Below are 57,671 nucleotides of genomic sequence, written 5' to 3'. Positions count from 1 at the left end.
CTCTGCTCAGCATGAAATCTCTAATAATAACTGTTTACATTTAGAACAAAGCAATATCTGCTGTCATGGTAAACTCAGTCGAAGCATTCTTTTGATCAAAGTATTGATTTTGAAATATATAAGTTAAATATTAGCCTGCTGGAATCTATTGCTTAATTTAAATAAAATTCATATCTTTGCACCCACTTTTGTGGCGAAAAGGTTTGAAGAGTAAATTACTTACAATTAATTACTTCCGTATTTTTTAATCCGCATTTATTCAAACCGTTAAAAAAGAAGGAATACAAATTTTATTAGAAAATGTCAAAAGAGACAAATTCAGCAGAGGTTTTATTAAACCAAAACGTAGCACCAGAACAATTTGATTGGGATTCATTCGAATCAGGTCTTGATGCAGATGCGAGAAAAGAAAAAAGCGATTTAGAAGAAATCTACAACGGATCTTTAAACAACCTTGACGATAACGACGTTTTAGTTGGTAAAGTTGTAAGATTAACTGATAAAGAAGCTATCGTAGACATCAACTTCAAATCTGAAGGTGTTATCTCTCTAAACGAATTCCGTTACAACCAAGGCCTAAAAGTAGGTGATGAGGTAGAAGTAATGGTTGACAAGAGAGAAGACAAAACTGGTCAATTACAATTATCTCACAGAAAAGCGAGAACGCTTAAAGCTTGGGATAAAGTAAACGAACTTCACGAAACTGGAGAAATCGTTAACGGTTTTGTTAAATCTAGAACTAAAGGTGGTATGATCGTTGACGTTCACGGAATCGAAGCATTCTTACCTGGTTCTCAAATTGACGTTAAGCCAATTAAAGATTACGATCAGTTCGTAGGAAAAACTATGGAGTTCAAAGTTGTGAAAATCAACCCTGAGTTCAAAAACGTAGTGGTATCTCACAAAGCATTGATCGAAGCAGATATCGAAGGTCAGAAAAAAGAAATCATCGCTCAGCTTGAAAAAGGTCAGGTTCTTGAAGGAACTGTTAAGAACATCACTTCTTACGGTGTATTCATTGACTTAGGAGGTGTTGATGGATTGATCCACATTACAGACCTTTCTTGGTCTAGAGTGAACCACCCATCTGAAATCCTGGAGGACGGACAGACTGTAAAAGTTGTAATCCTTGATTTCGATGATGAGAAAACAAGAATCCAATTAGGTATGAAGCAATTAGAAGCTCATCCTTGGGATGCTCTTTCTGCTGACTTGAAAGTAGGTGACAAAGTAAAAGGAAAAGTAGTAGTTCTTGCTGACTATGGTGCATTCGTAGAAATCGCTCCAGGTGTTGAAGGATTAATCCACGTTTCTGAAATGTCTTGGTCTACTCACTTAAGATCTGCTGGAGATTTCGTAAAAGTAGGTGATGAAGTAGAAGCTGAAGTATTAACTTTAGATAGAGAAGAAAGAAAAATTTCTCTTGGTATCAAGCAATTGTCTAAAGATCCATGGGAAAACATCGAAGCTAAGTATCCTGTAGGATCTCAGCATGTAGGAACTGTAAGAAACTTCACTAACTTTGGTGTATTCGTAGAGTTAGAAGAAGGTATCGACGGATTAATCTACATCTCTGATCTTTCTTGGACTAAGAAAATCAAGCACCCATCTGAGTTCTGCGCAGTAGGTGATAAATTAGACGTTGTAGTTCTTGAATTAGATATTCAGGCTAGAAGATTATCTCTAGGTCACAAGCAATTGACTGAAAACCCATGGGATAAATTCGAAACTAAATATGCTGAAGGAACAATCCACGCTGGTAAAGCTGTAGAAGTTCACGATAAAGGAGCTTCTGTTCAATTCGAAGATGCTGAAGTAGAAGCATTCTGCCCTTCAAGATTATTAGAGAAAGAAGATGGATCTAAAATCAAAAAAGGTGAAGATGCTCAGTTCAAAGTAATCGAATTCAACAAAGAATTCAAGAGAGTAGTAGTATCTCACACAGGTATCTTCAGAGACGAAGAGAAGAAAAACGTAAAAGAAGCTTCTTCTAGAAACGTAACTTCTTCTTCTAACAACGAAGAAAGATCTACTCTTGGAGACATCGATGCATTAGCAGAGTTGAAAAGAAAAATGGAAGAAGGTAAATAATCTTTGAACCATTCATACATAAAGAGCCGCTCGTTTGAGCGGCTTTTTTTTGTCTGTCGAATAATAAAATAACGTTTTATAGACCATTCAGAAAAAAAATAGGGGATAAAATGAAAAATAAAGGCTAATCCCTGCTGATAAGAAATTCATCCTTTAAAATGATCTTTTTAGAGAAAAGGGATGTGTGAAAAAAAATAAATAATGTTGTAAATATAATGTGGTACGCATAAATATAATGTAGGGTTCTCTTAATTGAGAAATATATAAAATTATTCTTAGGGTTTATTTTTTGTGATTATCAATTTATGTTTTAATTTTTACTATAAAAATCATTAAAGTTATGTGAATTATTTGTAGATTAGCGGCTTTAATAATGGATATGAAAAATAAAGCTCTACCTATTTTGTTTGCGGTATTTTCTGCGTTTCCGGCAATATTGTTCGGCCAGGATAATGAAACATTGATTAAAGATTATATTTCTCAAAATAAAATAAGGGAATATAAGAAGTCGGATCTGAATAATATCATTGTTGATAATGTAGATCCTTCAAAATCATTGAATGGTAATGTTGTTAAATTTTTACAGACTTATAAAGGTTTACCGGTATACAGTTCTGTTGGAACAGCATTAATCAGGGATAATAAAATTATTTATTATACGGATAATTTTGTTAAAGATTATACAGCATCTACTTCAGGTATGGCTGCTATCAGTAAAACCACAGCGCTTCAGAAGATTGCTGAAGATCTGAAAAACCCTGATATTGCCAACTTCACTATTCTTGAGTACCTTGAAAAAACTCAGAAGAAAGCTACCTCAGCCAATCAAAGATTGGTATATGCAAATGATGAGAGCGGAAACCTGCGTTTGGCGTATGAATATACCTTAATGGAACCAAAATCTCCCAATTACTGGAATATTGTAGTAGATGCCAACAATGGAAATATTCTGTTGAAAAATAATCTTACACTATCTTGTAATTTTCATCACGATGCCTATAGCTCAGATGCTGAGTATAGCCATGCCAATCATTTTGAAAATACATTAGTTGGGCCTCAAAACAATATCGCTCAGAATAACAATATTCCATTACTTTTACCAGATAATGCGTCATATAATGTGTTTCCTCTGCCTATAGAAGCACCTACTTTTGGCTCAAGATCAATCATTACCAACCCTTGGAATCTCACTGCTTCCCCAGAAGGATGGCATTCTGACGGAACCAATCATTATACTGTTACTAGAGGAAATAATGTTTTTGCTTACGAAGATGTAGCAGGAACGGCTTTAACAGCACCTGATTACCTTACAGGAGCACCGGCAGAAGGTGGGGCAACAAGAAATTTTGACTTCCCATTTAATATCAATGAAACTCCTGCCAATAACAGAAATGCTGCTATTACGAATTTATTTTATCTGAACAACAAGATTCATGACGTTTTCTACAAATTCGGATTTACAGAAACAGGAAGAAACTTCCAGCAAAACAATTTTGGAAGCGGACCTGTAGGTGGAGATGATGACTCTGTATATGCTGAGGCGCAGGATGGAAGCGGATTAAACAATGCAAACTTCTCTTCACCACCGGATGGATACAATGGTAAAATGCAGATGTATCTATGGTCTCCTGTTGGAAGAGTGTTCTTCTATAATGCACCAAGTGCTGCTGTTTCCCGTACACCGGGAGCAGGAACTGCACAGTTTGGTAATCCACTACCGATGAGTGGATTAACAGGAGATGTGGCGCTTTCATCAGTTTTAGACGGATGTACGGCATTGCCTGTAGGTTCACTGACAGAAAAAATCGGTTTGGTTGAGAGAGGAACATGTGCTTTTGCAGTAAAAGTGAAAAACCTTCAGGATGCAGGAGCTAAAGCGGCTATTATCTATAACAATGCAGTAAATGGTTCTACTATAGGAAATATGGCGGGGAATGACCCTACAATTACCATTCCTTCAGTATTGATTACCAATGCAGAAGGAGAATATATCAAAACTCAGTTGGCAGCAAGTACAACAGTAAATGTTACTTTAAAAGGAAATCTGACGCCTGACGGAAGTTTTGATAACGGAATTGTAACCCACGAATATGGCCATGGAATATCCAACAGAATGACCGGTACCGGATACAACTGTTTGAATTCAGGAGTGAGCAAGGAACAGATGGGAGAAGGTTGGTCTGATTTCTTTGCCTTAATGTTGACTAATAAAGCTGGAGACGATGCTACAGTAGCAAGAGGTACAGGAACCTATGCATTAGGTCAGGCTATCACAGGAGCTGGTATCAGACCTGCAAAATATTCTACAAACCTGGCGATTAACGGATTTACGTACGGAAATACCAACGGAATGGAATACAATAACGGAACAGCAGTTGTGCCGGATGTACACTCAATTGGTTTTGTCTGGGCAACCATGTTATGGGACCTTCATTGGAAATATGTTGAAAAATATGGTTATGCTTCAGATGTATTATCAACGACACCTAACGGAAGCACAAAAGTATTACAGTTAGTAACGGACGCCCTTAAGCTTCAAGGCTGTAACCCTAGCTTCATTGATGGGAGAAATGCAATTTTAGCAGCTGAGCTGGCAACTACTCAGGGTCAGGATAAATGTATGATCTGGGGCGTGTTTGCAAGAAGAGGCTTAGGAGTAAATGCATCAGCAGGAGTTAAAAATAATATTAATGACCAGGTTCAGGATTTTAATGTTCCGGAAGCATGTTTATTGGCTACCAATGATGTAAAGGCGGATAAGAACAATAATATTTCTATCTATCCAAATCCTGCTAAAGACGAGTTCTATATTAAGTTCCCAAGCAATACTCTTGGAAAAGTAAGTGTAGAATTGTATGATATGTCTGGTAAACTGGTTTCTTCAGAAGATAAAATCTCACCGGATGCCAAGAAAGCAATTTCTACAAGCAATCTTGTTAACGGGACTTATATGGTTAAAATCAAAGGACTAGGTTTCGAAGCAGCTTCGAAAGTAATGGTTAAAAAATAATTTACTTTTATAATCAATCTCAAAATCGCCACAAGCTTGCTTGTGGCGATTTTATTTATCTATTACCATCACACTTCAGAATGATTAAATTAATATGTCGTACCTTTGCAGGCTGTTAAAAAAATTATGAAGAAGAAAAATATACTAAAAGGTGTTTTATTTGTAGGAATTGGAGCTAGTATATACGGTATGTTGGCCACATTTGTGAAAATGGCTTACCATGATGGTTTTACCACCTCAGAAGTTACTACTTCCCAATTCGTATTAGGTTTGACAGGACTTTTGATCCTCAACTTTATTCAGACCTTAACCTCAAAACAGAAATTATCAATGCCAAGTTCTAAAGAAGTAAGAATGCTCTTGCTTGCAGGAACTTCTTTGGGTGGGACAAGTTTATTCTATTATATTGCCGTGCAATATATCAATGTTTCCATTGCTATTGTATTATTGATGCAGTCGGTATGGTTCAGTGTGGTAGTGGAGAGTATTATTACAAAAAAGCTACCCAATACAAGGAAAGTGGTTTCTGTGGTTATCGTATTGTTGGGAACAGTTCTCGCAACTAATCTTATTAATATGGAAATAGAACTGGATTGGCATGGGGTTTTCTGGGGACTGATGGCCGCAGCTTCATATACTTTAACAATGTTCACTTCTAATACGCTGGCTACTCATCTTCCGGTTTTCAGAAAGAGTATTATTATGCTGGCAGGGGGTTCAGTTGTTGTTTTCGCATTCTTATTCTTTGCTCAGATCGGGCCTATGTATTTTGATGGTTTAAAATCATTATACTTGAATTTTACTGATAATACAGAACATATCCATTCATTTAATTATTCAATATTTCTCACGTATGGATTTGTACTGGCTCTTTTTGGAACTATTATCCCGCCGATCTTATTCAATGTTGGGTTTCCAAATGCAGGTTTGGGACTTGGAAGTATCGTTTCATCATTGGAACTTCCGGTTTCCGTAACAATGGCCTTTGTTTTACTTGGAGAGAAAGTATTTCTCATCCAGTGGGTAGGAATTGTCCTGATTCTTTTTGCTATTGTTTTGATGAATTTACCTTCAAAAAAAGAAAAAGAAGTGTCAATGGCATAATTGTCTAAAAAATATTTAACTAAAAATAACAGTTAAAACCGTTCCTTTTGGGGCGGTTTTTTTTAATTTTAATCTTTAAAATAAACGTTTCATGAAACATTTCAGAAATATAATAACTGTTTTTTCAGTGACAGTCTCCGGTTTTATGTTTTCACAGGTAAAACCTCTGGATGCAATGCTGTCTGATTATCAATATCCCTATGAAGTACATTATCTCAATTTCAAGTCTCAGGGTGAAGATTTGAAAATGGCTTATATGGATGTGCAGCCACAAAAATCCAATGGAAAAGTCATCATGCTTCTTCATGGAAAAAACTTTAATGGGGCTTATTGGGAAAGAACAGCTAAAGATCTTTCTGCTAAAGGATTCAGAGTAGTAATTCCTGATCAGATAGGATTTGGAAAATCATCAAAACCTCATGGATATCAGTTTTCTTTTTCGCAGCTGGCAGAAAATACAAAGGCGGTTCTGGATGAACTGAAAATTGATAAAACGATTGTTTTAGGACATTCAATGGGAGGAATGGTGGCAACCAGATTTACATTATTATATCCTGAGAAAGTACAAAAACTGATTCTTGAAAACCCGATCGGATTGGAAGATTATAAAACTTTTGCAGCGTATCAGACCATTGATCAGGCCTATCAGTCTGAACTTAAAAATACAGCTGAAACGTATAAAAATTATCAGCTTAAATTCTATTACGACAACAAATGGAAAGAAGAATATCAACCCTGGCTTGACTTAATCGCAGGGTGGACTCTTCATAAAGATTATCCTCAGGTAGCCTGGGATGCTGCACTTACCACGGATATGATTTACAATCAGCCGGTATGTTATGAATTTAAAAATATCAAAGTTCCTACATTGCTTATCATTGGAACAAGAGACAGAACGGCAATAGGAAAGGACAGAGCACCTAAAGAACTTCAGCCGAAGATGGGACAGTATCAGGAATTGGGAAAGAAAACCCAACGTGAAATTGCAGGTTCAAAGCTTGTAGAGATTGAAAATGTAGGGCATCTTCCTCATATCGAAGTCTACCCTAAATTTATTGAAGCACTTTATAATTTTATACAATAATTTCATTGTAAACTCTAAAATATTTGAAACATTAAGTTTTATAAGTAATTAATTATTCTGCTTAATTTTCATCTTTGATGAAACTTAACGATTCTTATCATCTTCATTACACTTAATGTTTCAAAATTAATTCTTTCTACTCTTAAAGAACAACAGAGTACAAACTCCAATACCAGAAAACAGCACACACGAGATTCCAAGATTCTGTATAAAACCAATCACTATTAGTCCTGAACCTATCATGATATAATAAAACAATCCTAATAAAGCTCCGGCACTTCCTGTTTCGCTCTTATAATTAATAAGCGCTGTACTCAGTATATTAGGGATGGCAAGGCTGAAAGCCATCACAATGAAGAAATAGGGAATTAAAAAATAAATTCCAGTTCCTGTCAGAATCCATACGAAAATAGAGGCGATAAATGCTATATATGTACTTGATTTAACTAAATATTTTGGTTGTATATTCCTGAATAACAAATATCTGTTAAGCTTTGCCCCAGCAAATGTACCTGAGGCAAGTATCATACTGCTGTACCCAAAGATATAAGGAGCATAATGATTTTCTTTAAAGATAAAAGGAGCCAGCGAATAGTATGAAAATAACAACACATTAAAACTCATGATCAGTAAGCAACATCTGATAATTTCGTGATCACGAAGCATCCGCTTGAGCAAACTTCCCAAAATACTGATGCTGATTTCTTTTGGAGCATGATGGGTTTCAGAAATTTTTTCTCGGGAGAGAATGAAGAATAATAGGGCTAACATACATAATGTTATAAATACACCTTGATGCCCCACAGAAGAGGCCAGTACCGAACCGGTAATCATTCCCACTACAGGACTTACAGATAAGCCAATGCCGATCCAGGAAAATACTTTACTCAGATTATCTTTGTCATAGCTGTCTCTTAAAATGGTTTGTGTCACAATGGAACCCACTGATATTCCAAATGCAGAAATAATCCTGGCTATAAGAAGAGTGATAAAATCAGGTGCAAAAACAGCTGCCAAAGTTCCGATTCCATAGGTAATGAGACCGTATTCCAATGATTTTTTTCTTCCGATCCTGTCGCATTGAATGCCCCAGGATGCTACACCCAGCGCAAAAGCTATAAAATATAAACTGATCGTTAAGGTAACTGATTCTTCATTCACTCCAAACTTTTCCTGTACTGTCGGTAAAACGGGACTATATATAGTTTCTACAAACTGTGGAAGCATCACAAGCAAAGTAAGCAGCCAGATAGGATTTGTCTTTTTCATTTTTTTATGCAAAGTTTCCAAAAAATCAATGTATATTTATAATGATATAAAAACAAAAAACATCAAAAATGGGACATGGCTATACTAAAGCAAAATGAAAGCTTCAATGCAGATACTCTTCAAGAAAAAGTAATTGGGATAGCTTCTGATATGGTATTGCATGATTCCGGTTTTCACTTTCATAAAACAAAGTCTCAACTGTTGTATGCACCATCAGGCTGTATGACAGTGACTACCTCCGACAGGCAGCTTGTTCTTCCTCCGTTCAGAATGCTTTGGATTCCTGCCCATAAAGTTCATCGTGTAAATTTCAGGAATATTGTAGCCTATAGATCCATCTATTTTGATGAAGACTATTCCCAAAAGTATATAAAACCAGATATGAAAGTTCTTCATGTCAACGCCTTGTTAAAGGAAATTATAGAAAGGATTTGTTTTTGGGAATGGTCAGCTCTCAAAAATGATCAAACCAATCTTTTAAACGTATTCTGGGATGAAATGCAAAGGGCTCCGGAAGAAAAACTGGAACTTACAATGCCACAGGACAGACGTTTTAAAAGAACAGTTGAAGAATGGACACTACGTCATTCTATGCCTCCAATGCTGAAAGACCTTGCCGAAAAGACCGGAGCTGTGGAGAAAACAATCAGTCGCATTTTTAAAAAAGAAACCGGATTGTCTTATCAGGATTGGAGACAGCAATGGAGGTTACAAAGGTCTATTGAGCTTTTGGTTGAAGGTAATTCAATAGGAGAGGTGTCGCATATCCTTGACTTTTCATCAGACAGTGCTTTTATTGAGTTTTTCAAAAAACATACAGGTTCAACACCTCTGCAATATCTTATGGCGCATGAATAGTCTTTTTGCAGCTGATAAAAAGTACGATTGTTAACCTTGTCAAGGTTCGCAACCTTGACAAGGTTGGTGTCATACAAAATTCTAAAAATGACTTCTGCTCAAGAATTTCAACGTATATTTCTTGCCCTATGAAAAGCCTGATTCCTCGTAATTTTCATAAAATTGTACTACCTAATACAATATTTATGAAAACAATGAATACCAATAACGTTGAGAATTACATATGTGTAATAGAGATCAGCACTACTGCAGATAAAATATATCATGCTTTGACTCATGAAATTCCTCTTTGGTGGACCGAATTGTTTGAAGGATCCTCTTCGGAGGTAGGAAATCTTTTTACCATAAGATTTGGAGATCAGATTCACAAAACAATGCGTGTGAAAGAATTAACCGCCAATGCAAAAGTTGTATGGTCTGTTGAAGACTCATTAATTGCTCTTCCTGAATTAAAGAACCAAACAGAGTGGATCGGGACAACAATTGTATGGGAAATAGAGGAAAAGAAAGGGATCAGCCGGATAAAACTTACTCATATCGGTCTGAACCCGGCTATTGAATGTTATGAGATCTGCTCAAATGGCTGGCTGCAATTTATTGCCAGTCTGAAAAAGTTTCTGGAAACCGGAGAAGGTACTCCTTATAGAAAGTAAAAAATATTGAAACAAAAAAAGAGACTGTTTACACGTAAACAGCCTCTTTTTGTATGTATTGTTGTCTGAATTATTTCTTCTTGTAAGCAGCGTCTTTGATTCTTGCTTTTTTACCTCTAAGGTCTCTGAAGTAGTAAATTCTAGCTCTTCTAACTCTACCTCTTCTATCAACTTCGATTTTTTGAAGTGCAGGCATGTTAATAGGGAATACTCTTTCTACACCTACATCACCACTCATTTTTCTGATTGTGAAAGTTTTTGTAGAACCAGTACCTCTTAATTGGATAACTGTTCCTTTGAAGAACTGAGTTCTGGTCTTTTGTCCTTCTTTAATTTCGTAATACACAGTAATTGTATCACCTGCTTTGAATTCAGGAAATTCTTTTTTCGCAATGTACTTGTCTTGTACGTACTTTAATAAATCCATTATTAATAAAATAAAATGTTAAAGCTAAGCAACTTACACGTTCTTCGTCAGAGGTTGAATAACAGGTTGCAAATGTACAAAATAGTTTTTGAATATACCAAATATTTAATGTGCTAAAAACTATAATTTTTTCATTCCGGTTTTGCTGAAAAATTAACGGTTTCTTTAAAATCCCATCAGACAGAGTTTATATGGGAATTCTACTTTTGCCCGAAGTAAAAAATCCGGATAACGGTTTTTAAATTCCTGATTCACAACTTAAAAATATATGTTACTTTAAAACTTAAGCTACTATGAAACATTATTTCTTCTTTTTTTGTTTCGCGGTCCAGATGGCTTTCGGGCAGGCTTTGTATCCTTATTTACAAAATCCCACCCCGAATTCTATGATCGTCAATTGGAAAACAGCTTCCAATAATGAAACAACAGTAATCTATGGAGATTCTCCAGCGAATCTGAACGTTACCGTAACGGGAACTACCAACATCTTCTCAGATACGGGATACAACAACAATTACTATTACCACACTGCAAAGATTACTAACCTTCAGCCGAATACCAAATATTATTATAAGATCAAAACAGGAACCAGTGAGTCGGCCGTTTACAATTTCAGAACACTTCCTTTACCGGGACAGGCGGTAACTGCCAATGGAAAGATCCGTTTCCTTATTATGGGGGATAATCAGATCAAAGCAGAGCCAAGATATGATACGCTTACATTGAATGCGTATAAAAAACTCAAGGAAAAATTCGGAGCTGCTTCAGATCCGTCAGATAATATTGCGCTTACTTTTATGGTAGGTGACCAGGTAGACGTAGGTACATTGGATCACTATGAAAATGTTCACTTTAAAAAGAATATCAAACTATCACCTTATCTGCCTATTCAGACAACGGTAGGAAACCATGAAACCTACGGAACGATGGGAATGAATTCCTACTATGCCCATTTTTATATTGATGAAATCAGTTATAAAGGAATAAGCTCAGGAAATGAAAATTATTATGCCCAGCAGGCAGGAAATGTATTATTTGTAAGTTTAAGTTCTGAACATACCGGATCAGCACAACAGACATGGCTTCAGCAGATCTTAACGGCTGCCAACAATGATTCTACGGTAGACTGGATTATTTCTTTAAGTCACAGACCGTATCAGGCAGAGCAGTATGTAGGAGATATTTCTACCTGGGTAAGAGAAAATGCCGTACCGCTTCTGGTAACTTCTGATAAATATTTAATGCATGTTGGGGCTCACCACCATTTATACCACAGAGGTCAGCTTAAAAATACGCCAAACTATCAGATTATTTCCGGAGGAACAGCCTGGGATCAATATTGGGGAATGTCTAATGAACAGGATTTTGACGATGTTCAGAAAACTTTGACAGATTGGACCTATCAGATTGTGGAAGTAGATATTCCAACCGGAAAAGTGGATATCGAATGCTATTCAATCGGTGGAGTTTACAACAAGAAAAATAATTTGCTGGTAGACTCTTTCCACAGATATAAAAATCAGCCCAAACCGGCAAAGCCATCCATTACAAATACTTTCTCAGGGCCAATTACTTTACCTTTGACATTGAATGGAAGTGCATTTTCATCTTCTAATGGAGAGCTTTTAAATACAACTCAGTTCCAGATCAGTAAAGCCTCGAACTTCTCTGTGATTGAAAAGGAATTCTACCGCGATTTTGAAAACTGGTTCGGAAAAGACGGAAACGGAACTCCCGATAAAACGAAAAACCTGAATGATGGAGTAGACATCACAAAAGCAACATTGGCAGCGAATTCTATTCCCAACGGAATCTATTATGTAAAAACACGTTACAGAGACAGAAACCTTGAGTGGAGTGAGTGGAGTGATGTGAAGCAGTTCGAAATTACAGGAAGTGTGGTTTCAAATCCTACTTTTACTTTAAACAAAACAGAATATGCTCAGAATGAAGCTATCACGGTTACATTTACTGGAGGTCCCGGAAATCAGCAGGATTGGGTAGGAATCTATAAAAAAGGACAAACTCCGGCTTCTACCACTTCACAAGGCTATATTTATACGAATGGACAGACTGCAGGAACAGTAACTTTCAATAGTGGTCTGGCTACTAAAGGTCAGTATTTTGCAGGATTCTTTGCAAACGGAGGATATACCGAAATCACTCCAAGGAAAAATTTCTATGTAGGACCGAAAGTACAGTTGCAGACCACTGCTGATACGTATCCGGTAGGAGGAACGGTTACTATCAATTTTACAGATGGACCGAACTTACAGAAAGACTGGATCGGAATTTATAAAATGGGACAGACTCCGGGAACTACAGCTTCTATCAAATGGAGCTATGTGACAACTGCATCCGGAACATTGAATTTTACAGGGCTTCCAAAAGGATATTATTATGCTCAGTATCTGTTGGAAGATGGATATAACGGAATCGGGGAGAAGGTATTCTTCAAAGTAGGTGATATCGTTACCGATCTTTGGATTAACAAACCTGTATATACTTTGGGAGAAAATATTACGGCTTCATGGACAGACTCTCCGGGAATCATTAAAGACTGGTTAGGAATTTATCCTCAAAGTGTTCAGACACCGGATGATAATTTTGTTTCTTATACTTATTTTGATGGAGTAACTCAGGGAACAAAAACCATTCAGGGAACAGCTGTACCTGCAACACCAGGAAATTACTACATGGTCATGTTTACCAATGATTCCTATACAGAAGTGTCGAACAGAGTGCAATTCCAGGTGGCTTCACCTACTTTAGGAACTGAAGAAACAAGAAGTACAGAGAAAAATGTAGTATTGTATCCCAATCCAACCAAACCGGGACAACCTACTTTTATTAAAAGTGATTACCCGATTGAAAAAATTGAATTGGTCTCAGCTTCGGGAGAATTATTGTATGTATCGAAAAATATCAATAACCAACGTTTCTCTTTGGTGAATGAAAATCTTCCGGCAGGCGTTTATTTTGTAAAAGTACACGGAAGAAAACTATTTACTTTAAAGCTGATTATTCAGTAAAGTAAACTAAAACACAATTATAATCAAGAGGCTGTCAGAAATGATAGCCTCTTTTTATAGATGTAAAAAAGTTTAATTTTCCATAATTATCCGTGAAATTCTGCGTCATCTGTGGGCAAAAACAAAACAATAAAAGTCACAGAAGTTTTAAAATCTTTGATTTTTTTATTGTTAAGTAAATGTGTCAATAAAAATCTGTGATTAATTAAAAAAGCGATTCCAAAAAATGAAACCGCCTTTGATATATAGTTGTGGTAATTAGTCAAATAAATGATGCAGATCATCTTCGTTAATCAGGGTCTGGTTTTCAGCATTAGCATTTTCATCCTGAGCATCGGCCAGCGTTTTAGTTTCCTGAATGAGCTTTCCATCCATATTATAAAGCTTTAACAAGATCCATTTCCCGCTGCGTTCAAGTTCTTTAGCTCCATCCCATGTTTTTATTCTGATTTTTCCGCTTTGAATAACACCAGCTTTTACAGAAGACTTATGGGCAGGTTTTCCTTTTACATACTGTGTGATTTGTGCTGTGAAGGAATAATCATCCCCATCTTCACTGATCGGTTGTGTGAATGTATATAAAATAGTGCCTTTTGGGTCATAAACAGTTGCATCATAGCCTGTTTGTTTAGCGTTCAGTTTTTTTTCAAAACTTAGTTTCGTATTGTTACCTTCAAAAAAGTTTTTGATATTTACGATAATACCTTCCTTATAAACCGTTTCACTAAAACCTTCATAAGTAGTACCATTATAAGGAATTCCATCTTTGTATGTTAATGTAGATTTCAGCTTTCCATCCTGGGAATAATATTTAATTTCCTGAATAAGATCATCTTTTAAAAATTGCTCGGAGGATAACTTTCCGTCTTCATCAAAATATTTACTGGTTACCTTTGAGCCTTTTTCATAAGTATCAATAGAGGAAATCTGTGAATATTCATAAGCCAGCTGATAGTCCTCTCCATCCATTGGATTGTAAATATCATTTTCTTTATCATATTGATATACCAGATGCCCTAATTTTTTACCCGACTCATCATAAGTGGTTTTATAGCCATCTTTTTTATTCATTTTCTGTTCCTGTAAGATCTTTCCGCTTTTGCTATAGATAACGCCTTCCTTTACACTGCCGTCTTTTCTATATTTCTCGATTTTTGAGATCTTCATTGGGCTTGAATAATAATCCACCATCATATTTTCACCCGCACCGGAAGTAGTACTGCTGCCAAGATATTTCCCTTTTTCGCCGTAATATTTTGTTTCAGTGTTGCTGTCCTTATCAATAATGGTTTCATTTCTGATTCCTTTAAGGTCATCATCGTAAACAGTTGTTTTTACAGGCGTTGAGTTTTCGTAATCAACAAGAATATTAAAATCCATTCCATCTTCAGCATCTTTATAACTGAACATCTTTCCTGAGAAGTTTCCATCAGCTTTATATACAACATCTTCTGTCAGCCTGCCTTTTGTATCATAAGTCTGGGCAGGACCAATTTGTTGTCCGTTGGAATAGGTGGCAAAATTCTGAACTTTTCCTTCTTCAGTATACCAGGTTACTTTTCCTTCGAAAACTTCACTGTTAGGAGTTGGGTCTGAAGCCAGACCTTCCATTTGAAGTTTTCCGTCCTTATAGAAATCTTTGATAAGAGTAAGTTTTCCTTTAGAAGTCGTTTCACGGTAGTATTCCATGTTATCCTGAGTAGTTTTTTCCCAGTTTTCATCGAAATACGTTTTTTCCTGTGCGCATACATTGATGCTGAGTACCAGTGCCAGTAATGCTGAGGTAAATAATTTTTTCATGTTTTTTTGTAAGCTTTGATATTTATATATGATTAATGTGATGAAGGGTGTAGAAACAGATCTCTGTAGCGATCAAAAGAAGCGAAAAGGCAGTATTTGTCCGCCAGTGAAATAATTTCTACATTAAAGTTGTGTTTATGTTACAGCCAGAATAAAAAAAATGGTATTTCCGGCTTTGAGAGGGCAAATATAGATGAAATTGATGAGAAATAAGGTAAAAAATGAACAGACTTGTTCGGTTTTTGATGTAATGTTTTGATAATGATGTTTTTAAATGTTTTGGGACGGTTTTGAAAAAATGTATTGAATGCAGTACTGTTTCTATTCATAGGATATACAAGAAAATTTATTAAATTTAGCCAACAGAAAAATCTAATATTTCATGATAGATAAAAGAGTAAAAAATGCAAAGGAGGCCATCGAAGGAATTAATGATGGAATGACATTGATGCTTGGCGGATTCGGACTTTGTGGTATTCCTGAAAACTCAATCAATGCTTTGGTAGAAAGCGATGTGAAAGATCTTACTTGCATTTCAAACAATGCGGGAGTAGATGATTTCGGGTTAGGATTATTGCTTCACAAAAGACAGATCAAGAAAATGATCTCTTCTTATGTAGGAGAAAATGCTGAGTTTGAAAGACAGATGCTTTCAGGTGAACTGGATGTAGAACTTACTCCTCAGGGAACTTTAGCTGAAAAATGCAGAGCTGCTCAGGCGGGAATTCCGGCATTTTATACACCTGCAGGTTACGGAACTGAAGTAGCAGAAGGGAAAGAAGTAAAAGAATTCAAAGGAAAACCTCATATTCTGGAGCACGCTTATGATGCAGACTTTTCTATCGTAAAAGCTTGGAAAGGTGATCATGCAGGAAACCTTATCTTTAAAGGATCAGCAAGAAACTTCAACCATCCGATGGCAGGTGCAGCAAAGATTACCATTGCTGAAGTGGAAGAATTGGTAGAACCCGGACAATTGGATCCGAACGAAATTCATATTCCGGGAATCATGGTTCAGAGAATTTTCCAGGGAGAAAAATTTGAAAAAAGAATTGAACAGAGAACCGTAAGAATTAAAGAATAAGCTCAAACCATAAAAATAAAAAGCGCTGAACATGCATTCAGCGCTTTTTTTATGCTTGAGGAGTAAGTGTTTTTCTTTCTCCGATCTGTTGTCTCCACATCGCGTAGTAAAGTCCTTTTTCGTCAATAAGATTGGCATGGGAACCTGTTTCTACAACCTGTCCGCGTTCGAGAACATAAATTTTGTCTGCATGCATAATCGTACTTAAACGATGCGCAATGAGAACGGTAATCTGTTCTCTTTCTTTCGAAATGTCTTTTATCGTAGTGGTAATTTCTTCTTCGGTAATACTGTCCAGTGCAGAAGTAGCTTCATCAAAAATCAACAGATGAGGTTTTCTCAGAAGTGCTCTTGCAATGGCAATTCTTTGTTTTTCACCACCACTCAGCTTCAGACCGCCTTCACCAATGACGGTTTCAATTCCTTTTTCAGCTCTTTCCAATAATGCGGTACAGCTTGATTTCTGTAAAGCAACGGCCAGTTCTTCTTCAGTAGCGGAAGGATTAACGAAAAGAAGGTTTTCTTTAATAGTTCCTGCAAATAACTGGGTATCCTGTGTTACAAAACCAATCTGATTTCTCAGCTCATCGAAATCAAATTCTTTTCCATTGATTCCATTGTAAAAAATATTCCCTTCCTGAGGTCTGTACAATCCAACCAATAGTTTCACCAGGGTACTTTTTCCGGAACCGCTTGGTCCTACAAAAGCAATGGTCTCACCGTTTTTAAGATCAAAGGAAATGTTATTTAAAGCTTTATACTGTGCAGACTGATGCTTGAAAGAAACATGTTTGAATTCCAGTTCTTCAATAGCTCCTATTTGTTTCGGATGAAGAGGTTTTTCTTCTACTTCTTTTTTCATCAAACGGTCAAAATTCTGAAGAGAAGCTTCTGCCTCACGATAAGAAATAATAATGTTTCCGATTTCCTGCATAGGCCCGAAAATAAAGAAACCGTAAAACATCAGAGACAGATATTGACCCGGAGTCACAATGTTTTTAAAAATTAAAAATAAAAGAGTCAGGGTGATTAACTGTTGAAGAAAATTGACCATTGTTCCCTGAATAAAACTCAGAGAACGGATACTTTTCACCTTTCTCAGTTCAAGCCCAAGAATCTTATAGGTATTGTTATTTAAACGGATCACTTCCTGATTGGTTAATCCTAAACTTTTAACAATCTCAATGTTTCTAAGACTTTCAGTAGTACTTCCGGCTAAAGCGGTGGTTTCAGTGACGATATTTTTCTGGATCACTTTGATTCTCTTACTCAATAAATTGGTAACAATTGCAATAAAGAAAATTCCACAGATATAAACAGGCATAATAGACCAGTGTAAACGGATTGCATACACAGAAACGAAAATAATACTCACCAGAATTCCGAAGAAAATATTGATGAAGTTCGTGATGAATTTGACTGTATCTTCTCTTACTTTCGTTAAAATCGACAGGGTTTCACCACTTCGCTGATCTTCAAATTCCTGGTAGGGAAGTGCCATAGAATGTTTTAAACCGTCTGTAAATATCTTCGCTCCAAATTTTTGAGTAATCACACTGACCACGTAATCCTGAAATGCTTTGGCAATTCTGCTCACCATTGCTGTTCCGATAAGCAGCCCCAAAAAGTAAAAAGCACCGTGATATGCAGAGCTTCCATATAAATATTCATTCAGGTTTCTGGGCAATAACTTTTCTTTATCAAAAAAGTTAGGATGAGTAACCAGCTGGTCCAGGATATTTCCTGTGATGGCCGGAGCAAATAAAGAAAAAACCTGGTTGATCGTAGCCAAAAATAACGAGATGATTATCAGCCACTGATAAGGTTTAAGATATCTAAAAAGTATTTTCATTCTATTAAAAAATAATGAAACAAAATTACAGATATTATTTTAACTAACAGTGTTAATTATTGAATACAACAAAGCCCTTTTGTATTCAAGTGAAAATAATTAAATTGCAGTCTAAGTTTTTATTATGCTTACAAAAGAACAAATTGCCAAAAGAATTTCAAAAGAACTGAAAGATCGTTATTATGTAAACCTGGGAATTGGGATTCCTACTTTGGTTGCCAACTATGTTCCGGAAGGTATTTCCGTAGAATTCCAGAGTGAAAATGGAGTTTTGGGAATGGGACCTTTCCCTTTCGAAGGAGAAGAAGATGCTGATATCATCAATGCCGGAAAACAGACTATTACTATTCTGGAAGGAGGTTCATTCTTTGATTCAGCCTTCAGTTTCGGGATGATTCGTGGTCAGAAAGTAGACCTTACTATCCTTGGAGCGATGGAAGTTTCAGAAAACGGAGATATTGCCAACTGGAAAATTCCGGGAAAAATGGTAAAAGGAATGGGAGGTGCGATGGATCTTGTAGCTTCTGCTGAAAATATTATCGTAGCCATGATGCACGTAAACAAAGCAGGAGAAAGCAAAATCCTTAAAAAATGCACACTTCCTTTAACAGGGGTAAACTGTGTGAAAAAAGTAGTTACGGAATTAGCTGTTCTGGATGTAACTCCGGCAGGATTCAAGCTGGTAGAAAGAGCACCAGGCGTTTCAGTAGAAGATATTATTAAAGCAACAGAAGCTGACCTGATTATTGAAGGAGAAATTCCTGAAATGCAGTTCTAATCTGAATAAAATATAAAAAGTTTCGGCCTCACAAAGTGAGGCCGAAACTTTTTATAAGATGTCTTCAATAAACCGACATAGGAACTCGCAGCGTCAAAAAAATAAGTTCTGTGAACGTTAAGAAAATTCTTTTGTCCGAAGCGCGAGGCAAACTAAGAACCGATAAAGAATTAATGATTTCGCGCAAGTTTAGAATTTTCAGAGAACAGGACTTATTTTTAGCGGAGAGGTCCAGGTCTTGAATTTTTGTTTCTTTTGTTTGACTACGTCGAATCTTCGATTTCAAGACAAAAGAAAATAAGACAATAAAAAACGGTCCTTTCTTCATTTAGATACAAACAAATAGTTCTATGAGCTCACCTTACAACTGACATAGGAACTCGCAGCGTCAAAAAAATAAGTTCTGTGAACGTTAAGAAAATTCTTCTGTCCGAAGCGCGAGGCAAACTTAGAACCGATAAAGAAATAATGATTTCGCGCAAGTTTAGAATTTTTAGAGAACAGGACTTATTTTTAGCGGAGAGATCCAGGTCTTGAACTTTTGTTTCTTTTGTTTCAAGACAAAAGAAATCAGGTCAACAAAAAAACATTGTTATTATCATTTAGGTCCAGACAAATAGTTCTATAAATAACTTTAACCCCGACATAGGAACTCGCAGCGTCAAAAAAATAAGTTCTGTGAACGTTAAGAAAATTCTTCTGTCCGAAGCGCGAGGCAAACTTAGAACCGATAAAGAAATAATGATTTCGCGCAAGTTTAGAATTTTTAGAGAACAGGACTTATTTTTAGCGGAGAGCTCCAGGTCTTGAATTTTTGTTTCTTTTGTTTTAAGACAAAAGAAAGTAAAACCCAAAAAAGCTGTTTCATCATTGAAACAGCTTTTATATCTAAATGGTAATATGTCAATCTAACTTCTAACCTCTACTATCCAGCTTCTTATTTTATCTCCCATCCTGAGCTCCAAACACCTTCTGCAAAATACTCGTAGTTCTCATGGCAGGTGTATTTCTGATCCCGCTTTCTTTATCTGCTACCATTTTGAAAACTCCATTAATGGTTTCTGTTGTAACATATTCGTTAAGATCTGTAGTAACAGCCTGTCCGGTAAACGTATTATATTTTGAAATCAGGTTTTTCCAAAGGGTGTCAGCACCTACTTTCCCTAAAGAAGCTTTTACTTTAGGCTGGAAGGCATTAAATAGCTGAGTCTGGGTTTTTCCCTGCAGATAGTTGGTTGCAGCGTTATTACTCCCCAGCAAGATATTTTTGGCATCTGTAATCGTCATGGAGGTTATGGCATTTGCAAAAATAGGAGCGGCTTCTGTTACAGCATCTTCAGCAGCTCTGTTCAGTAATTTTACCCCTTCGTCAGCAAGGCTTCCCATTCCGATGGAACGTAAAGTAGTGTCGATTTTTCTTAATTTTTCAGGCATTAAAATTTTTACCGCTTCATTTTTGAAAAAACCATCTGTTACTGCAAGTTTTTTTACTCCATCCGTTACACCCATACTTAAGGCCTCTTTTAACCCTGAAGAAATCTGACCGGAAGTAAGGTTTCCCAGGTTGGCAGATGAATTGTTGGAACCGGAAGCAGTAGGGGTAGTCTTAGTAGGCGTTGCCGTACCATTATTTTTTACAGGAACATTAAGATCTACGCCAGTTTTATCTTTAACAGCAGATTTTATAATATCAAAGATTTGTGCCTGAGCTGATAAAGAAAATAATAAAGCGGCTGCCAGAAAAATGTTTTTTTTCATCTTATTTTTTTACAAATTTAAACCTTTTAATTTTTTTAAGTCAACTCAATTGATCAAAAAACAAACCATAATAAACAGTATTTTATAGAATAATTTCTAGACAGAATGATTTAAAAGCTGTACATACTTCATTTTACAGGAATTCCCACCCACAAGGTCTTTAATTTGTTTTAAAAAAGGCCCAAAGAGTTTTGAAAAATAATTATCTTAGCTTAAACCTTAACCACATCCAATGATACGGACTTTTTTAGTACTTTTTGTATTGATTTCAAACGTGATTTTTGCCCAGAATAAATTAAATCTAATTCCTTATCCTCAAAAAGTTCAACTTTTACAGGGAGAATTTGTAATCCCAAAAACTTTTGTACTAAGCGGTAACCTGCCAAAAGAGGAAACAGAATATTTCAAAAAAAGGATTGGTTCTCAATTAGAATTTCAATATGCTCAGAAGGGAGGTGGAATTCATTTAACAAGCTCTGTAATTCCTTCAGCTTCACAAGCAGAAACTGAACAGAAAAAAGAATATTATTCATTAGAAATTTCTCCAAATCAAGTTCATATTAAGTCCTATACGAAACAAGGGTATTTTCTGGCTCTTCAAACTTTGATTCAGCTTATTGAACAGTATAAAGAGGGAAAGAAAATTCCGGCTATGAAAATCGAAGATCAGCCGAAATTTGCATGGAGGGGAATGCACTTGGATGTATGCCGTCACTTTTTCACTGTTGATGAGGTGAAACAGTATATCGATTATCTGGCGATGTATAAACTGAATACCTTCCATTGGCATTTAACGGATGATCAGGGTTGGAGAATTGAAATTAAAAAATATCCGAAACTGACGCAAATTGGCTCAAAACGTAAGGAATCCATGATCGGAGCTTATGTTGATAATACGTTTGATGGAAAACCTTATGGACCTTATTTTTATACACAGGAACAAATAAAAGAAGTGGTAAAATACGCTCAGGACAGACACATTACTGTGGTCCCTGAAATTGAAATGCCTGGGCATGCTTTGGCTGCACTGTCTGCATATCCTGAACTGGCATGTACCCAAGGACCTTTTGAGCCTGCTACAAAATGGGGCGTTTTTGATGATGTTTTCTGCCCAAAAGAGGAGACCTTTACCTTTCTTGAAAATGTTCTGGATGAGGTCATCAAATTATTCCCTTCCCAATACATTCATATTGGCGGTGACGAGTGCCCGAAAACAAGATGGAAGGAATGTACGCACTGCCAGGAGCTGATTAAGAAAAATAATTTAAAAGATGAACATGGCTTGCAAAGCTACTTTATTCATCGGATTGAAAAATATGTCAACAGTAAAGGACGGAAAATTATTGGCTGGGACGAAATTTTAGAAGGCGGATTAGCTCCGAATGCGGCCGTAATGAGCTGGACAGGCGTGAATGGAGGTATTGAAGCTGCAAAATCAAAACACTTTGCTGTAATGACTCCTGGAGCGTACTGCTATTTTGACCATTATCAGGGAGATCCGCAGTCTGAACCTAATGCCTTTGGAGGGTTTACACCTTTGGAAAAAGTATATTCTTACAATCCTATTCCTTCCGAACTGAATGCAGAACAGAGTAAGTACATCATGGGAGTTCAGGCAAATCTCTGGACAGAATATATTTTGGACTTCAAACAGGTACAGTATATGATTTTCCCAAGATTAATGGCACTTTCCGAAGTGGGATGGGGAACTTCAGATCCTAAAAACTATAAAGAATTTGAAAACAGAGTGATTAACCAGTTTAAAGTTCTGGATCATATGAAGGTAAATTATGCCAAAAGCATTTATAACATCACCGGAAAAGTCATTCCTTCCAATAACGGAATTGCTTATGAACTGTCTACTTCGCAGAATTCAAACGGTATCCGATATACGCTGGACGGAACCACGCCTTCCATCAATTCTAAAACCTATCAGAATGCAGTTCAGATTCCTAATTCTTTAACGGTTAAATCAGCCTATTTTGAAGACGGGCAATTAAAGAGTGCTATCTCATCGCAGCAATTTACGATTTCCAAGACCACAGGAAAAAGCATAACATTGGAGCAGCAACCCAATGAGAATTATTCTTTTGGAGGTGCTTTCACCTTAGTAGATGGTATTATCGGAAATGTAAAACAGCTGGGTAAAACATGGCTGGGCTTTCAGGGTAACGATGTGGTGGCAACCATAGATTTTGGTCAGAAAACAGCTTTCTCAGAAGTGTATTTCAATACCCTTGAGAATAAAGGAAGCTGGATTCATCTGGCTAAATCTGCAAAGATTTTTGTTTCTGATGATAATAAGAATTTTAAACTGATCAAAGAAATCGGAACCGTAGAAATTAAAAATGCCAATGGAAAAATCAAACTGAATATAGGAATGCAGAACGCGAAATACCTGAAAGTAAGTATTGAAAATGCAGGCATTATTCCGGCAGGAAATCCCGGCGCAGATTCCAAAGCATGGTTGTTTGTCGATGAAATTGGCGTAAATTAGAATAAAAAAATGCAGGACGACACCATACTTTCTTCCGAATTCTCATCATCTCCGGAACTGGTAGAAAAGCTGTATCAGTATGGTACAACGAAAAATTACCATGAAGGAGACATTATTTTAGATGAAAATGCTTCCATCCGTTCCATTCCTATTGTGATGAAAGGAATGCTGAAAGTGATCAGAACAGAAGAAGACGGACGTGAGATTTTATTATACTACATCAAAGCAGGGGAAAGCTGTATTATGTCTTTTCTGGGTGGTATGCATAATGAAAAAAGCATTGTAAAAGCTGAGATTGAAGAAGATGCCGAAATACTTTTCTTACCATTAGACAAAGTATCTTTATTCATCAAAGAACATCCGGAATGGCTGGATTATATTTTCAGACTGTATCACAAAAGATTTGAAGAACTATTAGATATCATCAATGCGATTGCTTTCAAAAAAGTAGATGAAAGACTTCTCAATTTGCTGCAGAAAAAATCTGAACTTACCGGCTCTGAAACCATCCATACGACCCATGAACAGCTGGCCAATGAGCTGGGAACAGCAAGAGTAGTGGTATCAAGACTTCTGAAACAGCTTGAAGAAGACAGAAGACTCAAGCTGGGCAGAAATAAAATTGTCCTCCTGAAAACCCTGAACTCATAAGTTCTCCCTCAATTTAATCGAAGGTACTCATATTCCCCTCCTCCGGAGGGGTGGCAAAAATTCAAAGAATTTTTGACGGGGTGGTAAAAGTCATTGCGAACCGAAGGTGAAGCAATCTCAAAGAAGAGGAATTATTCTAACTTCTTTGTGTCCTTTGGGAAACCATTAATGTTCATTCGTGTAAAAAATCTCCTTATGTAACAAAAGTAGCTGTAGCTTTCTCCTCACATTCCCATTTTTGCATCATAATTAGTTGAATAGAAATGGAAATTATAGGATATGCAGCCGCCGTTTTAATTGGGGTTTCGCTAGGTTTAATAGGAGGTGGAGGAAGTATTCTCACCGTCCCTGTACTCGTTTATCTCTTTGGAATTGATGCTTTTCTGGCCACAGAATATTCGCTCTTTGTAGTGGGAATCAGTAGTTTGGTGGGGTCTGTGTCCTATTTTAAAAAAGGATTGGTTAATTTTAAGGTGGCGTTGATATTTGGAATACCGTCTGTTATTTCCATCTTTCTGACCAGGATCTATCTTCTTCCTTTAATTCCTCAGGAAGTATTTCGGATACAGGGTTTTACAATGACCAGAAATATCTTTTTATTATTGGTTTTTGCAGGTTTAATGATTCTGGCTTCCTATAAAATGATTAAAAGCAATTCTCCAAAAGGAACTTTAGAAAATATTCAGAATGAAAATAATGTTTTTCTGGCAGTCGGACAGGGTTCAATAGTCGGTGTTTTAACCGGATTGGTAGGAGCTGGAGGCGGTTTTATGATCATTCCGGCATTGGTTAACCTGTTAAAAATCCCCATGAAGATTGCGATAGGGACTTCATTAGCCATTATTTCGCTTAATTCTCTGATCGGCTTTTTTTCCTCTGTAAATCATATGAAAATAGAATGGGAGCTTCTGCTTTCTGTTACGGCCATTGCCATTGCAGGAATTATAATGGGCTCAAAACTATCAAAAATGATAGATGGTAAAAAACTGAAACCCGCATTTGGATGGTTTATCCTGATCATGGGTATTTATATCATTACGAAAGAAATATTCCTTTAATGTTCTTATGTAACAAAAGTAGCGGTACGGAAAAAACGAAAACAGGAAATTTGTATCAGATAACATAATAAAAAATAAAATACAATGAAAATAGAACAGATTTATACAGGATGTCTTGCTCAGGGAGCTTACTATATTATTTCAGCCGGAGAAGCCGCAATTATTGACCCTTTAAGAGAAACACAGCCTTATATCAACAGACTGAAAGAAGATGGAGTAGAATTGAAATACATCTTTGAAACGCATTTTCATGCAGATTTTGTCAGCGGACATCTGGATTTAAGCCATAAAACAGGAGCTCCGATTGTTTATGGGCCAACAGCCAATCCCGACTTTGATGCAGTTATTGCAGAAGATGAACAGATATTTGAACTAGGAGATATTAAAATTAAAGTTCTTCATACACCGGGGCACACCCTTGAAAGTTCATGTTACCTTTTAATTGATGAAAATGGTAATGAAACGGCTCTTTTTAGTGGTGATACCTTATTTCTTGGGGATGTTGGCCGTCCAGACCTGGCACAGAAAGCAGCAAATATGAATCAGGAAGAACTGGCAGGTCTTTTATATGATAGTTTGTATCATAAAATTCTGCCTTTACAAGATGATATTACGGTGTATCCAGCTCATGGAGCCGGTTCAGCCTGCGGTAAAAATATGCAGAAAGAAACCGTAGATACTCTGGGAAATCAAAAAAGAACCAATTATGCCTTGAATCAAAAGGACAGACAGAGTTTTATACAAGAAGTAACGGATGGCCTTTTACCTCCACCGGCTTATTTCGGAATGAATGTGATGATGAATAAAAAAGGGTACAGCAGTTTCGATGAAGTACTTTCAAAAGGGTTGCATGCCCTTGCACCGGAACAGTTTGAGGAAATTGCTGAAGCTTCAGGAGCTTTGGTATTGGATGTAAGAAACAACCGTGATTTTGCCAAAAGTTTTATTCCGCAGTCCATCAATATAGGATTGGATGGCGATTTTGCCCCTTGGGTGGGTGCTTTAATTGCTGATGTCAACCAGCCTATTCTGCTGGTCACTGAAAAAGGAAGTGAAGAAGAAGCGGTAACCCGTTTGAGCAGAGTAGGATTTGATCATATTTTAGGTTTTCTGGATGGAGGTTTTGAAAGCTGGAAACAGAGCGGAAAAGAAACAGACTTTGTCAACCGTATCTCTGCAGAACAATTTGAAACTGAAATCAGAGAAAAAGAAGCAAAAATTATTGATATAAGAAAAGAGAGTGAATACCATGCAGAACATATTCATGAAGCTTACAATAAACCTCTGGCCTATATCAATGAATGGATTCATGAGATAGAGCCAGCAGAACATTTCTACATGCATTGTGGAAGCGGCTATAGAAGCACAATGGCAGCGAGTATCCTTCAGGCAAGAGGATACAGAAACTTTTCAGAAATTGAAGGTGGTTTTAATGCCATTGCCTCCACAAATGTTCCTAAAAGTGATTTTGTGTGTCAGACTAAAATTTTAAATAAATTGAATTAAAAAATGTTAGAAATTATAAAAGAACCCTGGCCCTGGTATGTTGCCGGGCCATTGATTGGTCTTACCGTTCCTGCCTTATTGATTATGGGAAATAAATCCTTCGGAATCAGTTCCTCTCTAAGGCATATCTGTGCAGCCTGTGTTCCGGCCAATGTGAATTTTTTCAAATATAACTGGAAAAAAGAAGCCTGGAATTTATTTTTTGTACTGGGAATCTTCTTCGGAGGATTGATTACATCCCAATTTTTGGTGAATCCTAATGAAATAACAGTGAATCCTGATCTGAAAGCAGAATTGGCAGGATATGGAATCACAGATTACAGCAATCTGGTTCCGGTACAACTGATGAATTTCGAAAGCCTGCTAACCCTGAGAGGATTTATTTTGATGGTAGTGGGAGGATTTTTGGTAGGTTTCGGAACAAGGTACGCAGGAGGATGTACGAGCGGTCATGCAATCATGGGACTTTCCAACTTACAATGGCCTTCTTTGGTGGCAACAGTCTGTTTTATGATTGGAGGCTTTTTAATGGCCAACTTTATTTTACCCATCATACTTTCCCTATAAGTAGAATTTAAAAAGAGAATTACATTATGATCAAAGAAAAAGAACAGGATATACGCCGCCAGGATACTGTTTGCGTGAACGAAAGTGCCCTTAATCACAAATGGTATCACAATCTGAAATACCTTGCAGCAGGAATTATTTTTGGGATTATTTTCGTAAAAGCAGAAGTAATCAGCTGGTTCAGAATACAGGAAATGTTCCGTCTTCAGTCTTTCCATATGTACGGAATTATTGGAAGTGCTGTATTGGTAGGAATGATTTCAGTATGGCTGATTAAAAAATTTAAAATAAAAACAATATATGGGGAACCTATTACCCTTACTCCTAAAAAGTTCAACAAAGGTCAGATTTACGGTGGATTGATTTTTGGTTTTGGCTGGGCGATAACAGGAGCCTGTCCCGGACCTCTTTTTGCTCAGATCGGGACGGGTGCTTTAGCCGTATCTGTTACCTTACTGAGCGCTATTGCCGGAACATGGGTATATGGATATTTCAGAGATCAACTGCCTCATTAATACTTTATAAAAAAGACTGCAGAACATAATCTGCAGTCTCTCAAGTATAAAAATTATGAATAAATGAAGTTCTCCGCACCTAAAGCCATATAAAGATTTATACGCTCTATTCTGTACTGAAGTTCCAGATTGATGAGGTTCATTTCACTTTTCAAAAGGTCCCTTTGTTTACGGATAAGTACAAAACTGTTGTTGGTACCCACCTTTATTTGCTTCTCTGTAAGCGTAATATTGTTTTTCAGTTCATTAACAGCGTTAGTAGTATAATTCATCTGCTTTTCAATAGAACGGAGATTGGCTAATGAAGATTCCACCTCATTTAATGCATTCAGAACAGCTTTTGAATATTCTTCAACGACTTGTTTTTGCTGGAAATTTTTTACTTCCACATTCTTTTTAAGCTTTCCACCATTGAATAGTGGAGAAACCAATCCTCCTCCCACTTTTACCAAAGGATTGGAAAATAGAGAATTAATGGATTCCACATTACTTCCGGCACTTCCAAGCGAAGAACTGATACTTAGTGAAGGAAGTCTTGCTGCTTTAGCCTCCTGTACTTCATAAAAAGCTTTTTCGATCTGAAAATGACTGGCCTGTATGTCTGATCGGTTTTCCAGAAGTTCAAGAGGAAAAGATTCAGGAATACTACTTTTTACAGGGGTGAAAAAGTTCTGGGTGGCCAGTTTTCCCTCCGGATATTTCCCGGTAAGAAGTTCCAGAGACCTTCTGGACTGCCTGTTGGCATTTTTAATCTTTTCAAGATACCCCTGCAAAGAAATGATTTCCGCAGAGATATTGGAAATATCGAGAGCATTGGCCGTTCCTACTTTTTTTTGAATGATATAAAGCTTCTCCAGATCTTTGGTTTTCTGAATATAGCTTTCAATCTTATCTTCCTGGATGTTTCCTGCAATATTCAGAAAATAAGCTTTGGCAATCATTCCTGCAATAGATTGATGCAGCAGGGTATTCTGGTGTTTGGAAGAAAAATAACTGCTGGTACTTGCCATCTGTGAAGATTTATTTTTACCCCAAAGATCAATTTCCCAATTGGCTTTTAAGGCAAGACGCTGAACCTGGCTTCCACTGACCAGATTATTGGAAGTGTTGGCAACAGCATTTACACTCGGATAAAGATCACTTCCGGCAATTTCCATGGCCAGCTCAACCTGATTGAGCTTTTCTCTGGCAATAATCAGATCCGCATTATATAACATTCCTTCATTAATAAGAGCTTCCAGCTGTGAGGTCTTAAGATCATTGATCCAGTCATAGGAAATTGATTTTGATCCAGCCTTTCTGTCAAAAATCCAGTCATCCGGAATCTGTATGTGAGACGCAATTTCACTCTTTTCTTTCAGCTCATTTATATTCTCCTTCGTAGCTTCTTTATAACCGATGCATGAGCTTAAGCTTATAGCAATTGCGCTCAATAAAATTAACTTTTTATACATGTTAATGAAGTTTAGGAATCAAATAATTGATTTTACTGTTGATACGCACCATTACTTTTCGGATAAGATGAAGAGGTTTAACATGATCAGAATAGATCACCGCTGCTCCTCTTGCTCCCACTGTAAGCTGTTTCCGGCTATCTTCCAGTACAAACTTGGCAATAAGCTTTCCATCGGTTTCAGGTAATTGTCTGGCAGTATCGGGAAGTCCTGCCGTAGAACCGTTTCCGCCCAGCATTCCTCCTGCATTATTCATGATTCCCTGGCTCGTAGCATCAATGACATATTCAAGCTTGGCCTTCACCACTTTTCCCGGTTCTGTTTTAAGAGCAAGCTCTACTTCATTTCCTTTTTTTACTGATTCAAGCTCATTCTGAGCAAAAAATCCAATAACTGACTGCTGTTTCTGAATCAGAACAAATGCAGATTTGAAAGGCGCCATAATAGCCCCTTCATTCAGCTGTACATTAGGAATCACCCCATCTGTAGGGGCCAGAACAACGGTTTGGGAAAGATTCCATTTTGCCTGGTCCAGCTTGGCCTGAATCTCAGACACCGATGAATTTTCTCCACCATAAGAAGCGTTGGATTTTGTTTCCAAAGACTGCTGTTGTGACTGTGCTGCACTGATTCGGGATTGCAGATCACGTGCATTGGTTATCGCCTGTTCAAGATCAAATTTGTTGGCTGCTCCTGCCTGCACAAGCTCCTGATATTGAGCCACCCTTTTGTTGGCAAGATCAAGCTGTGATTGTAATGCAGAAATATTTTTTCTGGAAGCCGAAATGTCTGTATCATAGGAATGTACCGTGGCTTTCATACTGCTAAGTTTAGCTTCCAGTGATTTAATTTCCTGTAAATAGGGTTCTCGGTCAATTACAAATAAAGTATCACCCTTTTTTACTTCCTGATTGGTCTTTACATATACTTTCTTCACCTTTCCTAAAACCTGAGTAGTAATATCCACACTTCGGTTTACTACCTTTACATCTGAAGTAATAGGACAAAAGTAGTTCAGGCTTAATATTAGAGCGATGGACCCGAAAATAGGGAGTGAGTAAACAACAACCTGTGTGGTAAAAGTCCACGGGATCAGTTTTAATTTTTTAATAAGAAGCCAGCATATTCCGGCATATATTGCGATGAGTAATTCCAGCATTTTTTTTAATTTTCGATAGATTCAAATTTTTCTTCAGGTAAATCCGTATGGTCTTTTTCTTTTTCAGAAGCCGCCTGGTCTCCATAATTATAGTTGGCCCAGATTAAGGCAACCGGCCATAAAAGGCCTCCAAAAACAAGGGAAAGGAGGCACATACTTTTTATGGCGTTCAGTTGAGGGTGTTTCTTTTTTTCTGCTACTTTTTCCGGATAAATATGAACCTTCCAGAAGAGATAAATTCCGGCAACAGGCAATACAAGTAGGATTAGCCAGGAAGCTCCGTCGGCTATTTTGTCTTCAATATTGCCTGTAGATGCCTGAACAAAATTGCATGCTAATAACAGGCAGAGAATGGTGGTTATTCTTTGCATAAATGGGTATAATAAAATGTTGACTTAAGAAAATACAGATGAAGACCCGGATGAAAATCCGGATAATCATATAGTACTCCTGTTAAGATGTAAAGACTATTCTATAGGATGGAATGCTTTGAAGATAATTATATTTTTTTTCATTTGGTTTTTTTTATTGATGAAGAACAAGTTTTTGACCGGACAAAATTATATTGAACTGAGCAATTAAAAATATTCTTAAGTTATTTTTTTCCCTGATTATTTTTTTTATTGTCGCGGGCAGTAATACGGGAAAGTGAGTTTGGGGTAATGCCAAGAAAGTTAGCAATATACTTTCTGTTTGCATTTTGACAGACAAAAGGATGGTTGTTCAGAAATTCTTCATAACGGGAAAGCGGCGAGCTCCTGCAGAACTGCTCTGTACGTGCAGATAAAATGCCGATAATCTGTTTCAAAGACTTTAAATACAAATTGTAAATTCCTTTATGCTGAAATGCAATCTGCTCAAATTCACCTTTATTGAAAAGAATAATCTGAGAATCAATCACAGCCTGTATGGTATACTTTCTTGCGCCTTCAGGGGAATAAGATTCAGGGCTCTCCAGAAAGGCAACCTCTTTTTCTGAAGGTAGAAAAGTATTGATTTCAACTCCGTTTTCATCGTCGAAAAAAAATCTCAGCAAACCACTGGTCAATATAAATAAATGATTAAACGGCTGACCGGGTTCTAAAAGTTTTTCTTTTTTCCGAAGAAGTTTAGGAGTACTGATGCTTGCAAGGACCTGAATTTCTTCATCAGATAATTCCTTAAAGCAATCCATTCTTCTAAATGTTTTAAACATAAATAGTAATTAAAATAACCATTATAAAAATAATAAAAAATAGCAAAGAAAAATAGTGAGAAAACCATAAGATTTTCAATGGATTTTTTTAAGATATTTGCTTTGTATTAAATAATTCTTACCTACAATGAACAATAACCGAAGAAGTTTTATCAAAAAACTGGGAATTGCAACCGCAGCACTTACCATTAACCCTTTAGAGCTAATGGCCGGGGAACTGCCTGAAAGTAAAAAAATCATCAACAAACCTATCGTACTCTCTACCTGGAATTTTGGATTAAAAGCTAATGAAGAAGCATGGACCATCCTTGGAAAAGGAGGAAGAGCTTTGGATGCCGTAGAAAAAGGAGTACGTCTCGTAGAATTAGATCCAAAAGAAAGAAGTGTTGGATATGGAGGCCGTCCGGATAGCGATGGAAGAATAACACTGGATGCCTGTATCATGGATGAAAATTATAATATTGGTTCTGTAGCATGCCTGGAACATGTTAAAAATCCAATTTCCGTTGCCAGAGCTGTTATGGAAAAAACACCTCACGTTATGCTGGTAGGTGACGGAGCATTGCAGTTTGCCCTTTCACAAGGTTTTAAAAAAGAAAATCTTCTCACTCCCGAATCAGAAAAAGAATGGAAAGAATGGTTAAAGACAAGTCAATACAAGCCCATTGCTAATATTGAAAACCATGATACGATAGGAATGATCGCTTTAGATGCTCAAGGGAACCTTTCCGGTGCCTGTACAACAAGCGGAATGGCTTTTAAAATGCATGGAAGAGTAGGAGATTCCCCAATTATAGGTGCAGGGTTGTTTGTAGATAATGAAGTGGGAGCGGCTACGGCAACAGGTCATGGTGAAGAAGTCATAAGAACGGTAGGAACACATCTTGTAGTTGAATTGATGAGACAAGGCAGAAATCCACAGGAAGCCTGTAAAGAAGCTGTAGAGAGAATTGTAAAAATCAATCAGCGAAGAAACAAAAATCTGAAAGATATTCAGGTGGGTTTTATTGCCATCAATAAACAGGGAGAATATGGGTCTTACTGTATTCAGGATGGATTCAACTTTGCGGTGTACGATCAGAAAGGAAACCGCCTGGAAAAACCGGAATTTGCCTTAAAATAATTAAAAATTCAATAGAAATGGGCTTTAGCCCATTTAAACAAATCAATGACACCTATTGGCTTTAGCCAAAACATAAAATAAATATGAAAAGAACGATTATTGCTTCCTTATTTCTCATTATTGCTTGTAAGGAAGAAAAGAAGGAGATTAAAACAGATGTAAAACCAGTACAGACAGAAGAAAAAGTAGTTTTACACAATGAGTCCAATGAAGCTGAAGAAGCTCAAAAATGGCTGAAGAAAAGCATTGTAGATTATTTTAAGGCCGATATCGGAAGTGAAGAAAAAAATATGCAGAATATCACTACAAAAGATTATTTTGATTATAAAACTGATGCCATGAATGTTGATCTGGATGTTGATGGAAGCCTTACGGACAAAGAATTTCAGGATAAATGGAAATCTAAATTTGATACCGGCAAAGCAGGAATCGGAACAGGATTTCTTATTTCAGCCCAGGATTGGAACAAGATTGAAGTAGAAAGCTGTGATTTAAAATCCTCATCAAAAGATGAATATATTTTCAAGGTCGTATTGAGAGATGATAGCTTTAAAGCGCAATATCCTTCTGTGATAAAAGTAATAAAACAAAACGGTTCCTTTCTGATTGCAGATGTGCTGGAGGACGAACCCAAATCAAATTAAATAGATAATACAATGTCAAAAATAGAAATAGCTTGTTTTAATCCTGAGTCAGCAGTCATTGCTTTTGAAAATGGAGCAGACAGAATAGAATTATGTGATGGACTCAGCGAAGGCGGAACCACTCCGGATTTCGAAACGATGAAGAAGCTTCGTGAAAAAATTACAATCCCGATTTTTGTGATGATCCGCCCCAGAGGTGGAGATTTTACCTATTCCGATTCGGAATTTGAGCAGATGAAAAATGATTTGATTCAATTAAAATCCCTACATGCAGATGGTTTCGTATTCGGTATCCTGGATGAAAATGATGAGGTTAATATAGAACAGAATAAAGCTTTGGTTGAATTGGCAAAACCGCTTCCATGTACCTTCCACCGTGCTTTTGATCGTGCTGTAAGTCTGGAAGATTCTCTGGAAAAAGTAATCGAATGTGGTTTTACAACCATCCTTACTTCCGGCCAGAAATCTAATGTATCAGAAGGAAAAGAAAATCTCAAAAAACTGGTGGAACTTTCTGATGGAAGAATAGAAATCCTTGTTGGAGGAGGTCTTCGTTCATCCAATATTGAAGAGATAAGAGCAGTTACCCATGCCGGATACTTCCATTCTTCTGCCATTACTGATGGTGGAGCTTTTGCTAATGCTGATGAAGTGGTTGCATTGAAGAGTAAATAATTAATTAGATTATGATTGTTAATTTAAACGCAAAGTTTAAAAGATAAAATGTGTTATATTTTGAGTGAGCAAAGGATTGCGGCAAAGCCGCTGATAAAGCTTAATAATAAAAGAAGTTAGCTTCATCCCAATCGATTGAAGATCGATTCCATCTTCGCTTCCTTAAAATATTATAGAGCCAAATTTGAAACTTTGCGTTTAAAAACTACACAATAAAAATAAAAAACACACAAATGAATGACAGAAAACGAATTATCCTATCAAATAATAGGAGCAGCTATAGAAGTGCATAAGAACCTAGGAGTTGGTCTTTTAGAAAATGCATATGAAACTGCTTTAGCTTATGAATTAAAGATGTTGGGATTAAATTTTAAACAACAACTATCTTTACCTCTAAAGTATAAAGAAGTATACATAGAAAATGCATACAGAATTGATTTGATTGTAGAAGATAAAGTTATTGTAGAAGTGAAATCTGTATTGGAGTTACATCCTATTTATCACTCACAGGTATTGACTTATCTGAAACAGACTAATATAAAATTGGGATTGCTTATTAATTTTAATAATGAACTTATTAAATATGGAATCCATAGAATTGTAAACAAAATTATTGATGAATAGAACGATCCTTTTTGCTTTCCTTTTCACACAGAACATGCTTTCTGCACAATTTTCACAAAGAGACCTGTCTTCTGAACACTGGCAGTTCAAAAACTCAAAAGATCCAAACTGGCTTCCTGCGAAAGTTCCGGGAACCATTCATCTGGACTTAATGAATAACAAGGTGATTCCCGATCCTTATCAGGATGAAAATGAAAAGAAAGTACAGTGGATTGAAAATGAAGACTGGGATTATCAGACAACTTTTACAGTCTCCACCCAGGAATTAAAGAATGACAATATTGATCTTGTTTTTAATGGACTGGATACATTCTCAGAAATTTATCTTAACGGAAAACTGTTAAAGAAAACAGACAATATGTTCCGTCAATGGAATATTCCCGTGAAGCCATATCTGAAAGCAGGAAAAAATACAGTTCAGATCAAGTTCAGATCTGCAGTGAATACAGGAAAGGAATTAGCCAAAAAAGTTCCCTTCACCCTACCGGAATCACCAAGAAGTTTTGTGAGAAAAGCACAATATCAGTTTGGATGGGATTGGGGACCAAGACTGGTTACTGCTGGAATATGGAAAGATGTTCAGCTGGAATTCTGGAATAATGCTAAAATTATTACCGTTAAAGATATTCAGAACAGATCTGATAAAGGGGTGAATGATTTACACTTTGATGTAGAAATTTATGCTCAGAATGCCGGAGATTACATTTTAGATCTTAATAAAAACCATCAAAAAATTTCTTTAAAAAAAGGTAACAACACAATATCGGTTCCTTATGAAACAAGTGGGATGAAGCTTTGGCAGCCCAACGGGCGTGGGGAAGCCAATCTCTATGATTTTGAAGTAAAATTGTCAAAAAATCAGAAAAATATTGATGGTAAGAATATCAGGATAGGCTTAAGGACCGTTGAATTGATTCAGGAAAAAGACGAAAAGGGAAAATCATTCTATTTTAAAGTGAACGGACAGCCATTGTACATCAAAGGAACGAACTGGATTCCGGGCGATAGTTTTTCACCAAGAATGACCAAAGAAAAATACCGGAAGCTGATCAAAGATACCAAAGACGCCAATATGAATATGATCCGTATCTGGGGCGGAGGTATTTATGAAGACGATGAATTTTACAAAGCCTGTGATGAAAATGGAATCCTGGTTTGGCAGGACTTTATGTTTGCAGGTAGTTTTTATCCGGCAGATGAGGCATTTTTAAACAATGTAAAAGAAGAAGTAAAAGATCAGGTAAACAGACTTCAGAATCATCCGTCCATTGCTTTGTGGTGTGGAAATAATGAAATTGATGAAGCGATTGTCAACTGGGGCTATCAGAAACAGTTCAAATATTCAAAAAATGACTCTCTTCAGGTTTGGAAAGACTATAAAAAGCTTTTCCATGAGGTAATTCCCAATGCTTTGGCAGAAAACCTGAAGTCTGAGAAAAATATATATTGGCCAAGTTCTCCCTCCATCGGTTGGGGACATAAAAAAAGTCTTACCGAAGGAGATTCTCATTACTGGGGCGTTTGGTGGGGCGAGCAGCCCTTTGAAATTTATAACGAAAAAGTAGGACGATTCATGTCTGAGTATGGCTTCCAGGGTACACCTAGTCTTGAAACGACAAAATCAATGTTCTCCGGAACGCCGGATTTAAGCCTTCAGAATCCAATCATCAAAGCTCACGAAAAACACGCCCGCGGCTGGGATATCATTAATGAATACCTGAAGCGTGATTATAAAATTCCGACAGATTTTATACAATACAATTATGTTTCACAGCTGTTACAGGCAAGAGGAATGCAGATTGCCATTGAAGCTCACCGTCGTGCAAAACCTTATAATATGGGAACTTTATATTGGCAGCTCAACGATTGCTGGCCGGTAGTTTCGTGGTCTTCGATTGATTATCTCGGAAATTGGAAAGCCTTCCATTATCAGGCGAAAAGAAGCTTTGAACCTGTGTTGGTATCAGTAGCTGAGACAGATAAAAGCTATGATGTTTATCTGATCAGTGATCTTATGAAGGAATTGAATACAGATATCAAGTTTGAACTCGTTGATTTTAAAGGAAAAATACTTTGGAAAGCCAATCAGTCAGAGGTTATCAATGCAGATGTAAGTAAGAAAATACGTAGTATCAGTAAAGCAGAACTCGCTCAGTTTGATTTGTCTGAAACTGTTTTAAAAATCAGTGCTGAAAAAGATACAACATTTGAGAAACTGTTCTTTTTTAATAAACCTAAAGATGTAAAACTTTCAAACCCGGAAATTAAAATCAGAAAAATTTCATCTACTGAAATTGAAATCTCAACAGATATTTTAGCCAAAGATGTTTATCTGATGGGAGATACCCATTTCAGTGATAATTTCTTTGATCTCTTACCAGGAATTTCAAAAAGAATTACCCTTTCAAAACCTTTGGGAAAAATTGAAGTAATGAGTCTTTGGGATGTGATAAAGGAGTAAAATCTATTTTTGAAAAAACTCTTAAAAAGTCAGTCGTTATAAATTTCCGGCAGGTAGGTCTCCAAACCTTATAGGTTTTCAAAACCTATAAGGTTTAATACTGAAAAGTTTCATTAGAAATTCTACCGAAAAAAATATAAATTTTACCCTTCCAACTCAAAAATCAGCCGTAAATTTGCCTCATATTTTATTACAGTTATGGTAAATTTTGTTCTGATTGCAGTGTGTATCATTGCAGGAATGATATTCAAAGCAACAAAATCTATCCACCCCGATGCCCATAAAGGTATCAATACCTGGATTCTTTATCTTGCTCTTCCGGCAGTTTCGTTTAAATACCTGCCTAAAGTAAAATGGACAACAGAGATGCTGTTCCCGATTGCAGCCACATTTTTAATTTCCGTGTTCTGCTTCTTCTTTATGATGTTTTACAGTAAGAGCAGAGGATATTCAAGGCGGTCCAGAAGTACTTTGGAACTGGCAAGCGGATACAGTAATACTTCATTCATCGGATTTCCCTTAATCAGTGCCTTTTATGGGGAAGGGCTCCTGAGTATTGCTATTATTTGTGACCAAACAATGTTCTTTGCCCTTTCTACACTCGGAATTATTGCCGCAGTGAAAGGAGGAAGTAAATCAGGAAAAGTAAGTGCTATGTTTATTTTAAAAAGACTTGTCACGTTTCCTCCCTTGGTTGGTTGTATCTCCGCTTTGGTATTGTCCAGGTTTATTGACTTTACCATTGCAGAACCGTTTTTTGATAAGCTGGCAGCAACCGTAAGCCCGTTAGCTTTGTTTTCCGTTGGATTACAGCTGAAATTCAATGGATGGAAAAAACTGATTCCACAGATGTCTATGTCGATGCTTTATAAACTGATTCTGGCACCGGCAATTGTTCTGGGAATGGCTCTGTTATTCGGAATAAAAGGAGATGTAGCTAAAATTACAGTATTTGAAGCAGCAATGCCAACATTGGTTACTTCAAGTATCATCGCAGAACAGTTCCGGCTCAATACAAAACTGACCAACCTGATCATAGGAGTCAGCATTATTGTAGGATTTTTTACCTCTGCATTCTGGTATGAGATTACGGAACTTCTTTTTTAATGATAAGCCATTGTTTATTAATAAGGCCGGTTTTTTAGCAACGCTTTATGTGCATTCTTTGTTATTTTGTAAGTATACCTTTGCTGAGTGGAACGCCATTGCGCACGAATTACAATGACTCATCTTATCTTTGCGAGCATTGCGTTTAATCCATGTTTTGGCTAAAGCCGATTGAGATTTTGATTATTAATTAAACGGACTAAAATCCGTTTCTATTGAACTTTAAAGATTAGCTGATTATCCTTCAAGCTCCTGGTATCCTTGCTGAGTGGAACGCCTTAGCGAACGAATTAAAAAGGATTCGTCATATCTTTGCGAGCATTGCGTTTAATCCATGTTTTGGCTAAAGCCGATTGAAATTTTAATTTTTTATCAAACGGACTGAAGTCCGTTCCTATTGAATTTTTTCTGAGCAGGGTTTCAGGGTCTGTTAAAGGAATACGAAAGAATCTCCACAAAGTTGCAGTTCTCTCAGGAAAATTCTAATTTTACACTTTAAATATTTCCCTTGCAATACGCTCAAATTGTTTTACCCCTAAACCTGAAAGGATCTTTCACCTATAAAGTTCCTGAGGAAATGATGTCTGAAATCCAACCAGGAATGCGTGTTCTGGTACCTTTTGGTGGAAAAAAAATCTATACGGGAATCGTATTTGAGCTTCATGATAATGCACCGGAAAACTTTGTAGCCAAGGAAGTCATCAGCATGCTGGATGATCAGCCGATTCTTCCTCAGGAGCAGATTGATTTCTGGAACTGGCTTTCAGAATACTATTTGTGCAGCCTCGGAGAAATTTACAGGTTTTCGTTTCCTTCTTCTTTAAAACTGGAAAGTGAAACCTATTTAAAATTAAAATCTGGTGCCGTCATAGATTTTGAAAATCTGGATGTTAACGAAATGTATCTGGTTCAGGCATTGGAAGTACGACAGCTGATCAATCTGACGGATATTGAAGCATTTATTCCTAAAAAAGATATCATCAAAACCATCAATTCGCTTATTGATCTTCAGTATATTGAAATCGATGAGAAAATTGCTGAAAAATATAAAGCTAAAGAAGTAGCGTATGTAAGAATTAATGATGAGGTTTTGGCCAATCAGAATCTTACCGAAATTCTTTTAAAATTAAACAGAGCACAGAAACAGAAAGATCTTTTCCTTCTTATTCTGGAAAAACAGACGGAAAATCCGGACGTTCCCATTAAAAAATCTGAACTGTTTGAAGACGGTTATTTCGGAAGTTCCCACTTTAAACCTTTGGCAGACAAAGGTCTTGTAGAGGAATACTTGATGCAGAAAGACAGAATTGAAAGCTATGAAGGAGAAATTGAAGAACTTGAAGAACTTTCCGAACAGCAGAAAACAGCAAAATTTGAAATTGATGAAGCTTTTGAAGAAGGGAAGAATGTTCTGCTTCATGGCGTTACTTCATCAGGAAAAACTCATATTTATTTAGAGAAAATTGATGAATGCACCCGTGACGGGAAGAATGTTCTCTTTTTGCTTCCTGAAATTTCTCTTACGAAACAGATTACTCAAAGATTAGAAAAAAAATATGGCAGACAGCTCGGTTTTTATCATCAGAAGCTGACGGATTTTGAAAGGGTAGAAGTCTGGAGAAGAATTAAGCAGAACGATATCCGCATTCTGATCGGAACCCGTAATGCTTTGTTTTTACCTCACCAGAATCTGGGGCTAATTGTTGTTGATGAGGAACACGATTCTGCGTACAGACCAAGAGAAGTTTCCCCTTATTTTAATGCTAAAGACGCTTCTCTGGTTTTAGGCAGGCTGTATAAAGCAGGAGTTATTCTGGGATCCGCCACTCCTTCTGTTGAAAGTTACTACAGTGCCCGGAAAGATAAAATGAAATACGTTTTCCTGAATGAAAGATTCGGGAATGTCAATCTGCCGGAATATGAACTGATCAATTTCAAGGAAGCTCAGGAATCTAAAAAGGTTTCAGGGAACTTTTCTCTGAAGCTTATCGAAGAGATTAAGAAAACGGTGGGTGAAAAAAATCAGGCAATTGTACTCCATAACCGGCGTGGTTATTCCAATGTTATAGAATGTGAAAGCTGTGGCTATGTGAACTACTGCTCCAATTGTGATGTGGTAATGACCTATCACAAAGCCGCCAATGAAATGAAATGCCACTATTGCGGGCAAAGAGCTTCAAAACCGAAAACCTGCCCTAAATGTAATTCTGAAAAGCTGAACGAAAGAGGAGTAGGTGTAGAGCAGATTCATGAGGAAGTTACCAAACTATTTCCGGAAAATGAAGTAGACAGAATGGATGTAGACTCCATGCGTAAAAAATTCGCCTACGAAAAATTGTACGAGAAGATTGAAGATGGAGAAACAGATATCATCGTAGGAACACAGATGATTTCCAAAGGACTTGATTTTGATCATATCGAACTGGTGACGATTCCTAAAGCGGATTCCTTATTATATGTACAGGATTTCAGAGCGGAAGAAAGAGCGTATCAACTGATCACACAGGTTTCGGGACGGGCTGGAAGGGTTTCCGGAAAAGGGAGAATCCTTATTCAGACTTTTAATCCTGACCATTCCGTATTTCAGCTGATCAAGATGAATAATCCTGCGAAGATCTATAAATATATCCTTACAGAGAGACAGAAATTTCATTATCCGCCTTTCACCAAGCTCATTATGATTGAATTGAAACACAGAAGAGAGGATAAAGCTGACCGGGCATCACAGTTTCTGGGTTCTATCCTCAGAAAATATCTTCCTGAAGAATGTGTTTTAGGTCCGGAAAGAGCACAGATTGCAAAACTGAATAACTTCTATCAGTTCCAGATTATGCTGAAGCTTCCGCGTGGGAAAAACTATGAGAAATTCAAAAACATGGTTTTGATAAGTTTGAAAGAATTTGATGAAATCACTGCATATCAAAGCATTAAAAAAGATGTTTTTGTTGATTTTTAACAATTTTTAACAAACTTTACACTCTTTTATAACGGGTCGGTGGTCCGTTATATGACAATAATTTCTACTTTTGGACGTTGATTAAGTGTTTGGCTCTTTTACTGAATGATTTAACCTTTCATTTTTTATAGAGTCAAACTACAGAACAAAAAGAAGATAGATGGTAAATTTCAGAAAATATATTTCAAGTGCGGCGGTGTTGGCTTCTGGTCTTTTCCTGGCTCAATCTACCGTTTCTACCGTTCTTTATTCTCAGAATTATGACAATCAGAAAAGCAGCTTAAACCTGCCATCACCCGTTAGTACGATGGTGGAGAAAACTGTTTTGTCAGCAAAAGAACTGGTAGACATTAATGTAAACACAATGATGGCGGATCCCGTGCTGAAAAATGCAACCTGGGGATTCGTAGTGTATGATCCGAAAACGAAGAAGGTCATCTCTTCGTACAACGAAAATACTCCTTTAGTACCTGCTTCTACCACCAAGTTGCTTACAACGGAAACGGCATTAAATATGCTGGGTGAAAACTACCGTTGGATGACTCAGTTGGAGTACTCAGGAACGATAGATGAAAATGGAGTATTGAATGGAAATCTTTATGTGATAGGAAGCGGTGACCCTTCTTTGGGAACCAACAAAGCTGGTGCAGCATCATATAGAGATATAATTTCAGATTTCGTAGGCGGTATTTCAAGAGAGGGAATTAAAAAGGTAAATGGTGATATTATCATTCAGACAGCGCTTTTCAAAGGCAATATTTCAGTGCTTCCGGAAAATGTTGTATGGTTGGAAAACAATAATTATTATTTACCGGCAGGAAGTACCCGCGATATCAACCCTGCCAACGAAAAATTGATTGTTAAAAAAGGAGGTTTCTCTACAGAAAAGAAATTCTTCTACGTTTCTCCTTACAATCATCAGATGGTATATGCTGATAAATATGAAGGAAACGGAGCTTTAACAACCAAACTTCCTGATGCTCCTGCTTATCTTGCCAATTCTTTCAGAACAACATTGGTAAAAAGCGGAATTCCTGTTACCGGAAAAGTAACTCCGAAAATGACAGATGCAGCACCGGAAAACAGAAAACTGCTTTCAGCGTATAAATCCCCAACTTTAAATGATATTATTTATTATACCAATCAGCACAGTGACAATTCATTGGCAGAAGCTTTGCTGAGAACGGTAGGATATCAGAAAATGGGTGACCAGACTTCAGAATCCGGAAGAATTGTAGTGACAAACCACCTGAAAGATGCCGGTTTTGATATGATTGGTCTTAACTATATAGATGGAAGCGGACTTTCAAGAAGCAATAATGTAACTCCAATTTCTCAGGTGAAGTTTCTTACTTCTCTGATGGATCAAAAGTACTACAGATCTTATCTGACTTCTTTACCGATCGGAGGACAATCCGGAACTTTAAAAAGAATGTTCAATATTGGAGGAAACGGACAGGTTTTTGCGAAAACAGGAACTCTGAATAAAGTGAAAACATTAGCCGGTTATCTGAAAACGAACTCAGGGAAAACATTGGTTTTTTCTTTAATGGTGAATAACTATTCCGGATCGGTAGATATGGTGAAGAAAAGAATGGAGAAAATTCTTGAACCCGCATTAGATCTTTAAAAAAATTTTATTTTATATATTATAACAGCCTTTTAATCATTGATTAAAAGGTTTTTTTTATATTTGATTAAATTTTTCTAAACATGACAAAATTGTACCTGTTGGTGTTGGGATTTGTATTATTTCAACCATTTTATGGCCAGAAGTATGAGCAAAATACCGATATGAAAGGATTGATCGAAAAAGAGAAAAAATCCTTTACTCAGAAAATGAATATTGGGAATACGAATCCCAATACATTAAATTACGATCTACAGTATCAAAGAATGGATGTGAGCCTGGATCCTGCGGTATATAATATCTCCGGATCAGTGACTTCTCATTTTAAGCCTAACCAGAATATGGGAAGTATTTATTTTGATCTTTCCAATTCTTTAACGGTTTCTCAGGTGAAATATCATGGAACCAACATTACAAGTTTTCAGCAGCTTCCTTCAAAAGAATTGAAAATTGATTTTCCGGCTTCCATTCCTGCCAATACACTAGACTCCCTTACTATTTATTATGCAGGCGCACCATCTACAAGTAATGATGCTTTCAAAACTGCTCTTCAAAGCGGAACTCCGGTACTTTCTACTTTGAATGAACCTTATGGGGCCCAGGACTGGTTTCCTACCAAGCAGAGCTTAAATGATAAAATTGAAAGATTTGATTTTAAAATTACGACACCATCCAATTACAGTGTAGCCGCTAATGGAAAACTGATGTCTGAAACTTTTCCTACAGGAAGTACCAAACTGACGTTCTGGAGAACAATGTATCCTACGCCGGCCTATCTGATCGCACTGTCGATTACCAATTTTGTTAAACTTACAGACACCATTGGTAATCCTCCGTTTCCTTTTGTGAACTATATCTATCCGTCCACAAATTCAAATGCAACGAGCATTGCGAATATTAATTGGACAAAGCAGGTAATGGATACTTTTGAAACCTATTTTGGAACTTATCCTTTCCGTAATGAAAAATACGGACACATGGAATTTATGTATGGCGGAGGAATGGAGCATCAGACGATGTCTTCCATGGGTGGATGGAGCAAGCAGCTGATTGCCCATGAGCTTACTCACCAGTGGTTTGGAGATAAAGTAACCTGTGGCGCCTGGAATGATATCTGGCTGAATGAAGGTTTTGCAACTTTTGGAGAACATCTTGCCAATGAAAAACTATTGATGACCAATACAGAATTTTTGAATTACCTACAAGGTCAGTCCAGCTACATTACCGCAAGTACAACAGGAACGGTGTATGTACCGGATTCCGGACTTTCCAGCATCAACAGAATATTTGACAGCAGATTGTCTTATGCTAAAGGAGGATATGTTTTGAGAATGCTGAAGTGGATTTTAGGTGACGCTGCATTTTATCAGGCACTTAAAGATTATCATGCAAGACCGAACCTTGCCTACAGCTACGCGCGTACTGCTGATTTTAATGCTTCTTTGCTTCAGTCTACGGGAACAGACTTTACAGAATTTTTCAATGACTGGGTTTATGGCGAAGGATATCCTACGTATACCATCAAGTGGATGCAGGGCGGAAATCAGGCTTTATTCAAAGTTTCTCAGACGCAAAGCAGTGCTAACGTAAGCTTTTTTGAAATGCCTTTACCGATTAAAGTAACCGGAACTGCAGGTCAGACAGCTTACTTTGTCCTTAATAATACATCCAATAACCAAAGCTTTTTACAGTCGGTAACATTCCCGATAGCAAGTGTTCAGTTTAATTATGAATATCAGATTCTTGAGAAAAATTCTACGGTGATTCAGGATAATACGTTAAGTGTTTCTTCTGTTGAGAAAGAAGGTTTTGGTTTGTATCCGAACCCTGCCAAAAATGAAATTAATCTGAAAGGTATTAACAAAGCGGTAGATTTTACCATTCATGCCATAGACGGAAAGCTGGTTGGAAGAGGAACATATCAGCCAGGTAAAGCGATTGGAATTGCAGAATTGGTTCCCGGAGCTTATTTCATTACGATTGATGAAAAGAATATCAAATTTATCAAACATTAAAAATGACAAACGGTAAAGTATGAATGATTACTTTTACCAAAATCAATCATAATATCACCAAAGAAGCTTTCAGATTTGAAAGCTTCTTTGTTTTCTTGCTGCTCTGGCTCCTCTTTTTCTGGCCGTTTTCACTTTGTATTCAAACCATTTTTCTTTGAATACTTTTCGCATAAGATTATCAAAATGTCTTGTAATGACCAGGTTTTTAAATCCGCGCCATTTTTCAAGCGGACTTGAGGGAAGTGCCCTTACCGATATGGAATATCCTTCTGTATCATATTGAATATAATGCCACCAGCCGGAAGGAATATAAAGGGTTTCTCCGGGATGGATAATAGCTTCATACCCATTTAAATAAAGTAGCGCCGGATATTTTCTGTAATCGGGATTTTTAATTTGAGCCAGACTGTGGAAATTGTAGGGGAGTTTATACATAAAATCAGACTGCTCCCAGGGGAAGAGCCAGATTCTCTTGATTCCCTGGAATTGGGTGATGAAGACGTGTGACATGTCAATATCAATATGATTTCTGGTGACAGAACCTTCTCCTCCAAAAAACATAAAGGGAAGCCATTTCAGTATTTTACTATTCGTTACATCATTGTAGATAATGTCGTTCTTAAGCTCAGGTTTTATTTTTAATAAATTAAATAAGAAGAGTCTGTGTTCAGTAGGAGCGGATTGAATCAGGTCAAGATATTCTGAAAATGTAGTCTGCGCAATAGGATCACTGGCTACTCTGTCCAGAGAATCAAGCTCACTGCCATAGATATTCACCTTATGATCTCCTGCAATTTCTTTGAAATACTCATAATTCCACTTTTTGAAAGCTGGACTTTCCGGATGCACAAAGTCTTCCATAATAATCGGAACTCCTGGCTTCATGTGGTTATTGATAAAGGTTTCTGAACTGATCATCTTTATTTTTTGTACCGGCTTTAATCTCATGCATTAAAATTTTAAACAAATATAAATATTATCCTACTAAATTTGTAGACTAATAGTGTTAAAAGTGAAAGTCCTCTCAATTTTTTAGAATTAAACTTATAAACGGTTTTATTTTACTGCCTTTTTAGTAAATTAGCACATCTAAAAAATTACTAAAAATGATCTCTGAAAAATACCTTCAACATTTACAGAACGAACTTCAGAATATTGAGAATGACGGACTTTACAAAAGAGAAAGAATCATCACCTCTCAGCAGAGTGCAGAAATAGAAGCGAACGGAAAAAAGCTTTTGAACTTCTGTGCAAACAATTATCTGGGATTATCTAACCATCCGGAAGTGATGAAAGCTTCTCAGGAAATGATCCAATCTCACGGATATGGAATGTCTTCTGTACGTTTCATCTGCGGAACACAGGATATTCACAAGGATTTGGAGAAAAAGATTGCTGATTTCTTAGGTCTTGAGGATACCATCCTTTACGCAGCAGCATTTGATGCCAACGGAGGTGTTTTTGAACCATTATTTACAGAAGAAGATGCTATTATTTCAGATGAACTGAACCATGCATCAATCATTGATGGTGTTCGTTTGTGTAAAGCAGCGAGATACAGATATAAAAACAATAATATGGCTGATCTGGAAGCTCAGTTGATTGCAGCTTCTGAAAAAAATCACCGTTTTAAAATCATCGTTACAGATGGAGTATTTTCAATGGACGGTATTGTAGCAGACTTAAAAGGAGTTTGTGACCTTGCCGATAAATATGATGCTTTGGTAATGGTAGATGATTCTCACGCAACAGGTTTCATCGGAAAAACAGGCCGTGGAACTCACGAAGCTAATGAAGTAATGGGTAGAGTAGACATTATCACTTCTACTTTAGGAAAAGCTTTAGGAGGAGCTTTAGGAGGATTTACTTCCGGTAAAAAAGAGATCATTGATATGCTGAGACAGCGTTCAAGACCTTATTTATTCTCGAACTCTCTGGCACCTGGTATCGTAGGAGCTGCTTTGAAAGTATTGGATATGATTTCTGATGATACTTCTCTTCGTGATAAAGTAATGGAAAATGCAGAATATTTCAGAACGGAAATGAAAGCGAAAGGCTTTGATATTCCAGATGGAGATGCTGCTATTGTTCCTGTAATGCTTTATGATGCACCGCTTTCTCAGAAAATGGCTGAAAAGCTTATGGATGAAGGGATCTACGTCATCGGATTCTTCTATCCTGTAGTACCGAAAGGAAAGGCAAGAATCAGAGTACAGTTATCTGCTGCCCACACCAAAGAACATCTGGATAAAGCGATTGCTGCTTTTGAAAAAGTTGGAAAAGAATTAGGAGTGATCTCTTAATTATTGAATTGGGTACAGCAATGAAAATATAATGTTCGGCTCGGGCAGCTTTGCTGCCCCGAGCCGAACTATTTTTTTATATAAATCTGTTTTTGATTGAGATTTTATAATCAAAATAAATTTATTTTTAACAATTATATAATAAGCTTATCTTTGCGCATAATTTTCAATGAAATGTTTTTTAAATCCAAGTATATAGTTGAATTTTCAAAACCAAAAGAGGAAATTTTAAATGATATAGATAAAAATTTATCTAAAAAGTTCTTTGATTGGAACAAATTTTTCGTAGGAAGGGTATCTGAGAATAGTTTTGATATTAAGTTTAATTATGATAAAATGTCTCCTTATTTTAAGGGAAAGTTTGTTGCAAAAGAAGATAAACCGGAAACTATTGAATTAACCGTATACAATGGTGTTCTTTCCATTTTTGGAAATATTTTAGGAATAATAGTTATGTTGATGTTTGCAATCGTACTTTTTCAGCAGGAAAATTATTTATGGATTGCTTTGATCTTCATTTCTATTTTAATTGTTTTATTTGAACATGTTCGGATTAATAACGCAAAAGATAATTTTTTTGAATATTTGAAAAAACTAGATACTTTTAGTAAGATTGTTCCTGTTAAAAAATAGAATTAAAAAATGCTTTACACAATAATCAAAGCGCTGCACATTATTTTTATGGTAAGCTACTTTGCGGGAATTTTTTATCTCGTGAGGATTTTCGTTTACTATAAAGATACCGATGAATTTCCGGAAGAAAAAAAGAAAATTCTGAGAGAGCAGTACACTTTTATGGCCAGAAGGCTGTGGAATATTATCACCGTTCCTGCGGGGGTAATCATGGCAGTTTGCGGATTGGTCATGATCTTTTTAAATACCGGGCTGATGAAAATGCCATGGTTTCATTTGAAACTGACCTTCCTTATCGGGCTTGCCATTTACCATTACTGGTGCTGGAAAAAAGTCCTTCATTTAAAAGAATTACATGGAGATACCCTGCCGATTGCCAATATTAAACTGAGACAGGCGAATGAAATTGCAACATTCATTCTGTTTCTGGTGGTATTCACCGTTATATTAAAATCAATGGTGATCGAATATTGGTGGCAATTAATTGCAGGATTTTTCGTTCTTGTATTGCTGATCATGATGACAGTGAAACTGGTTAATAAAAATAAAAAAAACAAATAATTGTAGAGTAGGGCGTATGTCTTGAAACATTCATCCTTTTTACATCTTACAAAAAAACTATGATTGCAATTTTAAAGAAAGAACTTTGGAGTTACTTTGGAAACTGGAGTGCATGGGTGATTATTGCCGCCTTCAGTTTGATAGCAACCCTTTTCCTGTTCTTTTTCGACAACGATTCTAATATTTTTGAGATCGGAATGGCCTCGCTTCAGAGCTATTTTGTATTGGTTCCATGGCTGTTAATGTTTATCATTCCGGCACTTTCCATGAAAACTTTTGCGGAAGAACAGCAAACCGGAACATTAAACTGGCTTTTTTCACAACCTTTAAAGGTGTCAGAACTGGTAGCCGGGAAATTTCTTTCCGTATGGATCGTTGGGATTTTATGCCTTATTCCTTCTTTAATTTACTTATATACAGTCTATGTTTTGGGAGTTCCTGCCGGAAATATTGATTTGGGAATGACTTTCGGAAGTTATATTGGACTGATAATCTTAATTGCTGCGTTTTCAGCAGTAGGAATTCTGGCGTCTTCATTATCACAGAATCAGATTATGGCTTATCTGCTGGGCGTTTTCATGTGCTTCATTATGTATTTTGGAATTGAACAACTGGCGAGTTATAAACTATTGGGAGGCGCAGATTTTATCCTTCAGAATATTGGTTTCTATCAGCATTTCTTAGGCTTTACAAGAGGGCTTATTGATTTTAAAGATGTAGCCTATTTTGTACTCGTTATCGGGGCTTCATTAGTATTGTCTAATCATTTTATTAACAAAAAGAAGTAGAATCATGAAGAAGTTCAATGCTAAATCTCCACTGGGAATTTTCTTAATTGCAATTGTTCCTTTGGTTATTATCCTGACCTATTCGGGAATCCGATTAGACTTAACAAAAGAAAAAAGATATACCCTTTCCGATAACACCATAAAAGTACTGGAGTCTGTAAAAAAGCCTCTGACGGTTGAAGTGTATCTGGAAGGAGACTTTCCCGCAAGTTTCAAACAGCTGCAAAGCGAAACGAAATTTATGCTGGAAGAATTCAGAAAAATTAATCCGAAGATCGATTTTAAATTCATCGATCCGATTAAAACAAAAATGTCTCAGGACACTTTGATGGCAATGGGAATGCAGCCGTCTATTCTTCCGGATGTAAAAGACGGAAAGATCTCACAGATTACGCTTTTCCCTTATGCGGTGATCAAACATGGAAATGATGGCGTTTCTATCCCTTTAGTGGTACAGCAGGCAGGAATTGATGCCGATCAGCAGCTGACAAGATCTATCGAAGGACTGGAATATAATCTTGTTTCCAACATTAAGAATATTGCAGCAGCCAAGAGAAAGAAAATCGGAATTCTGGTCAACCACGATGAATTGAATCCGGACGAGTTCCAGGGATTTGTACAGCTTGCCATGGAAAACTACGATGCAGGACCTATTATTCCTAAAAATCAGACGGAACTTTCAGTGGAAGATATTCCGTTATTAAAGCAGATGAGTGCTTTGGTGATTGCAAAACCAAGAAAAGCTTTTACAGATAATGAAAAAGTAATTCTGGACCAGTACATCATGAACGGAGGAAAAACCCTTTGGATGATTGATGCGGTGAATGCTGAAATGGATACCTTAACAAGATCCAAAAAAGTAATGCCTTTCCCGGTTGATATCAATATGACGGATTTCTTTTTCAATTACGGACTGAGAATCAATCCCGCATTGGTAAAAGACGTTAAAAAGTTTGCCCTATTAAGACTGGTTACAGGAGAAGTGAGTGGAAATCCTCAGTACACAAGCTTACCCTGGCCTTATTATCCCCTTGGAATTGCTGAAAATAATAATCCGATCACAAAAAATATTAACCCTGTAAAATTTGAATTCCCGACTTCTATTGATACATTAGGAGGGAGAAAGAATATCAAAACAAAAGTTCTTTTCGAATCCAGTGAAAGAACATTATTGAAACAGGTACCCAACTATGTGGATCTGAAAGAAATTGCAAGCGTAGACAGTCTTGGACAAATGGAAAAACCAAGTACTCCAAAGATCTTCGCTGTAGCATTGGAAGGAAAATTTAACTCTGCCTACGCATCAAGAATTGAAAGAAAATCTTACCCTGGATTCAAAACATCCAGCCCGGAAAACAAAATGATTGTGATTGCAGACGGAGATGTAGGAAGAAACAAATTGATCAAAGGTAAACCACTTCCATTAGGCGTAGACCTTTTAACGAACGAGCAGTTTGGAAACGAGCAGTTCCTTAGAAATGCTTTGGATTACCTTCTTGATGACAGCAATCTGATGGAATTGAGAAACCGAAACATCGAAGAAAGACTTCTTGACAGACAAAGAATTACTGAAGAGAAATCGACCTGGCAATGGATCAATTTACTGCTTCCATTGGCTATTATCGGTCTTATCGGAGGATTGTTCTTCTGGTTAAGGAAAAAGAAATTTGGATAAAATATAAAAAATTCCGGAAGAAAATCTTCCGGAATTTTTATTTTAACAACTTAGCATTGAGTAGTTATTAAGACTTATAAAAAATGTTGAACATATTAAAAAACCATTAAGAAGCATTTAAGAAATAAAGTATAGTTAAGTTGAATCATTCTGGTTTAAGCTTAAAGCAAAGCTTATCTTAATACTCTCAACAGCTTAATACAATCTTAATGTTTCAAAAATAAAAGTTTAAATAAATTCTGAGTTGTAATACTCTTAATTAATAATTTATCCTTCCAATACAGGAATAAGATGTTCCCAGTTCAGCTGTTTTGCATAATCTAAAGCCGTTTTTCCTTTTTTAGACTGGATGTTTCTATCCGCTCCGGCTTCTAAAGCAATCTGTACAGTGGTTAGATTTCCTGCAATGGTTTCTTTATGAAGAAGCGTCAGTCCGTCTTCATCAGCTTGGGTAAGTTCATCCGGATATTGTTGTAAAAACTTTACAAATTCCTCCTTCATATTTTTACTCATCGGATGTTCGATAAGATTTTCGGGATTTTCCTTCTGATTATTGACCACAAGGATATCATTAAAGTCCCCAAAATCCAGCTGCCATGCATTATCGTGTTCTTTTCTTTCTGCATCAGACATATCAGCACGCATTTTCTGGATGGTAAACCCTCCGTAAGCTTTCGGAAGAGGTGAGGATGATGAGGAAAATAGCTTGGAAAGTCCCTTTGGTTTCTGTACACTCGGAGTGATGGCAAAAAGCCAGTCACTGATATTTTGTAAAGGAATTTCAACATAATCACCCACCTGGATGTTCTTAAGGCTACTAGGCTCATTAATCAAATATCCTCTCACGTGATCTCCGTCAAAGAATATTTCATTAATCCACATATGTTCTACCAGGCTTTCTCCGGTTTCTTCATCCTGTTCTTCAAAAGCTGTTTTAACGCATGATACATTAAGTCCGGGAATGATTCTTCTGTATTCCCAGGACTGTTCACGCCAGAAATACTTAAAGGTTTCCTGAGCTTTTCTGTAAGCTTTAATCATTTCCGGATCATTTCCGTCTGCAAAAAAAATTGGGTTCTCTTCCATTTAATAATCGGGTTGTGGTGTGTTAAAGAATATAGATTACTGCTGATAGGCTTCTTTTGGGAGTAAGGCTGCAGTTTTGTAATAGCTGATGTCAGTGGAAATCTGTGACTGAAGGTCCTGGAAAGTGTCATAGTCATAATGAATCCAGTTTTCTTCATGATCCGGATCCGGAGTTTTGTCTACAGCCAGTTCCAGTTTTCCGTCTTCCTGATAACTGCATTCAATAGCTGCGTATTTTTCGCCGTTTTCGTCGTTGGTATACCAGCATTTTATGGTTCTTTCAAGCTGCGGTTGATGCGTTTCGTTATCGATCACCTGTGAACAGATAAAGTTTTCAGGATCATCGGTTTTGAAAACAGTTTTTGAAATTAAGGGCAGATCGTCTACGGATAATGAATAAAGCTTATTGGTAGAAATAATAAACCCGTCGGTAGTTTCTTTTTTTTCAATGTCAAAAAAGTCAGATTTTTCTTTAAGATAATCCACTACCTGCGCTTCGTCTTCTTCGTCACTTAAAAAATAATTGATGTTGTAAACACTGTCTTCATTGATGAATTCAATTTCTTTCAGGAAATCGGAACCTTCCTCATAATAATACAGATGATATTCGCTTAGCTTCACAGCTTTACTTTTAGAGATGATTTCTCCAAAAATGTTTTTGTACACTTTTCTCATTTTTAATCATGTTAGTTTGTTTCATCTATTAGTTTAAGTGGTAGGGCAAAGATAAGTTTTTCTTTTTTTATCATCCTGAAGTATAAAGAAGTATTTATTTCGTAAGTATTCTATATATCCTTTATAAAATCCTCATATTCGTAATAAAACCTTTCGAAACCGTCCATTTTGTCCACAAAAAATTCAAAAATTTCTTGCCAGGTGTTTTTGTTAAAAATAGAAACATTATGTTTTTCAATCCAGATCCTGCTGATGACCTTGCCGTTTTCAAGAGTAAAATATTCTTCTTTCTGAAAATCTCCAATAAAATCTTTTAAGATATCCTCTAAAGACCAGATTTTCTCGTAGTAAGCATTTCTGAAGATTTCATCTTTCATTTCGATATCCAGAGAAACTTCTGCTTTTTTGTTGTCGGCAGAAAATTTAAATGCCATGTCCTTGATTTTGGTGTCATAAAGAATCCATTTTCTGGGAAAAGATCTTCCAAAAGCTGTCCAAAATTCCTTTTTTAATTGCTGTGCTTCTTGTTTACTGAACATATGGCAAACATAATGATTTAATAGGAGAAAGGCAAAAGTGTGGTACCTAAAACCGTAAAATTACGGATAGACAAACCTGCCTTTTTATTCCTTTATTATTGCTGTTTTCAGGTCTTTTTCAAATATTAAACAATTTTCGTATTTTTGCTCTAATGCTTTCAAAAAAATCTCAATATGCGTTTAAGGCGCTTTCATATCTTGTAGAAAAAAGAAATGAAGGCCCGATTCTTATTTCTGAAATTGCGGAACATAAAAAGATTCCTTTAAAGTTTTTGGAAAACATCCTCCTTGAATTGAAAAAAGCGGAAATCCTCGACAGTAAAAAAGGAAAGGGTGGTGGCTATTTCTTAAAAGAAAACCCGGAAAATGTGAAACTGGCAAAGATCATTCGCCTTGTGAATGGTCCTATTGCAATGCTTCCCTGCGTAAGTCTCAATTTTTATGAAAAATGTGAGGACTGCAATGAAGATCACTGCGGACTTCATGACGTTCTGATAGAGGTTCGGGATGCTTCACTGAATATTCTGGAAAGTAAAACTTTAATGGATCTGGTTGATTAATCTGATCCTTTTTTTTGAATTAATAGTCTACTTGTTTTGTAGGATAAATATTTTATCAGATATTTGCACTACTTCAAATGAATAAACTATGATTTCAAAAGAAGAGGTAAACCAATTACAAAAACTTACGCCCTCTATTACCGCAGTGCATTCAGTAGCTGCATGTATTATATCCGGAAAAATTTCCTCACTCAGAACTAGAGAGAACATCCCAACTTTAAATGTCTCAATTGCCAATGCTAATGATGAAGGAGTATGGACTAAAACGGTTGTGATATGGTGATTTCGAGAAAAATTCAGGTAAGGTTGAATGTACTTTTGGTAACAGCTGCTATTATATCCATTGCTGTTTTTTCCATGTACGAACTGGGATATCTGGAAGAACTGCAGATCATTCTGGCCAAAGACAATTACATTTTTTACTGGATGCTTCTGGTAGGTGTATTTGCGGAAATTGTTGCAGGTTCCATGGGAATGGGGTATGGCGTAATCTGTACCACCACACTGATGCTTCTGAATATTCCACCGCATATTGTAAGCGCCAGTATCCATTCTGCAGAAAGTTTTACTACGGCTGCGGGAAGCCTCAGCCATATTAAATTGAAAAATGTAAGCAAAAGTCTGGTGAAGAAACTTGCTATTCCGGCTGTTATTGGTGCTGTTATTGGTGCTGTATGCCTTACTTACCTGGGAGAATATTATGCGAAAATCACGAAAACGCTCATTGCTTTTTACACTTTATACCTTGGATTCCAGATTCTTTCGAATGCTTTTAAAGAAAAACAAAGCAAAGCCCTGAAAAGAAAAACCAATCTGACCAGGCTGGGTGTGATAGGAGGCTTTATAGATTCCTTTGCAGGAGGAGGCTGGGGACCTTTGGTAACCGGAACATTGATTAAAAATGCATTCACCCCAAGATTTGCCGTAGGAAGCTCTACCGTAGCCAAGTTTATTCTTACACTAACCGCTGCCATTACCTTTTTCTTTACCTTGGGAATCCAGCACTGGAATATCATTCTCGGACTTTTAATTGGTGGAATCATTACTGCTCCTTTTTCCGCCATGCTTACCGCTAAGCTTCCTGTGAAGAAAATGTTTGTGATTATCGGAACCCTGGTGATTGTAATGAGTTCTATAACTATTTATAAATCAGTTTTTAATTAAAAATTACACTTGGTGTGGAAAAATAAAAGGGTTAAAAAGATATTCGGTTTTGAAAATATTTTACTTTTACATCACTAAATATTAGAACATGAATTTACATATCATTGCACTTTTTAAGTTTAATGAAAATTATCTGATGGACGCTGTAGAGCTGTTTCAGAACCTTGTGAAAGAAACAAGAAAAGAAGAAGGCTGTCTGCAGTACGATCTTATTGAAGATAAAGATAATAAAGGAACTTTCTTCCTGATCGAGCTTTGGGAAAGCGTTGAGCACCACAACAGACATAACGGTCAGGATCACCTGTTAGACTTCCGTAAAGACGCTTCCAAAATTATGGAAAGCTCAGCAGAGGTTTATAAAGGATTTAAAATATATTAATATTGATGGACTTAAAGATTTAAATATGTAATGATTTAAAGAAGAATCTTATATCAATAGAAAATAAAAGGCGGTTTCAATATTCTGAAACCGCCCTTTTATTAGAAAAAATAGAAAGTATTAAAATAGAAAGATTATTTTACGACAAGCTTTTTCGTCTCCGAATGGCCACCGTAAGTAATTTTTACAAGATAATTTCCTGATGGAAGTGTAGAAAGGTTCAGGTCCTGCTTGTAGAATCCTGCCTGGTTGGTAAGTTCATCTGAATATACCTTTTTCCCGGTAAGATCATAAACTTCTACATTCCCTTTGTTGCCTGCTTTTTCTTTAACATCAAAAAGAACAGTTACTTTTTTATCCGCTGTGGTAGGGTTAGGGTAAATACCGAAAGAGGCTTTTTTTCCTACTTCAGTAATGCCCAACGTTTCCGTGATTTTTTTGTATTTGAAGTACATATTTCCTGTACTGGCACCACCATTGGTTGTGAAGTACATTCTGTAGTAATCATTTCCTTTTTTGACGTAGTAGACCACATCATTTTTCACTGTCCCGATCCCTTTCCATGAATGTCCTACTGTGGTAATAACAGATGAGAAACTTGCATTAGCAGGAATTGCATACGATGCTGTTTGCTGTGTTTCAGGCTGAACCATTGCCACTTTTACGTTCGGACTTTGAATCGCTCCGGAAAGCGGGTACATCTGTACACCCATATAGAATGTGTAATATTTGGTGAATACGAAATCCCATGCCGTTCTGGAAGGCTCAAGATTGGGAACTTTTTCTCCGGTATCAAATGAGAAATAGTTGAAATATGAATCATCTGTACCGTTAGCAAGCGTTCTTGTTTCCGTAGCTCCCCATGATGTACCGTTCCATTTTGAATACTTGAAGGTATATCCTGCAAAAGCATCTTCAATAGCAAACTTGATGTAAGTTCCTGAAGCATATTTTAAAACAAAAATGGCTTTCCCCTGAATATGGTGGTTTACCGGGTTGTAAACACCCCATCCTGTAGAAGGGATATTGGGGTTGGGAGAGATCACAGGTCCCTGTTCAAAAGCTCCCTGGCTCCAGTCAGTGGTCTGATCCGGATTATAAAGAGGGGCTCCCCACGAAGATTCATTGCTGATATTAATATTATCCCAATCGGCTAAATTGGTAGAAGCAGTGAATACTTCAATATCTTTAGCATCATTGACTCTTGATCCGAATGCATAGTTTGAGTTTCTATAAAAAGCAATATCCCACGTATTGGCTGGCTGAGAAACCATATTACCATCTGCAAGATTTACAAATACACGGTTTTGGTATCCGCTTCCCATGGTCATGTTTACCTGTGAATATCCCAACGCGTCAGTCTGCGCCAAAACAGTCTGCTGAACAGACAGTGCCAGTACTGATGCCAATAATAGTTTTGTTTTCATAATTTATTTTTTAAATCCTTATTTAGAATGATTCCACAAAATTATATAATTATTTTTAATCAGTCTAAATAAAAACATGATTTTTATCGTGTTTTTATTGTAATCCTCATGATAAACAGAGAAAATTGGGTATAGAAAAAGCCGGAAGGAGTGATCCCGCCGGCTTTAAAAAGGCAAATAATAGTCTAATAAACCTTATTTTTTGATGAATTTTGATTGGATTGTTTTTCCTTCTGCAGTTTCAATATTCATATAATATACTCCTGTCTGAAGCGTGCTGATATCAAATCTTTGTCCGTTCAGTTTCCCTTCTGCTGCTTTTTGTCCTGCTGCAGAATAAATCTGAATGTTTTTAGGATCTTTTTTGACAATGAATTCTATTGCAGACTGATCAGAATTTAAGGCAAATCTGAAATTTTCTGTTGATTTATTGTTGTCTGATACACCTAAGGAAGCAGTCGTGTTATACACTACATTATCTACCTGGATTGCTACGTGAGTAGCAGTAGGAGTGAACTTAAATACAATGTATGAACCAGTGGATGCCGGAATATTAACACTGATATTCTGTACTGTACCAATAACCGAAACATTAATAGGACTTCCTACAGGAACGAAAGTTGACATATCTGCAGGGTTGGATGCTACTCCTATCTGAATGCTTCCCGGACCAGGAGATGGAGATACCAGGGTAGTATCAAAAGTCAGAGTTTTATTTCCTGTTGGAGTTTCAATCTGCGGAGTAATCAGATAAGAAGAACCTGTTGCATTGTTTCCTGCATACGACTGAACGAATCTGTTGGAATCTCCTGCTACAATCATTCTTGGAGGTACAGGAGGAAACTCACCCGTTATCGGTGCAACGATTGCAGACCATCCAAATTGTGGGAAAGTAGTGTTCCCAGCGGTAAAATTGTTGAAATTTTCATTGATGTTAGATACCTGAGCATTCGCCGTTAAGGCTGTAAACATCAGAGCTCCTAAAAGTAATTGTAATTTCATGAGATTATTTTTATTTAGAATTATTCCACAAAAATATACAATTATTTTTAATGAGTCTAAATAAAGTTTTATATTTGCTGAAAATTTGTACCCTTATGAAGAAGAAAGTGCTTTCCGTTCTATCATTATCCGTGGCCTTATGGATCAATGCACAAGAAAAGGATTCTCTTAATCAAAAGAAAATTGAAGAAGTTGTTATTACAGGACAGTACATGCAACAGTCTATTAACAAATCTATCTAT

At 36.7% G+C, this 57,671-nt stretch carries 48 protein-coding genes (1 of these 48 running past the window's edge); 33 read left to right on the top strand and 15 right to left on the bottom strand.

Going from position 1 to position 57,671, the window contains the following annotated elements:
* Positions 1-300 precede the first annotated feature (300 nt).
* The 4 genes from rpsA (at position 301) to DDF69_RS09890 (ending at position 7,289) form a co-directional block, all read left to right on the top strand.
* Positions 301-2,091, top strand: coding sequence for a 30S ribosomal protein S1 (gene rpsA / locus DDF69_RS09905; RefSeq protein WP_034695342.1), 1,791 nt, complete (start codon positions 301-303; stop codon positions 2,089-2,091).
* A 379-nt stretch (positions 2,092-2,470) separates the two neighbouring features.
* On the top strand, positions 2,471-5,101 hold the full coding sequence (locus tag DDF69_RS09900; RefSeq protein WP_228411957.1) for a T9SS-dependent M36 family metallopeptidase: 2,631 nt from the start codon (positions 2,471-2,473) through the stop codon (positions 5,099-5,101).
* A 126-nt stretch (positions 5,102-5,227) separates the two neighbouring features.
* On the top strand, positions 5,228-6,205 hold the full coding sequence (locus DDF69_RS09895; protein ID WP_114820647.1) for an EamA family transporter: 978 nt from the start codon (positions 5,228-5,230) through the stop codon (positions 6,203-6,205).
* 91 nt (positions 6,206-6,296) lie between these two features.
* Complete coding sequence (locus DDF69_RS09890; protein WP_114820646.1) at positions 6,297-7,289, top strand: alpha/beta fold hydrolase; 993 nt, start codon at positions 6,297-6,299, stop codon at positions 7,287-7,289.
* A gap of 126 nt (positions 7,290-7,415) precedes the next feature.
* Here DDF69_RS09890 and DDF69_RS09885 read toward each other — a convergent pair whose 3' ends face one another.
* Positions 7,416-8,558: a multidrug effflux MFS transporter gene (locus DDF69_RS09885; protein WP_114820645.1), complete on the bottom strand. Its 1,143-nt coding sequence runs from the start codon at positions 8,556-8,558 to the stop codon at positions 7,416-7,418.
* Positions 8,559-8,633: 75 nt separating this feature from the next.
* Here DDF69_RS09885 and DDF69_RS09880 point away from each other — a divergent pair, with 75 nt between their 5' ends.
* Together DDF69_RS09880 and DDF69_RS09875 are read left to right on the top strand one after the other, a co-directional pair.
* Positions 8,634-9,416 carry an AraC family transcriptional regulator gene (locus tag DDF69_RS09880; protein ID WP_114820644.1) on the top strand — a complete coding sequence of 261 codons (783 nt, stop codon included), beginning with the start codon at positions 8,634-8,636 and terminating at the stop codon, positions 9,414-9,416.
* A 185-nt stretch (positions 9,417-9,601) separates the two neighbouring features.
* The gene (locus DDF69_RS09875) at positions 9,602-10,069 is read left to right on the top strand and encodes an SRPBCC family protein (protein ID WP_162800896.1); all 468 of its coding nucleotides are present in this window, start codon (positions 9,602-9,604) and stop codon (positions 10,067-10,069) included.
* 70 nt (positions 10,070-10,139) lie between these two features.
* On the opposite strand, the gene rplS is transcribed toward DDF69_RS09875, so the two are convergent.
* Positions 10,140-10,496: a 50S ribosomal protein L19 gene (gene rplS / locus DDF69_RS09870; RefSeq protein WP_002980648.1), complete on the bottom strand. Its 357-nt coding sequence runs from the start codon at positions 10,494-10,496 to the stop codon at positions 10,140-10,142.
* A 293-nt stretch (positions 10,497-10,789) separates the two neighbouring features.
* On the opposite strand from rplS, the gene DDF69_RS09865 reads away from it, so the two are divergent.
* On the top strand, positions 10,790-13,528 hold the full coding sequence (locus DDF69_RS09865) for a fibronectin type III domain-containing protein (RefSeq protein ID WP_114820642.1): 2,739 nt from the start codon (positions 10,790-10,792) through the stop codon (positions 13,526-13,528).
* 258 nt (positions 13,529-13,786) lie between these two features.
* Here DDF69_RS09865 and DDF69_RS09860 read toward each other — a convergent pair whose 3' ends face one another.
* The gene (locus DDF69_RS09860; protein ID WP_114820641.1) at positions 13,787-15,328 is read right to left on the bottom strand and encodes a toxin-antitoxin system YwqK family antitoxin; all 1,542 of its coding nucleotides are present in this window, start codon (positions 15,326-15,328) and stop codon (positions 13,787-13,789) included.
* A gap of 382 nt (positions 15,329-15,710) precedes the next feature.
* On the opposite strand from DDF69_RS09860, the gene DDF69_RS09855 reads away from it, so the two are divergent.
* Positions 15,711-16,412 (top strand): CoA transferase subunit A, encoded by a 702-nt coding sequence (locus DDF69_RS09855; RefSeq protein WP_114820640.1) that lies wholly within the window; start codon positions 15,711-15,713, stop codon positions 16,410-16,412.
* A gap of 49 nt (positions 16,413-16,461) precedes the next feature.
* On the opposite strand, the gene DDF69_RS09850 is transcribed toward DDF69_RS09855, so the two are convergent.
* The gene (locus DDF69_RS09850; RefSeq protein WP_047432356.1) at positions 16,462-18,264 is read right to left on the bottom strand and encodes an ABC transporter ATP-binding protein; all 1,803 of its coding nucleotides are present in this window, start codon (positions 18,262-18,264) and stop codon (positions 16,462-16,464) included.
* A 124-nt stretch (positions 18,265-18,388) separates the two neighbouring features.
* Between DDF69_RS09850 and DDF69_RS09845 the strand changes: the two genes are divergently transcribed.
* The gene (locus DDF69_RS09845) at positions 18,389-19,042 is read left to right on the top strand and encodes a CoA transferase subunit B (RefSeq protein WP_002980639.1); all 654 of its coding nucleotides are present in this window, start codon (positions 18,389-18,391) and stop codon (positions 19,040-19,042) included.
* A gap of 942 nt (positions 19,043-19,984) precedes the next feature.
* Here the strand turns inward: DDF69_RS09845 and DDF69_RS09840 are convergent.
* The gene (locus tag DDF69_RS09840) at positions 19,985-20,800 is read right to left on the bottom strand and encodes a DUF4197 domain-containing protein (protein ID WP_114820639.1); all 816 of its coding nucleotides are present in this window, start codon (positions 20,798-20,800) and stop codon (positions 19,985-19,987) included.
* A 232-nt stretch (positions 20,801-21,032) separates the two neighbouring features.
* On the opposite strand from DDF69_RS09840, the gene DDF69_RS09835 reads away from it, so the two are divergent.
* The 6 genes from DDF69_RS09835 (at position 21,033) to DDF69_RS09810 (ending at position 27,594) form a co-directional block, all read left to right on the top strand.
* Positions 21,033-23,297 carry a family 20 glycosylhydrolase gene (locus tag DDF69_RS09835; protein WP_114820638.1) on the top strand — a complete coding sequence of 755 codons (2,265 nt, stop codon included), beginning with the start codon at positions 21,033-21,035 and terminating at the stop codon, positions 23,295-23,297.
* Between the two features lie 9 nt (positions 23,298-23,306).
* A complete protein-coding gene (locus DDF69_RS09830; protein WP_114820637.1) occupies positions 23,307-23,948 on the top strand; it encodes a Crp/Fnr family transcriptional regulator in 642 nt (213 codons plus the stop codon).
* 263 nt (positions 23,949-24,211) lie between these two features.
* Entirely contained in the window at positions 24,212-25,006 is a 795-nt protein-coding gene (locus DDF69_RS09825) for a sulfite exporter TauE/SafE family protein (protein WP_114820636.1), read from the top strand.
* 84 nt (positions 25,007-25,090) lie between these two features.
* Positions 25,091-26,512 carry an MBL fold metallo-hydrolase gene (locus tag DDF69_RS09820; RefSeq protein WP_114820635.1) on the top strand — a complete coding sequence of 474 codons (1,422 nt, stop codon included), beginning with the start codon at positions 25,091-25,093 and terminating at the stop codon, positions 26,510-26,512.
* Between the two features lie 3 nt (positions 26,513-26,515).
* The gene (locus DDF69_RS09815) at positions 26,516-27,079 is read left to right on the top strand and encodes a YeeE/YedE family protein (protein WP_114820634.1); all 564 of its coding nucleotides are present in this window, start codon (positions 26,516-26,518) and stop codon (positions 27,077-27,079) included.
* 26 nt (positions 27,080-27,105) lie between these two features.
* Positions 27,106-27,594, top strand: a complete 489-nt coding sequence (locus DDF69_RS09810; protein WP_114820633.1) for a DUF6691 family protein — start codon at positions 27,106-27,108, stop codon at positions 27,592-27,594.
* 53 nt (positions 27,595-27,647) lie between these two features.
* On the opposite strand, the gene DDF69_RS09805 is transcribed toward DDF69_RS09810, so the two are convergent.
* From DDF69_RS09805 to DDF69_RS09790, 4 genes are all read right to left on the bottom strand, one after another.
* A complete protein-coding gene (locus DDF69_RS09805) occupies positions 27,648-29,048 on the bottom strand; it encodes a TolC family protein (RefSeq protein ID WP_114820632.1) in 1,401 nt (466 codons plus the stop codon).
* A gap of 1 nt (position 29,049) precedes the next feature.
* On the bottom strand, positions 29,050-30,207 hold the full coding sequence (locus DDF69_RS09800) for an HlyD family secretion protein (RefSeq protein ID WP_114820631.1): 1,158 nt from the start codon (positions 30,205-30,207) through the stop codon (positions 29,050-29,052).
* A gap of 5 nt (positions 30,208-30,212) precedes the next feature.
* Positions 30,213-30,578 carry a DUF3302 domain-containing protein gene (locus DDF69_RS09795; protein ID WP_114820630.1) on the bottom strand — a complete coding sequence of 122 codons (366 nt, stop codon included), beginning with the start codon at positions 30,576-30,578 and terminating at the stop codon, positions 30,213-30,215.
* Positions 30,579-30,802: 224 nt separating this feature from the next.
* On the bottom strand, positions 30,803-31,402 hold the full coding sequence (locus DDF69_RS09790) for a Crp/Fnr family transcriptional regulator (RefSeq protein ID WP_114820629.1): 600 nt from the start codon (positions 31,400-31,402) through the stop codon (positions 30,803-30,805).
* 127 nt (positions 31,403-31,529) lie between these two features.
* Between DDF69_RS09790 and DDF69_RS09785 the strand changes: the two genes are divergently transcribed.
* From DDF69_RS09785 to DDF69_RS09745, 9 genes are all read left to right on the top strand, one after another.
* Positions 31,530-32,525: an isoaspartyl peptidase/L-asparaginase family protein gene (locus tag DDF69_RS09785; protein ID WP_114820628.1), complete on the top strand. Its 996-nt coding sequence runs from the start codon at positions 31,530-31,532 to the stop codon at positions 32,523-32,525.
* 83 nt (positions 32,526-32,608) lie between these two features.
* A complete protein-coding gene (locus DDF69_RS09780; RefSeq protein WP_114820627.1) occupies positions 32,609-33,169 on the top strand; it encodes a hypothetical protein in 561 nt (186 codons plus the stop codon).
* Between the two features lie 12 nt (positions 33,170-33,181).
* Positions 33,182-33,844 carry a copper homeostasis protein CutC gene (locus DDF69_RS09775; RefSeq protein WP_114820626.1) on the top strand — a complete coding sequence of 221 codons (663 nt, stop codon included), beginning with the start codon at positions 33,182-33,184 and terminating at the stop codon, positions 33,842-33,844.
* Positions 33,845-34,081: 237 nt separating this feature from the next.
* Positions 34,082-34,468: a GxxExxY protein gene (locus tag DDF69_RS09770; protein WP_114820625.1), complete on the top strand. Its 387-nt coding sequence runs from the start codon at positions 34,082-34,084 to the stop codon at positions 34,466-34,468.
* Positions 34,461-36,929 carry a beta-mannosidase gene (locus DDF69_RS09765; protein ID WP_114820624.1) on the top strand — a complete coding sequence of 823 codons (2,469 nt, stop codon included), beginning with the start codon at positions 34,461-34,463 and terminating at the stop codon, positions 36,927-36,929. The genes DDF69_RS09770 and DDF69_RS09765 overlap by 8 nt, the downstream gene beginning before the upstream one ends.
* A 198-nt stretch (positions 36,930-37,127) precedes the next feature.
* Positions 37,128-38,036, top strand: a complete 909-nt coding sequence (locus DDF69_RS09760) for an AEC family transporter (RefSeq protein ID WP_114820623.1) — start codon at positions 37,128-37,130, stop codon at positions 38,034-38,036.
* 508 nt (positions 38,037-38,544) lie between these two features.
* A complete protein-coding gene (priA, locus tag DDF69_RS09755; RefSeq protein WP_114820622.1) occupies positions 38,545-40,992 on the top strand; it encodes a primosomal protein N' in 2,448 nt (815 codons plus the stop codon).
* 160 nt (positions 40,993-41,152) lie between these two features.
* Positions 41,153-42,622 (top strand): D-alanyl-D-alanine carboxypeptidase/D-alanyl-D-alanine-endopeptidase, encoded by a 1,470-nt coding sequence (dacB, locus tag DDF69_RS09750; protein WP_114820621.1) that lies wholly within the window; start codon positions 41,153-41,155, stop codon positions 42,620-42,622.
* Positions 42,623-42,705: 83 nt separating this feature from the next.
* The gene (locus tag DDF69_RS09745; RefSeq protein ID WP_114820620.1) at positions 42,706-44,637 is read left to right on the top strand and encodes a M1 family aminopeptidase; all 1,932 of its coding nucleotides are present in this window, start codon (positions 42,706-42,708) and stop codon (positions 44,635-44,637) included.
* A gap of 69 nt (positions 44,638-44,706) precedes the next feature.
* Here DDF69_RS09745 and DDF69_RS09740 read toward each other — a convergent pair whose 3' ends face one another.
* Positions 44,707-45,585 carry a cupin-like domain-containing protein gene (locus DDF69_RS09740; RefSeq protein WP_114820619.1) on the bottom strand — a complete coding sequence of 293 codons (879 nt, stop codon included), beginning with the start codon at positions 45,583-45,585 and terminating at the stop codon, positions 44,707-44,709.
* A 158-nt stretch (positions 45,586-45,743) separates the two neighbouring features.
* On the opposite strand from DDF69_RS09740, the gene kbl reads away from it, so the two are divergent.
* The 5 genes from kbl (at position 45,744) to gldG (ending at position 50,597) form a co-directional block, all read left to right on the top strand.
* A complete protein-coding gene (kbl, locus tag DDF69_RS09735) occupies positions 45,744-46,940 on the top strand; it encodes a glycine C-acetyltransferase (RefSeq protein WP_079241073.1) in 1,197 nt (398 codons plus the stop codon).
* Positions 46,941-47,114: 174 nt separating this feature from the next.
* Positions 47,115-47,573: a hypothetical protein gene (locus DDF69_RS09730; protein WP_114820618.1), complete on the top strand. Its 459-nt coding sequence runs from the start codon at positions 47,115-47,117 to the stop codon at positions 47,571-47,573.
* A 9-nt stretch (positions 47,574-47,582) separates the two neighbouring features.
* Positions 47,583-48,134: a CopD family protein gene (locus tag DDF69_RS09725; protein WP_114820617.1), complete on the top strand. Its 552-nt coding sequence runs from the start codon at positions 47,583-47,585 to the stop codon at positions 48,132-48,134.
* A gap of 59 nt (positions 48,135-48,193) precedes the next feature.
* Positions 48,194-48,922 (top strand): ABC transporter permease, encoded by a 729-nt coding sequence (locus DDF69_RS09720; RefSeq protein ID WP_114820616.1) that lies wholly within the window; start codon positions 48,194-48,196, stop codon positions 48,920-48,922.
* Between the two features lie 4 nt (positions 48,923-48,926).
* Positions 48,927-50,597, top strand: coding sequence for a gliding motility-associated ABC transporter substrate-binding protein GldG (gene gldG, locus DDF69_RS09715; RefSeq protein ID WP_114820615.1), 1,671 nt, complete (start codon positions 48,927-48,929; stop codon positions 50,595-50,597).
* A gap of 267 nt (positions 50,598-50,864) precedes the next feature.
* On the opposite strand, the gene DDF69_RS09710 is transcribed toward gldG, so the two are convergent.
* The 3 genes from DDF69_RS09710 to DDF69_RS09700 form a co-directional block, all read right to left on the bottom strand.
* Positions 50,865-51,683 (bottom strand): DUF2314 domain-containing protein, encoded by an 819-nt coding sequence (locus DDF69_RS09710; protein ID WP_114820614.1) that lies wholly within the window; start codon positions 51,681-51,683, stop codon positions 50,865-50,867.
* A 36-nt stretch (positions 51,684-51,719) separates the two neighbouring features.
* Positions 51,720-52,349 carry a hypothetical protein gene (locus DDF69_RS09705; protein ID WP_162800895.1) on the bottom strand — a complete coding sequence of 210 codons (630 nt, stop codon included), beginning with the start codon at positions 52,347-52,349 and terminating at the stop codon, positions 51,720-51,722.
* Positions 52,350-52,468: 119 nt separating this feature from the next.
* Positions 52,469-52,897: a DUF4268 domain-containing protein gene (locus tag DDF69_RS09700; RefSeq protein WP_114820612.1), complete on the bottom strand. Its 429-nt coding sequence runs from the start codon at positions 52,895-52,897 to the stop codon at positions 52,469-52,471.
* Between the two features lie 152 nt (positions 52,898-53,049).
* Here DDF69_RS09700 and DDF69_RS09695 point away from each other — a divergent pair, with 152 nt between their 5' ends.
* From DDF69_RS09695 to DDF69_RS09680, 3 genes are all read left to right on the top strand, one after another.
* Complete coding sequence (locus DDF69_RS09695) at positions 53,050-53,457, top strand: RrF2 family transcriptional regulator (protein WP_114820611.1); 408 nt, start codon at positions 53,050-53,052, stop codon at positions 53,455-53,457.
* 276 nt (positions 53,458-53,733) lie between these two features.
* Positions 53,734-54,621: a sulfite exporter TauE/SafE family protein gene (locus DDF69_RS09685; protein WP_114820609.1), complete on the top strand. Its 888-nt coding sequence runs from the start codon at positions 53,734-53,736 to the stop codon at positions 54,619-54,621.
* A gap of 88 nt (positions 54,622-54,709) precedes the next feature.
* A complete protein-coding gene (locus tag DDF69_RS09680; protein ID WP_047376912.1) occupies positions 54,710-55,000 on the top strand; it encodes a putative quinol monooxygenase in 291 nt (96 codons plus the stop codon).
* 134 nt (positions 55,001-55,134) lie between these two features.
* Here the strand turns inward: DDF69_RS09680 and DDF69_RS09675 are convergent, their stop codons facing one another.
* Positions 55,135-56,427, bottom strand: a complete 1,293-nt coding sequence (locus DDF69_RS09675; RefSeq protein ID WP_114820608.1) for a T9SS type A sorting domain-containing protein — start codon at positions 56,425-56,427, stop codon at positions 55,135-55,137.
* Positions 56,428-56,622: 195 nt separating this feature from the next.
* The gene (locus DDF69_RS09670) at positions 56,623-57,429 is read right to left on the bottom strand and encodes a T9SS-dependent choice-of-anchor J family protein (protein ID WP_114820607.1); all 807 of its coding nucleotides are present in this window, start codon (positions 57,427-57,429) and stop codon (positions 56,623-56,625) included.
* 95 nt (positions 57,430-57,524) lie between these two features.
* Here DDF69_RS09670 and DDF69_RS09665 point away from each other — a divergent pair, with 95 nt between their 5' ends.
* Positions 57,525-57,671: the 5' end (the start) of a TonB-dependent receptor plug domain-containing protein gene (locus DDF69_RS09665; protein ID WP_114820606.1), read on the top strand. The gene runs 1,959 nt beyond the window's last position; the window shows 147 of its 2,106 coding nt (coding positions 1-147); its start codon is at positions 57,525-57,527; its stop codon lies off the right edge, out of view.

The sequence above is a fragment of the Chryseobacterium sp. KLBC 52 genome (assembly GCF_003347605.1).
Lineage (GTDB): Bacteria > Bacteroidota > Bacteroidia > Flavobacteriales > Weeksellaceae > Chryseobacterium.
Note: the sequence above shows the minus strand (reverse complement) of the source record. Positions and strands in the feature narration are given on the sequence as shown.

Bases quoted from the DNA above. Each gene is read 5' to 3' on its own strand.
- DDF69_RS09840 (WP_114820639.1), bottom strand. From the start codon at position 20,800: ATGAAAAAAAACATTTTTCTGGCAGCCGCTTTATTATTTTCTTTATCA.
- DDF69_RS09675 (WP_114820608.1), bottom strand. From the start codon at position 56,427: ATGAAAACAAAACTATTATTGGCATCAGTACTGGCACTGTCTGTTCAG.
- DDF69_RS09670 (WP_114820607.1), bottom strand. From the start codon at position 57,429: ATGAAATTACAATTACTTTTAGGAGCTCTGATGTTTACAGCCTTAACG.
- kbl (WP_079241073.1), top strand. From the start codon at position 45,744: ATGATCTCTGAAAAATACCTTCAACATTTACAGAACGAACTTCAGAAT.
- DDF69_RS09710 (WP_114820614.1), bottom strand. From the start codon at position 51,683: ATGGAAGAGAACCCAATTTTTTTTGCAGACGGAAATGATCCGGAAATG.
- DDF69_RS09685 (WP_114820609.1), top strand. From the start codon at position 53,734: ATGGTGATTTCGAGAAAAATTCAGGTAAGGTTGAATGTACTTTTGGTA.
- DDF69_RS09775 (WP_114820626.1), top strand. From the start codon at position 33,182: ATGTCAAAAATAGAAATAGCTTGTTTTAATCCTGAGTCAGCAGTCATT.
- DDF69_RS09880 (WP_114820644.1), top strand. From the start codon at position 8,634: ATGGCTATACTAAAGCAAAATGAAAGCTTCAATGCAGATACTCTTCAA.
- DDF69_RS09805 (WP_114820632.1), bottom strand. From the start codon at position 29,048: ATGTATAAAAAGTTAATTTTATTGAGCGCAATTGCTATAAGCTTAAGC.
- DDF69_RS09895 (WP_114820647.1), top strand. From the start codon at position 5,228: ATGAAGAAGAAAAATATACTAAAAGGTGTTTTATTTGTAGGAATTGGA.
- DDF69_RS09745 (WP_114820620.1), top strand. From the start codon at position 42,706: ATGACAAAATTGTACCTGTTGGTGTTGGGATTTGTATTATTTCAACCA.
- DDF69_RS09850 (WP_047432356.1), bottom strand. From the start codon at position 18,264: ATGAAAATACTTTTTAGATATCTTAAACCTTATCAGTGGCTGATAATC.
- DDF69_RS09825 (WP_114820636.1), top strand. From the start codon at position 24,212: ATGGAAATTATAGGATATGCAGCCGCCGTTTTAATTGGGGTTTCGCTA.
- DDF69_RS09785 (WP_114820628.1), top strand. From the start codon at position 31,530: ATGAACAATAACCGAAGAAGTTTTATCAAAAAACTGGGAATTGCAACC.
- DDF69_RS09845 (WP_002980639.1), top strand. From the start codon at position 18,389: ATGCTTACAAAAGAACAAATTGCCAAAAGAATTTCAAAAGAACTGAAA.
- DDF69_RS09790 (WP_114820629.1), bottom strand. From the start codon at position 31,402: ATGTTTAAAACATTTAGAAGAATGGATTGCTTTAAGGAATTATCTGAT.
- DDF69_RS09885 (WP_114820645.1), bottom strand. From the start codon at position 8,558: ATGAAAAAGACAAATCCTATCTGGCTGCTTACTTTGCTTGTGATGCTT.
- dacB (WP_114820621.1), top strand. From the start codon at position 41,153: ATGGTAAATTTCAGAAAATATATTTCAAGTGCGGCGGTGTTGGCTTCT.
- DDF69_RS09815 (WP_114820634.1), top strand. From the start codon at position 26,516: ATGTTAGAAATTATAAAAGAACCCTGGCCCTGGTATGTTGCCGGGCCA.
- DDF69_RS09700 (WP_114820612.1), bottom strand. From the start codon at position 52,897: ATGTTCAGTAAACAAGAAGCACAGCAATTAAAAAAGGAATTTTGGACA.
- DDF69_RS09740 (WP_114820619.1), bottom strand. From the start codon at position 45,585: ATGAGATTAAAGCCGGTACAAAAAATAAAGATGATCAGTTCAGAAACC.
- DDF69_RS09795 (WP_114820630.1), bottom strand. From the start codon at position 30,578: ATGCAAAGAATAACCACCATTCTCTGCCTGTTATTAGCATGCAATTTT.
- DDF69_RS09780 (WP_114820627.1), top strand. From the start codon at position 32,609: ATGAAAAGAACGATTATTGCTTCCTTATTTCTCATTATTGCTTGTAAG.
- rpsA (WP_034695342.1), top strand. From the start codon at position 301: ATGTCAAAAGAGACAAATTCAGCAGAGGTTTTATTAAACCAAAACGTA.
- DDF69_RS09695 (WP_114820611.1), top strand. From the start codon at position 53,050: ATGCTTTCAAAAAAATCTCAATATGCGTTTAAGGCGCTTTCATATCTT.
- rplS (WP_002980648.1), bottom strand. From the start codon at position 10,496: ATGGATTTATTAAAGTACGTACAAGACAAGTACATTGCGAAAAAAGAA.
- DDF69_RS09765 (WP_114820624.1), top strand. From the start codon at position 34,461: ATGAATAGAACGATCCTTTTTGCTTTCCTTTTCACACAGAACATGCTT.
- DDF69_RS09865 (WP_114820642.1), top strand. From the start codon at position 10,790: ATGAAACATTATTTCTTCTTTTTTTGTTTCGCGGTCCAGATGGCTTTC.
- DDF69_RS09680 (WP_047376912.1), top strand. From the start codon at position 54,710: ATGAATTTACATATCATTGCACTTTTTAAGTTTAATGAAAATTATCTG.
- DDF69_RS09875 (WP_162800896.1), top strand. From the start codon at position 9,602: ATGAAAACAATGAATACCAATAACGTTGAGAATTACATATGTGTAATA.
- DDF69_RS09820 (WP_114820635.1), top strand. From the start codon at position 25,091: ATGAAAATAGAACAGATTTATACAGGATGTCTTGCTCAGGGAGCTTAC.
- gldG (WP_114820615.1), top strand. From the start codon at position 48,927: ATGAAGAAGTTCAATGCTAAATCTCCACTGGGAATTTTCTTAATTGCA.
- DDF69_RS09890 (WP_114820646.1), top strand. From the start codon at position 6,297: ATGAAACATTTCAGAAATATAATAACTGTTTTTTCAGTGACAGTCTCC.
- DDF69_RS09725 (WP_114820617.1), top strand. From the start codon at position 47,583: ATGCTTTACACAATAATCAAAGCGCTGCACATTATTTTTATGGTAAGC.
- DDF69_RS09770 (WP_114820625.1), top strand. From the start codon at position 34,082: ATGACAGAAAACGAATTATCCTATCAAATAATAGGAGCAGCTATAGAA.
- DDF69_RS09900 (WP_228411957.1), top strand. From the start codon at position 2,471: ATGAAAAATAAAGCTCTACCTATTTTGTTTGCGGTATTTTCTGCGTTT.
- DDF69_RS09860 (WP_114820641.1), bottom strand. From the start codon at position 15,328: ATGAAAAAATTATTTACCTCAGCATTACTGGCACTGGTACTCAGCATC.
- DDF69_RS09800 (WP_114820631.1), bottom strand. From the start codon at position 30,207: ATGCTGGAATTACTCATCGCAATATATGCCGGAATATGCTGGCTTCTT.
- DDF69_RS09855 (WP_114820640.1), top strand. From the start codon at position 15,711: ATGATAGATAAAAGAGTAAAAAATGCAAAGGAGGCCATCGAAGGAATT.
- DDF69_RS09720 (WP_114820616.1), top strand. From the start codon at position 48,194: ATGATTGCAATTTTAAAGAAAGAACTTTGGAGTTACTTTGGAAACTGG.
- DDF69_RS09810 (WP_114820633.1), top strand. From the start codon at position 27,106: ATGATCAAAGAAAAAGAACAGGATATACGCCGCCAGGATACTGTTTGC.
- DDF69_RS09760 (WP_114820623.1), top strand. From the start codon at position 37,128: ATGGTAAATTTTGTTCTGATTGCAGTGTGTATCATTGCAGGAATGATA.
- DDF69_RS09730 (WP_114820618.1), top strand. From the start codon at position 47,115: ATGTTTTTTAAATCCAAGTATATAGTTGAATTTTCAAAACCAAAAGAG.
- DDF69_RS09830 (WP_114820637.1), top strand. From the start codon at position 23,307: ATGCAGGACGACACCATACTTTCTTCCGAATTCTCATCATCTCCGGAA.
- DDF69_RS09835 (WP_114820638.1), top strand. From the start codon at position 21,033: ATGATACGGACTTTTTTAGTACTTTTTGTATTGATTTCAAACGTGATT.